The organism is Phenylobacterium sp. SCN 70-31 (assembly GCF_001724605.1).
Lineage (GTDB): Bacteria > Pseudomonadota > Alphaproteobacteria > Caulobacterales > Caulobacteraceae > Phenylobacterium.
This window is the reverse complement of record NZ_MEEX01000004.1, coordinates 333157-387579: the sequence shown is the minus strand read 5'-3', so window position 1 is coordinate 387579 and position 54423 is coordinate 333157. Positions and strand designations below refer to the sequence as shown.

Here is a 54423-nt window from a genome sequence, read left to right as displayed (position 1 = left end):
GTCGATGGGGCGGACGGCCGCTGCCGGGTAAACTTTTCTAGGGCGCCGTTCAGAAGGCAGTGAGCGACGCGTCGATGCATCGGTGCTCGGCAGGCCCTTGGCGCAGACGTCGCCTAGGCTGCGAGGCGCGAACGCGGCTCCCGGGATCCGACATGACCCAGGTCCCCCGCGCTGTGGCGATGGCCGATGAAATCCTGGAGCTAGTGCGCCACAGCCAGCCGTTCGGGCCGGACCTCGCGCCCCCGGTTCAATTGGACAGCTTCATCTCCAGCGCTCGCCACAGCGAGCGAACGAACGACGTGTCTCTTGCGGAACGTCGCATGTCTTCGAGTCCGTCGTCGTCGAGCCAATATCCGCCGATCATCACCCCCGATGGCGATTCCACCGCGCCGATCCGCGTCAACGGATCACCCTTCAGCAGGACCAGATTGGCGCGATAGCCCGGCGCCGCCACGCCCGTCCGCTCGAAGCCGAGCGCCTGGGCGCTTGAGCGCGTCGCCGCGGCCAGCGCGTCGTGGGGCGACAACCCCGCCGCCACGAGGAGTTCGAGCTCTCGGGCCAGGGAAGCGCCCGGCACGAGTCCGAAGCTGCCGCTGTCCGTCCCGGCGATCAGCGGCACGCCCGCCTCGTGAAGAAGGCGTGTCGCGGTGAGAAAGAAGTCCGCGTGGGGCCGCTCGTACTTCGACGCATCGACACCACTCCAGCGCCGCTCCGAACCCCGCTCGAAGAAACGTGTCAGCGGGTTGATGGTGTCCGAGCCCGGCCCACTCAGATACTCCCCCTTCGTCTCCGCGATGAGCACGAGACGCCTGTGGGCGATCAGAGTGGGCGTGACCACCTCCCCGGACGCGGAAAGTCTGGCGGCCAACAGCCGCATCCTGTCCTCGTCCAGCTCGTCCCGCAGTCCGTGCCAGACGATGGTCTCGATGTGTTCGAGCGTGGTGAGGCCTCGCCCGAGAGACTGCTCCCAAGGGATATCGAACGGCCGCTCCCGCGGAACGCCCTTTGTCCGCACGCCCTCGGGAGAGTGGCCGGCGACACTCATGCCGAGCCGGTTCGCCTCGTCGATGATGGCCTCGAAGGCTTCGCGGGTGAGGTTCGAGTAGATCTTGAGCGCGCGATATCCCGCGTCATGCTGCGCCTGGACGGAGGCCCGGGCTTCGTCGCCCGATGCGATCGTCCGCTGCAGGATGGTCTCATTGGGGCCGCGGCCGTTGAGGATCGGGCCGGTGGTGATGAAGTCCGGGGCCAGCAGCTCGCCCGTGACGATGCGCTCCGAGAGCCGGAGATGAAACGGGTAGCCGGACATGTTGCGTACGCCGGTCACGCCGTGGGCGAGATAGGCCGCCAGTTCCGCCTCGTCGCCGAGGTGGATGTGGGCGTCGATCAGCCCGGGGATGAGGGTGCGCCCCGCGCCGTCCACGACAGGGACCCCTTCCGGCGCCGACAAAGCGCCCGCCGCTCCGACCTCGACGATGCGATCGCCCATCACGAGGACGGCGCGGGCCTCCTCGACGTCCGGTGCGCCCGGGACCATCGAAACCAGACGCACGTTGTCGATCAGAACGCCGACGGGTCGCGTCCGATCGCGCGTGAGAGCGTCAGGCAGGTCGCGGATGATCAGCCACAGCCATGCCGTGGCGACGGCCACAAGGACAGCGAGTCCGATGCCGACGCGCCCCAGAATTCCGACTGCCATGAGGATATCTATGCCCCGCCTTTGAAACACCGCCGCGCCGTTGCCGGCGCGGGCGCCGACATCAACAGCCCCGATGGGTGACGGCGGCATGATCGCCCAGGACCGCACCGGAGAACCGCACCGGAGGGCCACAACAGCCGGACATCGCCGCGATGCGCGGTCGCCCCGACTGGCTTCACCGCCGCAGGCCTGACCGTCCGGCTTGCGGCGACGTTCCGGCCTACGCCTGCACGAGGTTCACGCGGGCGCCGCAAAGGACCACGCCGCCCTCCGGGTTCAGGAGTCCTCGCGCCCTCGCCTTCGCCCGCACGGCGGCCGGGTCGCGTACCGCCACGTCGAAGCCCGCCACCCCCTCGCCCCGCCCGTCCGTAACGGCGACGAACCGCAGCTCGGACCCGTCGAGGCCGATCGTCCAGCGCCCGCCATCCCTCCGGCGCTCGCGCCCCAACACCTCGGACCAGCGCGCCGACATGGCGTCGGGGTCTGAGGCCTGGAGTTCGGCGCCGACGATGCCGGCGGAGACATCGGTCCTGACGTTCTCGCGCCAGTGGGGGCCGCCCCAGTGCCAGCGCTCCCACGGCTCCATCGCGTCGATCGACAGGATGGCCCCACCCACGTCCTTGGGATGCAGGTGGGTGAAGGCCACGCCGTCGCCGTCGAACTGGTCGGCGACCCGGACTCCGGCCGCCGCCACGCGCGCCCGCGCCGCCGCCAGATCGCGAACCTGCAGGATCACCATGTAGCCGCCGTCACCGCCCCGCTTGTCCAGCAACCGGCCCGCGGTCGTTCCCGCCTGGGTCGGGGCGACCACCTCCAGGAAGGTGTCGCCGACCGGCCAGACGGCGTTGTGCAGCCCGTATTTCCCGACACCGGGGTCCGCATAGTCGCCACCCAGTCCCAGGACGGCGACGATGTCGGCGCGGGCCGCCTCCAGATCCCGGCCCACCAGGGCGATCTGCCGAAGCCGCATCTCATGTCCTCCCGTTTGCGCCCAGCAGACCGGGGCCGGAGGGAGGCGTCAAGGAAGACAGGCGCGGCGGGCTCAGCCCGGCCGCCACTCGCTGAGCACGGCGCCCTGGGCGGACTCGAACGCCACCCGGTCGAGTTGCACGGCCGCGACGCACGTCGGGCGCTGGTCGAGGCTCTCGGCCCGGCAGTGGATCACCCGCCCATCCGAGAAGGTCGCGAAGCGGCCTTCCAGCACAAGGCGATAGCCGCCGATCGGCGCCGGCGCCGGCTGGTCGCCGATCCCCCTGACCGTGAAACCGTAGGCCCGGCCGCTGCGCCGGCCGAGGCGGGATCCGCCCGGCTCGAACACCGCCGCCAGACCCATCGTCTGGGGGGACGTCTCGCTGGCCTGCCCCACCACCGGATCGACCCGGACGTCGGGGCAGCTCTCGGTGCGCAGCCACGGCCGCGTGAGCCAGAAGCCCTCGACGGCCTCCAGGTCGGCGGCGGCCTCGACCAATGCGGAATCCTTCCAGTCGGCCGGGCGGAGGCGGATATCGACGGTTCGGCGTTCGCCGCCCCACGACCAATGGGCGACACCATCGGCGGCGGGATCATCCGGCGACGAGAGGGACGGCTCACCGCAGCCGAAGGCCTGGCGGATCGTGAAGCGGCGGCCGGCCGGCGGCTGACCTTCCGCGGTCCGACCCGCCGCGTAGTCCGAGGCGGCCGCCTCCATGACCGCGAGCAGATCGCTCCGCCCCATGGCGGGGGGCGGCAACGGCACGGTCGGCGGCGCGGGGGCCTGAACCTGGGGAGCGGCGGGCGGAGCGGGTTCGGCGCGACGGTCGCATCCGGCCAGCATCAGCCCGGCCGAGGCGCACGCGGCGCCGACGACGAGATGGACCGGCGAGGGCGTCTGGAACATGAGCCACCCTAACACGCTCAATCCATTCAGGGGGTCGACGGTGTTGTGAGTTGACCTTGGCGGTAAGGGACAGTCTGCAAGGCCCATGACCTTCGATCAAATCGCGGCGCTGGTCGTGCTCGTCGGCGTCGTCGGACTGATGATCCACGGCAGGATGCGCGCGGACGTGGTGGCCCTAACCGGCGCGGCGGTTCTGCTCCTGCTGGGTGTCGTGCGCCCTGCCGAAGTCCAGGCGGCCTTCGCCAGCCCGGCGATCGTCGCCCTCGCCGGCCTCTTCGTGATCGCCTACGCGATCGAGCTTTCGGGCCTGCTCGGCCTGGTGATTCGCAAAGCCAGCGACGTCTCGGCGCGAATCGGCGCCCGGGGCATCTGGGCGGTGATCGGCTTCTGCGGCTCCGTGGGCGGCTTTCTCAACAACACGCCCGTGGTGGTGCTGGCGGCGCCGGTCATCCGTGATGTCGCCCAGTCCCTGGGCCTGTCGCCCAAGCGGTTCCTGATGCCTCTGAGCCATGTGACGGTGATGGGCGGCCTGCTGACCCTCATCGGCACCTCCACCAATCTGCTGGTCAACGACATGGCCAGCAACGCCGGTCAGCGGTCGTTCGGCCTCTTCGAGATCACGCCGGTGGGATTCTGCATCGCCGCGGTGGGGGGCGTCTGGCTGTACTTCGTGGGCGCGCGCCAGCTCGACGGCGTCGCCGCGATCGAAGAGGCCGAGGCCGCCCGTGCGGCCGAGGAGGAAGAGGCTCGGCGCCGGACGACGGGGCGGTTCCGGCTGCGGCTTCCCTTCCGCCTGCCCCGGCTGGGCGAGGCCCGCAATCAGACCGACGGCTCGGGCGACGCGCGGCTGGGCAATGTCGAGCTCTACGGGGCCGCCGACCGCCCCTTCCAGCTCAAGCCCGCGATGATCAGCCTGGGAGTGTTCGTCCTGGTGGTGGCCGCGGCGGGGTTGGGTTGGGCGCCCATATCGGCGGCGGCTTTCGCCGGCGCCGTCGCCCTCATACTGCTCAGGGTCATCTCGCCCGACGAAGCCTACGCCGGCCTGCGCCCCGAGATCCTGCTTCTGATCGCCGGGATGGTGGTGATCGGCTCGGCCATGGAGGTCTCCGGCCTGGCCACGGCCGGCGCCGAGCGGCTGATCGACGTCATCCGCCCGCTCGGCCCGCTCGGCGCGCTGATCGTCATGTACGGCGTGACGCTGTTCGCCACGGAGTTGTTGTCGAACGCCACGGTGGCGGTGCTGATGACCCCCATAGCCGTGGCGGTGGCCGAGAGCCTGGGCGTGGACCCACGCCCCTTTCTGGTGACTGTGATGATGGCCGCCTCGGCCGCCTTTGCGACGCCCTTCGGCTACCAGACCAACGTCCTCGTCTACAACATGGCCCGCTACAGCTACATGGACTTCGTCCGCGTGGGCCTGCCGCTCAACCTCATCACGTGGGCCGCCGCGATGATCGCGATCCCGGCCTTCTTCCCGTTCTGACCGCTCCTCGCCGAAGCGCGGGTGGGGCTAGAAGACGCTCCAGCGCATTCTCGAGGCCAGACGCTCCAGCGCCAGCGTGCCGACCTGCGAGTTTCCCACGTCGTTGAGGCCCGGCGACCAGACGGCGATGGCCGCCTGGTCGGGCACGATGGTCAGGATGCCGCCGCCGACGCCGCTCTTGCCGGGCAGGCCCACCTTGAAGGCGAAGTCGCCGGAGGCGTCATAGTGGCCGCAGGTCATCATGATCGCGTTGATCCGCCGGGCGTGCTCGGGGCTGACGACGCGGCGGCCGGACAGGGGGTCCAGGCCCTCCGCCGCCAGGAAGAGTCCGGCGCGCGCGAGCTGGCGGCAGGTGATCCGCAGCGCGCACTGGTTGAAGTAGGTCTGGAGCACGTCCTCGACCGGATGCTTCAGGTTGTCGAAGCCGCGCATGAAGTTGGCCAGCGCATAGTTGCGGAAGCCCGTGGCCGCCTCCGAGCGCGCCACCTCCGTGTCGATGTCGAGGTTCGGGGCGTCGGCCAACTCGCGCAGGGTGTCGCGGATATCGGCGACCGCGGCGTCGAAGCCCCGTCCGTCCAGCACCACGTCGGTCACCACGATGGCGCCCGCATTGATGAACGGGTTGCGCGGGACGCCCCGCTCGGCCTCGAGCTGGACGATGGAGTTGAAGCGCGACCCCGAAGGCTCGCGCCCCACCCGGGTCCACAACGCTTCGCCCTGGCGTTTCAGCGCCAGGGTGAGCGTGAACACCTTCGAGATGCTCTGGATCGAGAACGGCACCCAGGCGTCACCGTATTCGGCTGTGCGGCCGTCGCAGGTGACCACCGCCAGCCCGAACCGGCGGGCGTCCACCCGGGCCAGAGCGGGGATGTAGTCGGCCACGCGCCCCTCGCCCCGATGGGCTTCCATCTCCCGGCCGACCTCGGCCACCACATCGGCGAGGTCGGCGGGCATGGCGGACCTAGAAGCCGACCGAGAGGCCGAGGGTGACCCGGCTGTCGTACAGCTTGCCGAACCGGTGGCGGTTCGTGTCGTGGTAGCGCAGATCGACCCCGATGTTGTCGGTCAGGGCGTAGCCGATCCCGGCGTTCCAGGTGGTGTAGTCGCCCGGCCCGTCGAAGAGCTGGCGGCCGAGGGCGGCGCTGAGGCTCAGCTTCTCGCCGATCGAATAGCTGCCGTTGACCTCGAAGTAGGTGGCGTTGTCCACGCCGCCGTAGCTGTTGGGCGAGTACCACACCGCACCGCCCAGCGTGGCCGGGCCCAGCGGGATGCTGCCCGCGACCTTGAACTCGAAATAGTCGGAGTCCGACCCTGAAGGGGCGTCGATGTAGCCGTAGTAGTACACGCCCAGGTCCATCGAGATCGCACCGACCTGGGGCGTGAAGCCGGCGTAGAGGTCGAACTCGGCGTCGGTGCTGTCGCCGAAGTCCACGTTCGACACCCAGGCGCCGAGGTAGAAGCGGTCGTCGCCGAAATCCACGCCCCCGAAGACCTGCGGGTCCTCGTCGGTCTGGCTCACCCCGCGGAAAACGTAATCGGTCGACGCGCCCAGGTTGAAGCTGAACGCCGGCCCCTCGCCGGCGTCGGCCGCCACAGCGGGCGCGGCCACGGCGAGTCCCGCCGCTGCGGTCAGGGCGGCCAGGGGCTTTGCGAGGCGATCAATCATGCCGAATCCTTCCGTTTCGAGCGGACAATCAGCATGCCGGACACTTAACGGAACCTTGGCGGCAAGCTCAGCCGTGCAGAAGGCGTTCGACCGTGGCGCCGCGCATACAGTGGTTCGAGCTCATCGAGGCTCCGTACCCCCCGGTGTGCAGCAGGGCGATCCGGTCGCCGCCGGCCAGGGGGGGCAGAGGCGCACCCCGCGCCCAGACGTCGAGCGCCTCGTTGATGTTGCCCGCCACCGTCGTCGGCCGCCACCGGCGCGGATCGGGTTCGCGCAGCACGCAGGCCACCGGCTCGCACGGCCGTCCGTAGTGCGCCGGCTCGGGAGCCAGGTTGAAGCCGCCCGCCACGCTGGCGAAAAGGATGTCGCGCTTCACCTCGACGTCGGTCACCTCCAGCACCAGCAGACCGGCGTCCTTGACGAGGTAGTCGCCGGGCTCCACCGCCAGGGAGAGACCGCGCGCCGAGATCCGGCGGGCGATCACCGCAGCCCAACGCATGAGGTCCAGCGGGGCGTCGGCCGCCTGTTGCGGCAGGCCGAGGCCCCCACCGACGTTCACGGTCGTCACCTCGGGCGCAAGATCGAGGAACTCCAGGGCCGCCTCGACGGCCGCCTCCCAATCGCCCAGTTCGCGGTCGAGATATCCGCACCCCACGTGGAAGTGCAGCGTGGTCAGGCGCAGGCCGTGCGCCCGTGCGGCGGCCACGGCGTCCGGCCACTGCGGACGATAGACGCCGAACTTCGTCACCTCGGCGCCGGCGTAGGTGAGTTGCGCGCTGCCGCCGTAGCCCACGCCCCGCTCGGGGTTCACCCGCAGGCCGACGGCGCGGCCCGGCGCGCGGGCGCCCACCCGGCGGATCATGCTGACGCTGTCGCAGTTGATGTGCAGGTCCGGGTGCGCCAGCAGCCGGTCCAGGTCGCGGTCGGACACGCCCGTGCCGGTGAACGAGATGTTGCGGGCCGCAAAACCCGCCGCGAGCGCGCGGTCCATCTCGTCGGGCGAACAGATGTCGACGCCGCAGCGCCCCCGGCGCGCCATCGTCTCCAGCAGGGGAACGAAGCGGTTGGCCTTCATGGCGTAGTAGATGCGCGCCGGCCCGGGCAGCCCCCCCAGGGCGTCAGCCAGGCGGTCCAGGTTCTCCCCCACGCGAGGCGCGCTGTAGAGGTAGAGCGGGTCCAGGGCCTCGTCCGCCGCCGCGGCGACATCGACGCCCGCGAACATCAGCCGGCCGTCGACATAGGCGAGATCGTTCCGGGTCCACCAGAAGGCCGGATCGGCCATCCGGCGCGCGGCCTCGCTCACGCCGCGGTCTCGAGCGCCAGCCTCGCCAGGTAGGCTCGCCCCTCGGCGTCGGCGCCTTCGGCGCGGCCCGTGATCCAGCGCCGGCAGGTGAGGGCGCTGCAATGGCAGGCGAACTGTCGGAACAGCCGATCCTCGGTGGCGGCGTAGTCGATGGTCAGGAGGTCTCCCGCCGCGATGTCCTTCAGCGCCACCATCTCGAAGCTCGACATGTCGAGCCGGCAGTTGGGATCGCAGCCGTGCGACAGGTAGCCGATGTAGCGCGTGCCCGAAATATGCAGGTGCTCGTTCACCTGAAGGGTGTGCTGCTTGAGTTCGGCGCCCACGACCCCCGAGAAGCGATGCACCACATCGCCCGCGCGCCAGGCCGCAAGGCTCCGCACCCCCAGGCCATAGCCGCAGTCGGTCTCCAGGACCTCGAGCGGTTCTGCAATGTCCGTGGCCGGCCCCATGACAACCCTGAGATGATCGTTAGCCCGCGGCGCCGCGGGACGCTGAAGCTTCATCATAGGTCTTGGAGAACCGAAACAAGTTAAGATCGTCCCTTCGCGCATATGCGACCTCATCCATCATCGTGCGCACCAGATGGATGCCCAGGCCGCCCACCTTGCGGGCGTCTACGGACGCGGTGGTGTCGGGCGTGTCGGCGGCGAGGGGGTCGAACGCGACGCCGTCGTCCTCGATCTCGAGACCGATCCGCCCATCCGCCACGTCCGCGTTAACGGTCACACGACGGGCGCCGCCGTGGCCGAGGACGTTCGTCACCAGTTCGTCGATCGCGATCATGACCGCATTTACGGCCGCCGGGGGCGCGCCGGATGCCTCGAGATGCGCTTCGAGCGCCGTCATCAGGGCCGGAAAGCCCGCCTTGCCGCCCGTGAGCGTATGGGAGAATCGAGCAGCCATATCGCCCGCCTGGATCAGACCCCGCCAATCTAGACGGCTGGCGGAACAAGGCAAACGCTCCGATACTGGTTCCGAGGCGGAGGCGTGGCGTCATGCAGATCACCGAACAGACCCGGGACGGCGTTCTGGTCGTCGCGCTGGACGGGCGGCTGGATTCCAACACCTCCGGCGCGCTGGAAGCTGTGCTGCCCGCGCGGATCCAGGCTCATGAGCGCGTGGTGCTCGATCTGGCCCAGGTCCCCTATGTCAGTTCCGCCGGCCTTCGGGTGCTGCTGATCGGCGCCAAGGCGGCGCGGGCGGGCGGGCGGAAGTTCGCGCTGTCGGGCCTGACCGAATCGGTGCGCGAGGTGTTCGACATCTCGGGCTTCACCAGCATCTTCACCCTGGCGGCCGACGTCGAAGACGCCATCGTCCAGGTCGCCTGAAGGCGCGGATCAGGGGGTCTCGCGACGCGCCTCCGGGGCGTCGGCGGGCTTCGACACCTCGGCGCGGCGGAACGCGCCTTCGAGCCGGTCGGCCATCATGCGGCCGGGGAAGGCCCGGTCACCCTCCATGACGGCGGCGTACACGAGCCGCGTCCCTTCGATCGGTCCGGCCGCCCAGCCGACCCCTCGCGAGGCGTCGGCGACCGTGTTGCAGCTCGTCGCGACCGGACGGCCGTCGCGGGCCACGCGCCGCAGGAGCTCGGTCGCCTTCGACAGGGTCTCATCCTCGCACGACGGCAGTTCGCGCTCGCAGGCCGTGTGGGTGTTGTAACGATAGAGCTGGCGACCGCCGCCCGCTTCGCCGATCAGGACGCAGGTGTTGGGGTCGCCCACCGCCCGCGAAACGGCCGCGTCCAGCCGGTCTCGGTCCACGCCCGGCGGCGCCGAAGGCGAACAGGCCGCGACGGCCAGTACGGCCGCCGCGCCGAGGCCGACCGCTTCAGGCCGCCTGTTTGATCTCGTTGCCGTCGCCCAGCAGAACCACGGTCGGGGCATAGTTGCGCGCCTCCTCGGCCGGCAGCATCCCATAGGCGACCACGATCACCTTGTCGCCAGCCTGCACCAGGCGGGCCGCCGCGCCGTTGACGCCGATCACACGCGACCCGCGTGGCGCTTCGATGGCGTAGGTGGTGAAGCGTGCGCCGTTGGTGATGTTGAGCACATCCACCTGCTCGTGCGGCAGGATGCCCGAGGCGTCCAGGAGATCGAGGTCGATGGAGATCGAGCCCTCGTAGTCGAGGTCGGCCTGGGTGACCGTGGCGCGATGCAGCTTGGCCTTCATCAGGGTGAGCAACATGGGCGTCCGACGTCCTTGCGGCTTGCCGCCCCGGGTGCAGGGCGCCGCGCATATACGCTCGGGGGCGCCGGCGTTCAATGCGGCGGCGCAGCGTGATTGACGTTACGGCAAGAACAACGACCCGCGCCTTGCGATGCAAGCCCTCACGGATCGACCTCTTCAGGCGGGGCGCGACGGCAAGCCTTGCCCGCGCCGCGTTGCAGCATGGCCTTCAGCTTGCGTGCCGTCGCAGGAAGGCGGTCATTTCCTCCAGCACCGGCGCCCGCCCCCTCAGCGGCCGCGACAGGGCCAGGATGATGCGAATGTGATCGACACCGGGATAGTGGCGCTCCTCCACCGTCGCGCCGGCGTCGCGCAGCTTGGCCGCCAGGCGGCTGGTGTTGCGGGGCCAGACCATCTCGTCGTCGTCGCCGGTGGCCAAGAAGGCGGGCGGCGCGTCCGACCGGACATGGGCCGCCGGCTGAGTCGCCGGGAGATCGGGCGTCGCCCCGAAGATCCGCTCGGTGATCGGGCTCGCGATCGGCAGGAAGTCGTAGGGCCCGGCCAGCCCCGCCACGGCGCGTACGGTCGACGGATCGACTCCGGCCGCCGCCAGCCATCGGCGGTCCAGTCCCAGCATCACCGCGTTGTAGGCGCCCGCAGAATGGCCGGCCAGGACGATGCGGCCCGGGTCGCCGCCATAGGCTGCGGCGTTGTCCGCCGCCCAGCGGACCGCGAGGGCGCCGTCCTCCAGGAAGGCCGGATAGGTCACATCCGGATAGATGCGATAGTCCGCCACCACCGCCAAGAAACCCTTTGCGGCGAGGGCGCGGCCCACCCAGTTGTAGTCCTGTCGCCGGCCTGAATCCCACGAGCCGCCGTAGAAGAAGACCGCCACCGGCGCCGAGCCGCGGGCGCCGCGCGGCGCGTAGACGTCCAGCCGCTGGCGCGGATGGGGGCCATAGGCCGCCCCGCGGACGGCCACCGCCGACGGGTCCTTGGGCGACAGGGTGGCGAAGAGGCCAAGGGGGGTGCAGGCGGCGGTCATCGCGCCCAGGAGGACGGCTGGAGCGGCGGCGAGCGTCAGGCGCTTGGTCAGGGTCGGCGGCGGCATTTGGACCTGAGCTACGAAGCATGGCGGCCCCGCGCAAGCCACCGCGCCGGCCGCTGTGAATACGGCCGGGGCGATGGCCCGGACGCAGGCGCGCAGCCCGACCCTTGACGCCCGGCGCGGCGCCCGGCGGTATAAGGTGAACAGTGATAAGGAGGACGCGCAGTGGACGGAACTCAGGCGGGCGGTGGGTTTAAGGCCGAGGTGATGGGCGCGGTCGCGCCGGCCCTCCAGGGGCTGGTGGACCAGGGTGCGCTCTCGGGAATGGTCACCCTCGTGTGGCGCGGCGGCGAGGTGGTCCAGTCCCTGGCGATCGGCAAGCGCGACATCGCCGGCGACCTGCCGATGGCGCGCGACACCCTCTTCCGGATCGCCTCGATGACCAAACCGGTCACGTCGATCGCGGCCCTGATGCTGATCGAGGAGGGCAAGCTCACCCTCGACGATACGATCACCCGCTGGATGCCCGAGTTCAAGGACATGCGCGTCCTCAAGGACCCGGCCGGGTCGCTGGACGACACCGTCCCCGCGGCGCGCGACATCACGGTCGAGGACCTCTTCACCCACCGTTCGGGCCTGGCGTACGGCTTCACCTCCATGGGCCCCATCGCCCACGCGCACGAGGCCAAGCTGGGCTCGCCGCTGGTGAACTCGCTCTCGCCGGACGCCTGGCTGAAGGCGCTGGGGGAACTGCCGCTCAGCTACCAGCCGGGCGAGCGCTTCCACTACAGCCACGCCACCGACGTGCTGGGCTTCCTGGTGGCCCGGATCGAAGGCCGGCCGCTGGGCGAGGTGCTGAAGGCGCGGATCTTCGATCCGCTGGGCATGTCGGACACCAGCTTCTGGCTGGCGCCCGGGAAGCGGGACCGCCTGGCCAAGCTGTACGAGGCGAACATCGACGGCTCGCCGCTGAAGGACGTCTCGTTCCCGCAGACCGACGCCCCCTCGGCGTTCGAGGCGGGCGGCGGCGGCCTGATCTCGACCGCCGACGACTACCTGAAGTTCGCGCGGATGATGCTGGGCCGCGGCGAGGTGGACGGCGTCCGCCTGGTGAAGCCCGAGACCCTCGACCTGATGACCGCCAACCGGCTGAGCGAGACCCAGCGCGAGCACACGTTCCTGGGCATGCCGTTCTGGCTGAGCCAGGGCTTCGGCCTGGGCGTGTCGACGATCCTCGACGCCCAGAAGCACGAATGGATGGGCGCCGGCGCGGCGGGCGCCTTCGGCTGGCCCGGCGCCTTCGGCACCTGGTGGCAGGCCGATCCGGCCAACGACATGATCCTGATCTACCTGATCCAGGATTCGATGCCGCTCGGCCCCGAGGCGGTGACGGCCATGCAGGGCCAGCGGCCCACGGGGCGCATCGGCGGGCCGATGTTCCAGAAGATGGTCTACGCCGCCCTGGCTTGAGAGGCCTGGATTGACGGCGCCTCGGCGACAGGAGCGCCTTGTTCACCATGCCCGTGCGCCCCGCATTAACCTGCGAGGGCGCACGCTCGGGCGCATGGACCCGATCTCCACCGCCCGATACGGCCTGATGGCGGCCACGCGCCGCTTCGAGGCCTCGGCCGAACAGATCGCCGGCATGCGCGGCATGGACGGCCAGGGTGCGGCCGACGTCGACGTGGCCGGCGAAATCGTCAACATGGTCCAGGCCAAGCACGCCTTTTCGGCCAACCTGTCGGTGATCCGCTTCGCCCAGGACATGTGGGACTCGCTGCTGCAGCTCCAGACGAGATAGGGCGGCCAGCCGGGTCGCGAACACGGCGATCACCGGATGGCGGAACACTCGCATATCGCCGCTTCCCTTCCCGCGCCGTGGCCCGTAACTGTCACGCCCCATGGATGCCGAAGTCGACGTCGCCGCCGCACCGTTCCGCGATCCCCGCTACGCCCCGCGCCGGCTGACGGTCGAGGCGCGCGCCGGCGGCGAGTTCGTACTCTCGAACCCCACGCCCTATGACCCCACGTTCCAGACGGTCACCGCCAGCCTCGCCCATTGGGCCCAGGCGGCGCCCGACCGCGTCTGGCTGGCGGAACGCTCGGGCGAGGGCTGGCGCAAGGTCACCTACGGCGAGGCCTGGGAGCGCATAGCCGTCCTGGCCGGCGGCCTGCGGGGGCTGGGCGTCGTCGGCGACCGTCCGCTGCTGATCCTCGCCCGCAATCATATCGAGCACGCGCTCGTCGCCTATGCGGCCATGGGCCAGGGCATGCCCGTGGCCCCGGTGTCGCCGCAGTACGGCCTGGCCGGCGCCAACCTCGCGCGCCTGGCTCACGCCTGCGAGGTGCTCGATCCCGTCGCGGTGTTCACCGAGGACGCCGGCCTCTTCGCCGACGGCCTGTCGGCCGACGTCCTGGCCGGCCTGCCGGTCATCGCCGCCGCCGGCGCGCGGCCCGGCGACATCGCCGTGGACGACCTCTACCGCGGCCCGTCGACCTCGCCGACGGCGCGCCCCGAACAGCACGCCAAGTACCTGCTCACCTCGGGCTCCACGGGCCTGCCCAAGGCGGTGATCAACACGCACAGGGCCATGAGCGCCAACGCCGCCCAGATCGCCGCCTGTTTCGACGATCCCGACCCGCCGGTGATGGTGCACTCGGCGCCCTGGAGCCATAGCCTCGGCGCCAATTCGATCCTGCACTATTCCGCCCACCGCGGCGGCTCGCTCTACATCGACGCCGGCCAGCCCACCGCCGCCCGCTTCGGCGAGACGATCCGCAACCTCCGCGAGGTGGCGCCCACCTACCAGAACATGGTGCCGGCGGCCTGGATGCTGTTCGCCGAGGCGCTGGAGCGCGACGAGGCGCTGGCGCGGTCGTTCTTCTCGCGCGTGCGGTTGATGCAGTACGGGGGCGCCGCCCTGGGCCAGGCGACCGCCGACCGCATCCAGGCCGTGGCGGTCCGCACCATCGGCCAGCGGATCAGCTTCGGCTCGGGCTACGGCGCCACCGAGACCGGCCCCACGGCCAGCAACGTCCACTGGCCCAACGCCCGCATGGGCATGATCGGCCTACCCCTGCCGGGCACCTCGGTGCGGCTCGTTCCCGAGGCGGGAAAGCTGGAATTCCGCGTGAAGGGGCCGCAGGTGACCGAGGGCTATCTCGGTCGGCCCGAAGTCTCGGCGGCGGCCTTCGACGACGAGGGCTACTACCGGATCGGCGACGCGGCGAAGTTCGTCGATCCGGCCGATCCTCAGGCCGGCCTGATCTATGACGGTCGCCTGTCGGAGAACTTCAAGCTCGCCTCGGGCACCTTCGTGATGGTGGGCGAACTGCGCATCGGCGCCATCGGCGCGATCGGCGACGCCGTCACCGACGCCGTCGTCTGCGGCGAGAACCAGGATCGCGTGGGCCTGCTGCTCTATCCCAACCCGACGATGGCGCGCGCCGACATCGCGGCCGCCGTCCGGGCCGGCGTCGCCGTCCACAACGCCCGGGCCAAGGGCTCTGGCGGGCGGATCGCGCGCGCGCTCGTGCTGCCCGATCCGCCCAACGCCGGCTCGGGCGAGATCACCGACAAGGGCTACATCGCCCAGAGCCTGGCGCGCACCCTGCGCGCCGACGCGGTCGAGCGCCTCTTCGCCGACCCCGCCCCTTCAGACGTGATGGAGTTCGAATGAACGGCGCCGACGCCCTGATCGCGACCCTGCTGGCCAATGACGTCACGGCCTGCTTCGCCAATCCCGGCACCTCCGAGATGCAGTTCGTGGCGGCCCTGGACGGCGCGCCCGCCATGCGGCCGGTGCTGTGCCAGTTCGAGGGTGTCGCCACGGGCGCGGCGGACGGGTATGGCCGCATCGCCGACAGGCCGGCCTGCACGCTGCTGCACCTGGGCCCCGGCTACGGCAACGGCGTGGCCAACCTCCACAACGCCCGGCGCGCCTACACCCCCATCGTGAATGTGATCGGCGACCACGCCACCTATCACCGGCAGTACGACGCGCCGCTGAACTCCGATATCGCCACCCTGGTGGCGCCCAACTCGATCTGGGCGAAGTCCGCCGACACGCCCCAGAGCGTGGCCGCCCTGACGGCCGAAGCGGTAGCCGCCAGCTATGGCCCGCCGGGGGGCCCCGTCAGCCTGGTCCTGCCCGCCGACTCGGCCTGGTTGCCCGCCGCTGGCGAGCCGGTGATCGCCCAGCGGCCCCAGCGCCCGGCGCCGTCCGGCCAGGCGGTCGACGACGCCGCCCGCGCGCTGAAGGCCGCCAAGAAACCCGTCGTCCTGCTCGGCGGCCAGGCCTGCCGCGCCGAGGCGCTGAAGGCCGCCGCCCGGCTCAAAGCCGCCGGGATCGAGGTGTTCACCGACACCTTCGTCGCCCGCCAGCCGCGCGGCGCCGGCGGCTTCACGCCGCGCAAGATGCAGTACTTCGGCGAGATGGCCCTGGCCGAGTTGGAGGGCGTCGATCTGATGGTGCTGGTGGGTACGACCGTTCCCGTCGCCTTCTTCGCCTATCCCGACCGTCCCAGCGTCCTGGTCCCCGAGGGCTGCGCCACCTTGACGCTGACCCAGCGCAACGAGGATTCCGCCGCGGGCCTGGCCGCCCTCGCCGACGCCCTGGGCGCGCCGGCCGAAGGTCCAGTCCAGGCGTTGGCCCTGCCCGACGCCGCGCCCTCGGGCGGCCTCAACGCCTACCTCGCCGGGATCGCCATGGCCCGGCACATGCCCGAGGGCGCGATCGTCTGCGACGACGCCGTCACGTCCGGCGCAGGCGTGGCCGTCGCCACCGCGGGGGCGCGACCGCACGATCACCTGGCGCTGACCGGCGGCGCCATCGGCATCGGCCTGCCGCTCGCCATCGGGGCCGCCGTCGCCGCGCCCGACCGCAAGGTGCTCAGCCTCAACGGCGACGGCGCGGCCATGTACACGGTCCAGGCGCTGTGGACGATGGCCCGCGAGAACCTGGACATCACGGTCGTGGTCTTCGCCAACCACACCTACCGCATCCTCAACGTCGAGATGGAGCGCACCGGCGCCGGTCAGGCCGGTCCGTCGGCCCGCAAACTGCTCGACCTGGGCGAGCCGGACATCGACTGGGTGTCGCTGGCCAAGGGGCTGGGCCTCCCGGCCGTGCGCTGCGACACCGGCGAGGCCTTCGATGCGGCTTTCGCCGGCGCCATGAACCAGCGCGGCCCCATGTTCATCGAAGCGAAAGTCTAACCACCTTCCACGGGTTCGACCAGGAAGTGGCGGCCCTGCCGGTCTTCGATCTCGACGACCCAGACGTCGGGATCGATGCGCACCGCGCGCTCGATGTATCGGTCCAGGTCCGGCTCCTCGCGTGAGGCGGCGGGCTCCATCCAGACGCGCTCGCCGTCGCCGCGGGTCGCCTCGGCCAGCAGCCGCGCCTCGCCGTTCGAGCGGTTCAGCACCTTGACCAGGACGGCCCCGGCCCGCGGATCGCCCTTGCGCGCCACGACGGCGAAGCCCCCGCCCAGTTCGGCGCGGCGGATCAGGGCGCCGACCCAGATGTCGGTGGAAAGCAGCATGGGCTGGAGTTAGCGCGTCTGGCCGGCGGGAGGAATTGTTAACCCCGCTCATAAAGCCGAACGAAAGGACACGTCTCTAAGCCGGACCTTCAGACGGCCACCCAAGGCCGCACAAGGTGGTGGACGCATGACGAGCCCGCGCAGAAGCGCGCGCCCAGCGTCTCGGTGGATGGGGTTGGCCTTCGTCTGCGCCGCGATCGCGGCGCCGGAGGCTGCGCGGGCGCAGCCCGCGGACCTGTTCTTCGAGCGTATGGTGATGAGCGCGGTCGACGACCGCTGCAACCTGTTCACGCCCGGCGTGTCGGCGGCCCTGGCCGCAGGCGCGGCCCAGGCGCGGGGCGCGGCCCTGCGCGCCGGCTCCGACACCCGCACCCTCGACGCCGTCGCCCGGGACGCCCGCAGCCGGGCGGCCCGGTTCGCCTGCGACGGCGCGCCGGTCACCAGCGCGGCCGCCCGCGTCGAGGACGCCTTTTCAGCCTATCAGCGCGTCACGCGGATGACCTACCGCGGAGATGTCTCGGCCTGGCAGGCTGATCGTGGGGTGGGTCGCACGGCCCGCTGGCGACTGGCCCAGAGCGCCGACTTCGGCTCGAATCGCATGGTGTTCGGCCTGGCCGGACGCGAAGGCGCCAGCGCCCTGGTGGCGGTCGCCAACTTCGCCGACAAGCGTACGCCGTACGCCGCCCGACTGGTGATGCGCGACGGCGGCAGGACGTTCGGGCCGTACCTGCCGGGCGCGACGAACCAGCCGCTGGCCCGCAAGCTGCCGCCGCGGTCGTCCACGCGCGCCTACATGGCCGAGGCCCGCGCGGGCGCAGAGACCGAGCTTCTGCCCAAGGGCGCCGCCAGCGGCTGGGCGTTCCGCTTCCCGGCCGCCGCCGCCCAGGCTCTGGCCGAACTGGACCCGAGAGAAGCGATCGCGGTCGAATTCCTCTTCCCCGGCGACCGCGTTCGGACGGCCTATGTCGAAGTGGGCGATTTCGCCGCCGGCCGCGCCTTCCTCCAGGTCGCGGCGCGGTAGGACGCAACGGCTCCGCGCGCGCGCCCGCCGCCGCGGGGATCCGGCCACGAACCCGCACGAAGAACACGGACGTGTGGGCCATCCCCGAACCTCCGCGCGAGCGGAGGCTCCGTCATGCAACCACGGTAAACACAGAACGACACGGAATCGCAGCTTCGCCTTCCGTGTCCTTCTGTGTTTTCCGTGGTTCCTTTAAGTTGGCAGACGCCGCTTCGCGGCCTCGCAGGACCGGACGCGAGCGCCCGCCGCCGTCCGTTCGTGTTTTTCGTGCGGGTTCGTGGCCAGATAGCGCTTCGGCGCTTAGCCCTGGCGGCGCAGAGGCTCCGCCTCGGTCGTGGCGCCCAGGACCGGAAGACGGACAGTGAAGGTGGCGCCTTCGCCGACCGCGCTCTCCACGCTCATCTCGCCGCCGTGCAGGCGGGCGAACGCGCGGACCAGCGACAAGCCCAGCCCCGAGCCCGCGGCGCGCTGATCGGCGTCCCCGGCTTGCTCGAAGGGACGGCCAAGACGGGCCAGATCGTTCTGGGCGATTCCCACGCCGGTGTCGGCCACGATCAGCTCAAGCACGTCGCCGCGGCCCTGGACCGTGACCGTCACCGAGCCGCCGCTGGGCGTGAACTTCAGGGCGTTCGAGATCAGGTTCATGGCGATCTGCTTCACCGCACGCCGGTCGGCGTCGGCGTGGAGCGGAGTGATGGGTAGGACGCCACGCAGGTTCACGCCCGCCCGATCGGCCTGCCCCCGCATGAGGCGCAGCACGGCCGAGACGGCGTCCCGGGCGTCGAAGGACTCGATGGCCAGTTCGAAACGCTCGGCCTCGATCTTCGACATGTCGAGCACGTCGTTGATCAGTTCCAGCAGGTGCGCGCCGCTCTCGTGGATCAGCTCGGCGTACTCGGCGTAGCGGTCGCCTAGCGGGCCGAACAGGCGCTGCCGCATGATGTCGGAGAAGCCCATGATGGCGTTCAGCGGCGTGCGGAGCTCGTGGCTCATGTTGGCCAGGAAGCGCGACTTGCCGGCGTTCTGCTGCTCGGCGGTCACGCGCTCGGCCTCCAGCCGGCGCTCGCGGGCGAGCTGGCCGCTGGCGTCGCGCACCGCCGCCACGATGCGGCCCGAGAGCGTGGCGCGAAGCGTGATCTCCAGCCAGCCATCGGGATCGCCGGGCGGCGCGACGTAGAGGCTGGCGTCGCCGGCCTGGGCGGCGGTGTGCAGCGCGCTGGCCAGGAGGGGCAGCTCCGCTTCCGCCACCATGTGACCCAGGCTGCGTCCCTCCATCTGACGGGGCGCGAAACCTGCGACGACGGCGCCCGCGGCCGAGAGGATTCGACCGTTGCGATCCAGCACCGAGAGGAACAGCGGCTGGCCTTCGATCAGCTCCAGGATCTGTTCGGCCCGTGCGCGGCGCGCCTCGTCGCGACGTCCCGCGCCCTGACGCGCCACCAGCCCGGCCGAGAACCCGAGCGTGATGGTGGCCAGCGCCAGGAGGCTGAGCCACGGAGCCGCCGCCGGGTTGGCCGACGGCAAGGTGAGCAGCGTGGAGTCGAACGCCGAGACCGCCGTCGCCGCGAGAGCCGCCGCCGCGCCCAGGGCGATCAGGTCGCGGCTGCGAAAGGCCGTGGCGGCGGCGGCCGGCGCCAGGCACCAGGCCGCCAAGGGTCCTGCGATTCCGCCGGTAAGGTGGCAAGCGCCCGCCCCGGCGAACCCCCATGCGAGCACGGCCGCAGCCTGGCCGCGGCCCCCGAAGGCGCACAGCCCCGCGCCGGCCAACGCGCCCACGCCGCCGACGCCGAGCGCCAGGATCGCCGGGTCGCCGGGGGACAGCCCCGCCAGCAGCAGGCCGGCGGCGGCCGCCGCGACCACGGCCAGCCAGACGCCGTGCCAGACGGCGCCGAACGCCGCGTCCCTGCGGCGGCGCGCCATCTCGGATCTCGCTCCGGCCCCGGCCATTTCGATCTCTCAGAAACCCCCGTCAGGTCCGCCGGCCGATCCTAGCGGCGACGGCGGATTCGCGCGAGCGGACGACCCCGCCACGCCAGCGGGCGATCGCCCGAAAGACTTTCGTAAGCGGCATGCGCCACCTTGCGGCTCCCAGCTGACCGGGCGTATCGCCGTTGCATGGCTCAAGAAGCCGACCTTCCTTCCGGCGCGAGGACACGCGCACGCGCACGCCTCGAGGCGGCGATGGACGAGCGGAAACGTTCGTTCCTGCGCATGGTCAGCCATGAACTGCGCACGCCGCTGAACTCCATTCTGGGCTTTTCCGAGATTCTCACCTCGGAACTCTATGGCCCCCTGGGAGCGTCCCAGTACAAGGAATATGCCGAGATCATCCACGGCAGCGGCCAGAAGCTGTTGAAACTTGTGAATCAGGTGCTGGAGATCGCCCGCCTCGAAGGCGGAGCCATCGAGTTCGATCCCGCGCCCGAGTCACTGGAAAGCGCCCTGGACGACGTCCTGGCCAATCTGAAGCCCGAACTCGCATCCCGCGGCGTCACGGTCTCGGTGACGGACCAGGAGGCTCTGCCTCATGTGATGGCCGACCATCGCGGTCTGCGCACGCTCCTGATGCAGCTTCTGCACAACGCCATCGTCTTTTCGCCGGACGGCGGCGACGTGACGGTCGCCGCCGTCCGGGCCGGCGACACGGTCGAAATTACGATCCGCGACCAGGGCGAGGGCGTCGACGCCGCCGAACTGAACCGGCTGATGGCGCCCTTCGAACAGGGCGAAAACGCCCTCACGCGAAAAAGCGAAGGCGCCGGCCTGGGCCTGCCCATCGCCGAATTGACCTGCATCGCCATGGGCGGACGGCTGAGCCTCGCCTCGGTCGCGGGCGAAGGCCTCACCGCGACGGCGCGGCTGCCGGCTGCGGACTGACGACGGTTGCGCATGCAGACGCCCGCCCTTAAGTCGCGCGGGCCATGGCCGCCATCGACGACGCCTTCACCGAACTTCGCGACGAGTTCGACCTCCTGGGCGACTGGGAAGAGCGCTATCGCTATGTGATCGACATGGGCCGCGACCTGGCCCCGCTCAGCGACGCCGAGCGCAACGACGCCAACAAGGTGCGCGGATGCGCGAGCCAGGTCTGGCTGGTCACCGAAACTCAGGACGACGGAACGCTGAGATTCCGCGGCGATTCCGACGCTCACATCGTGCGCGGCCTGATCGCCGTCCTGCTGCGGCTCTATTCCGGCCGGCCCGCCGCCGAGATCCTCGACTTCGACGTGAAGGGGGCGATCGACGGACTTGGGCTCTCGGGCGCGCTGTCGTCGCAGCGGTCGAACGGCCTGGCCTCGATGGTGGCCCGTATCCGGCGCGACGCGGAACTGGCGAAGGCCTGAGCCGTCCGCCGGCTCACCCCAGGCCTTCGACCAGGATAATCCGATAGTCGCCGCCCTTGAGGCGGTGCTGTTTGGCCTCCTGATAGGCGGGGCTGTCGTACCAGGCCTTCGCCGCAGCCTTGTCGGGAAATTCGATCAGGACCACGCCCTCGGCCGCATCGCCTTCCAGCACTTCCACGGGACCGTAGAAGGCCAGGGGCTTGATCGGATGATCTCCGCGGGCCGCCGCCGCCTTCTGGCTGTAGGTCTTGAGTTCGTCGGCGTCGACGGTCCTGTTCTTGATGAAGATGACGTAGGCGGGCATCGCGGCGCTCTCCTCGGATTGGCTTCGGCAAGCTCGCCGCCCTCACGCGACGTCCGCCAAGCGGCAAACGCCATCGTCTACGGTGTCGCGCCCGACGCAAAGGGCCCGCGGCTTACGCCGCGGGCCCTCGTCAACCTCCGGAACGGGGTCCGGTCAGGTGTTCGTCGGCAGCTTGCAGGTGCCCGCGAAGGCGCAGCCGATGGCGCCGATCGCCGAGACGGACGGCGCGCTCTGATACTCGATCACGTAGCCCTTCAGCTTGTCGGCGCAGGCGACTTCCACATAGGTCGTGCCCTTGTCCGTCTTGCCGACGACCCGGTAGTCCGAGACCTCGCACGAGTTGAAGTTGAACTTCTTGAGGTCCGCCGTGAGGTTCTGCAGGCCCTTGTCCGTGCCCATGGAGCACTTGTAGCCGGCGACCGGCGCGCGGCCGCAGTCCACCACCTGGCTCTTCTGCCCGGCCTTCGACATCAGGATCGCGCCGGAGCCGTCCTTGCAGACCAGCTCGGCCACTTCCTCGCCGGGCTTCGCCGGGAACAGGGCGTACTTGTCGACGTCGCACTTGGCGCCCGCGCTGGCGACCAGCCGCGTGTAGAGCGAGGCCTGCTCGGTCTGCGCCTGGCGGGCGTCGGTGAGGGTGCAGCCGCCCAGGATCTGGGTCGCCTTCGCGCACTCGATCGTCTCGTCCAGCGCCCCCGTCGTGGCGACCTTGTAGATGTAGCCTTTGCCGTCCTCGCAGGCGGCTTCATAGTAGGTGGAGTTGTCGCGGGCCATGCCGACAAAGCGCTTGCCCTTCGCGACGCAGCCGTTGGCGGCCTGGGCGACATACTTGTCGATGACCGCGAGGCGCGTGGCCTTGTCGGTCAGGGTGCATTTGATGTTGGACTCGGCCTCGTCGTACAGCAGGCAGCTCTGGGCCTGGGCCGGCTTCCCGCCGTCGAACGGCGCGCTGGCCACGACGATGTATCCCGAGCCGCCCTGGCAGGCGACTTCCACATAGGTGTTGGTCTTGGTCTGGCCGATGCCGCGCGCCTGTTCGGGCAGGCATTCCACGCCCGCCGTCTTCAGCAGGGGCTGCAGCGCGAGCTTCGGATCGGCGTTGCCGGGCAGCAGGCACGGCGCGGAGGGGGCCTGGCCGGGCGCCGGGGGCGTGTTCGCCTCGACGCAGCTGAAGACCCCCACCTCGCCCTCGGCCGGCTTCTGGAGCACATAGCCCATCGAGCCGGGCGCGCAGGCCACTTCGAAGTAGGACGTCTTCGCCTTCTTGTCCTCGCCGATCAGGCGGGCGTCGGACACCTCGCAGGTCAGGCCTGCCGCCTGCACCACGGCCGGAGCCTGGGCCATGCCGGTCTTGCGGGCCGCTTCGGGAATACTCGCGGGCTTCTTGCCCTGCGACACGGCGGCGGCGGGGACCAACAACGCGGCCGCCATCGCCATCGCAAGCCCGACTGCTTTGGGCGTCTTCACCTTTGCTCTCTCCTGGATCGTGACCCTTGGGGTCCGGGGGGTTGGGGCGCACATAAGCGCCGCGACGTCGCGGCGGTCAAGATGAACGGCGAACCCGGCCGAAGTGTGACGTTATTCCAACGGCTTAGGTTGCTGGACTCCTCAGGTCCGCCGCACCTTCAGGCTGGCGCCCTCCACACCCACGATCTCCACATGGGCGCCGGCCTCCAGTGCGTCGTCGTCAGCGACCTCGGCCGACCATTCCTTGCCGTCCACGAAGACCCGGCCTGAACCGCCCTTGAAGGCCTGGACCACATCCCCACGGCGGCCGATCAGGCGACCGATGTTGTCGTTGATGTCGCCGTCCGACGACGCCATCACCCGGCGCGGCAAGTAGCGGCGCGCCAGCAGGGCCGAAGTCATGGTCAGCACCGCGAAGACCAGCACGGCCGTGGGGACCGAGATGTCCACCAGGCCCACGACGGCGCCCGTCACCGCAGCGGACGCCGAGGCCCACAACAGCCAGCCCGTTCCCGTGCCGACCTCGACCGCCAGGATCGCCGCCGCCAGGCCGGCCCACACCCAGAACGGCTGAGCCGCGTAGAGATCGGTCAGGACGCCCATTCCGATCAGGCTCCGGTCGTGGGCACGGCGCCCCGCCCCCGGGTCTGCGGCCGGGACGGCGGGGGGCTATCGGCGTTGATGGTCTTCACCAGTTCCCCGATCCCGCCGATGGTTCCCACCAGGGCGCCCATCTCGGCCGGCACGATGACCGTCTTCTGCTGCGGACTCCGGGCGAGCTGGGCGAACGCCTCGACGTACTTCTGCGCGACGAAGTAGTTGATGGCGTTCACGTCGCCGGCGGCGATGGCGTTGGAGACCATCTCGGTCGCCTTGGCCTCGGCCTCGGCCTCGCGCTCGCGGGCCTCGGCGTCGCGGAAGGCGGCTTCGCGGCGGCCCTCGGCCTCCAGGATCGCCGCCTGCTTGGCCCCCTCGGCCCGGGCGATGGCGGCGGCGCGCTCGCCGTCCGCCTCGGTGATCACCGCCCGCCGCTCGCGCTCCGCCTTCATCTGACGCGCCATGGCGTTGGTGATGTCCGGCGGCGGCTGGAGGTCCTTGATCTCGATGCGGGCCGCCTTGACGCCCCAGGGGCTGGTGGCCTCGTCGATGACGTTCAGCAGACGCGTGTTGATGGCGTCGCGCTGCGACAGCACCTCGTCCAGTTCCATCGAGCCGACCACGGTCCGCAGATTGGTCATGGCGAGCTGGGCGATGGCGTAGTTCAGGTTGTCCACGCGATAAGCCGCGGCCGCGGCGTCCATCACCTGGATGAAGACGATACCGTCCACCTGGACCACGGCGTTGTCCTTGGTGATCACTTCCTGCCGCGGAACGTCCAGCACCTGCTCCATCATGTTCACGCGGCGGCCGACGCCTTCCACGAACGGTGTCAGGAAGCTGATGCCGGGCTTCAGCGTGCGCGTGTAGCGGCCGAACCGCTCCACGGTGAACTCGCGCCCCTGGGGCACGATCTTGATGGCGCCGAACGCCACGAATGCGGCCAGCACCAGGAAAATGCCGGCGATCGTCAAACCCATTTCGTCCCTCCCGCCTCGTTCGGCGAAACTCTACCTTCGCGCGGACCACGCCGCCACGGAAACCGACGCGCCGCGGGATCCGCGTCACGCTCGCGCCGCAATCGGAGGTCTGCTAGCGCTCCGCCATGCTCGATCGCCCATTCCCGGCTGCCGTCCTGATAATCGCCCTGGCGCTGGCCGCCGGCCCGGCCCAGGCGCAGACAGCCGCCTCGAAAACCCAGAGTCCGAAAGCCCAGAGTTCCAAGGCTGCGACTCCGAAGGCTCCGGCCCGGCCGGCGGCCGTCGCGACCGCCTTCGACGCCACGAACCCGCAGAGCCTCATGGACGTGCTGGGCGCCGCGGGCGCCAAGGTTCAGACCAGCCGCAAGGAGGACGACGCCGTGTTCATCGCCGTGACGTCGACCGCGGCCGCCTTCTCGATGCAGTTCGCCGGCTGCAACGCCCAGGGACGCGCCTGCCGGGCCGTCCTGCTGGACGCCGCCCTGCCGAAGGGCTCCGCGACCTCGTCCCAGATCAACGGCTTCAACCAGACTTCGGTGATGTGCCGCCTGTATCAGGACCGGGCCGGCGTTCCGCACGTGCTCTATTCGACGCTCCTGTCCCGCACCATGAGCCGCGACGACGCCTCGAACGAACTGCTGGCGTGGCAGGGCTGCCTGTCCGACGCCCACGACTTCTCGCGCGATCCCGTCGCCTACCTCGCCAACGCAGCCTAGAATTCGGCGCGACGGCGAGAGGGCTCGCACCCGGCGTTTCGCGTCTGCTACCGTCCCCGGGAACCGGCAGTTCCCCAACAGCGAGTTTCCCATGCCCTCGGTGATCCTGAGCGTGATCGGCAGCGACCGGCCCGGCCTCACGGAGGCTCTTGCGGGCGCTGTGTTCTCGGCCGGGGGCAACTGGCTTGAAAGCCATCTCAGCCGACTGGGAGGCCTCTATGTGGGCTCTGTGCTGGTCGAACTCGAGGCGGACGGGATCGACGGCCTGCGCGACGCCGTCCGCGCGGTGGACGCCCGGGGGCTGGAGGTGCGGATCGCCGCGGCGGTCGACGCCGCCGGCGCCGGCGGCGAGGCGCTCCGCCTGAGCCTCGTGGGCCAGGATCGGCCGGGCATCGTGCGACAGGTGACCGCCGCGCTCAGCGGACTGGACGTCAACATCGAGGCCTTCGACACCCGGATCACCGCCGAGCCGCATTCCGGCGCGCCGCTGTTCCACATGGACGCCGCCCTGCGCCTGCCGCCGGGGCTGGCCGCGGCCGCGGTCGCGACAGCGCTCGAGGCCATCTCGGGCGAGATCATGGTCGACCTGTCGCTGACGCCCGCCGTCGACGGGCGCTGAACGTCCTCAGGCCGGAACCGTCGCCTTCCGGATCGCGGCCACCCGGTCGATCGCAGCCTCGGCTTCGGCGACCAGGCGCTTCACGATCTCGCCGGCCGGCAGGACGTCGCGGACGCCCCCCGCGGACTGGCCCATGGCGAAGCAGGAACTGTCGGCGTCCAGGCCTTCCAGTTGCCCGCCGATACCGCCCATCACCCCCGCCTTCGACGAATGCATCGCCTGCTGGGGGAACGGCTGGATGTCCTGCGGGCGGCTCTCCCAGTCGGCGACGTAGGGGTTCTTCTTCACCCGCATGGGCTTGCCCGAGTAGCAGCGGGTGCGAACCGTATCCTCGTCCGTCGCCTCGAGGATGGTGTCGCGGTACATCCGGCCGGCATGCGCCTCCTGCGAGGCGATGAAGCGGGTGCCCATCCAGACGCCGACGGCGCCCAGGCTGAGCGCGGCCGCCAGACCCCGGCCGTCATAGAGGCCGCCCGCGGCGACGACGGGGATCTTCACCTGCTCGACCGCCTGGGCCACCAGCGGCAGGGTGCCGACGAGGCCCGTGTGGCCGCCGCCTTCGCCGCCCTGGCAGATGACGGCGTCGCATCCGGCCTGCTCGGCCTTCACGGCGTGCTTCACCGCGCCGCAGACGACCATCACCTTAAGCCCGGCCTTCTTCAACTTCTCCATGATCGGCATCGGCACGCCCAGGCCGGCGACGAAGGACGAGGCGCCTTCCTCGATGATGATCTCGACCGAAGCGGTGAGGCTCTCCGGCGAGGCGGCCAGCAGGTCCACGCCGAAGGGTTTGTCGGTGAGCTTGCGCACCAGCCGCATCTGTTCCCGGATGAACTCGGGCTGGCGGCCCGCCATGCCCAGCACGCCATAGCCGCCGGCGTTCGAAACCGCCGCGGCGAGCTCGGCGTAGGAGACCCCGCCCATGCCGGCCAGCATGATCGGATGCTCGACCCCCAGAAGGTCGCAGAGCGGCGTGCGCAGGGTCATATCGTCGGTCCTCCCGTTCGTTGCGGACAGGATGGCGCCCCAGGTTATCGTTGAAAACCATGACGCGGGGTCAGCGGCGGTCACGGTTCTCCGCGCGGCCGCAGAGAATGTCGGCGGCGTCGGGGTTCCAGCGCGGAAGGCGGAACCCCACTTGAGGGGCTGGAGATTTGCGATGGCCGCCGAAACCGCCTTTGAGACGCCCTGGCATCGCGGCGAGGACGCGGCGCGGCGGCTGGCCGGCGTGGAGCAGGCGCCGGGCGGCGGCGGCGTACGCCCCTTCATGCCGGATCAGCACCGCCTGTTCTTCGCCCAGCAGCCCTTCCTCGTGGCGGCGACGCTCGACGAAGCCGGCAGCCCGACCGCCACCCTGCTGGCGGGCGGAGCGGGGTTCGTCGCCAGCCCCGACCCTCGGACCCTGGCCATCGCGGCCGTCCGCGAGGACCCGGCGGGCCGGCGAATGATCCGGGACGCCCCGATCGGCCTCCTGGGCTTGCAGCCGCACACCCGCCGCCGCAACCGCGTCAACGGCCGGATCGCCTACGCCGGCCCTGAGGGGCTGATCGTGCGCGTCGACCAGAGCTTCGGGAACTGCCCGCAGTACATCCACCCGCGCGAGGTCCTGTTCGACGCCGCGGCCCGCTCCGATGTCGAACACTTCGAGGGCCTCGACGCCGCGGCCCGCACGACGGTCGCGGCGGCCGACACCTTCTTCGTGGCCACGGCCAGCGGCGAGGGCGTCGAGAACGGCGGCGTCGACGTCTCGCACCGGGGCGGCCCCGCCGGCTTCGTACGGGCCGAGGGCGATGTCCTGACCATCCCGGACTACCGCGGCAACCGCTACTTCAACACCCTGGGCAACCTGGTCCTCGAGCCCCGCGCCGCCCTGCTGTTGGTGGATTTCGCGACGGGCCGCATGACCCAGCTCCAGGGCGAGGCCGACGTGCTGTGGGGCGCGCGCGACCTGCCGGGCGCCGAACGTGCATGGCGGTTCCGCGTGCGGCGCGGCTGGCGGGCCGACGCGGGCGTCCGCGTGGCCTGAGCGCCCAGACCCGCCCGCGTCAGGCCGCCGTCCAGCCGCCGTCGATGGTCAGCGCGGCGCCCGTGGTCGAAGCGCCGACGTCCGAGACGAGATAAAGCAGCAGGCCCGCGAGCTGGTCGTATTCCACGAAAGCCTTGTTGGGCTGGGCGGCCAGGATCACCTCTTCGACGACGCGTTCGGGCGAGATTCCGCGGGTGCGGGCCTGATCGCCGATCTGCATCTCGACCAGGGGCGTCTTCACATAGCCGGGGCAGATGGCGTTCACGGTGATCCCGGCGCGGGCCACCTCCAGCGCGGTGGACTTGGTGAAGCCCACCACCCCGTGCTTGGCCGCGACGTACGCCGACTTGAACGGCGAGGCGACCAGGCCGTGCGCCGAGGCGATGTTGACGATCCGGCCCCGGCCCTGCGCCTTCATGATCGGCAGGGCGTGCTTGGTGGCGTGGAAGGCGGACGAGAGGTTGATCGCGATGATCTGGTCCCACTTCTCGTCCGGAAACTCGTCGACGGCGGCCACGTGCTGGATGCCGGCGTTGTTGACGAGGATGTCCAGGCGCCCCAGCTCGCGATGCGCAAAGCCGATCAGGTCGGCGATCTGGCCGGGCTTCGTCATGTCGGCGGCGTGATACAGCACCCGGACGCCTGTCGGCGCCGCGGCCTGCATCGCGGCGCGGTCGGCCTCGATCTTCGCGGCGTCGCCGAACCCGTTCAGGACCACGCTGACGCCCTGGCCCACCAGGGCCTGCGCCATGCCCTGGCCGATTCCGCTGGTGGAGCCGGTGATGACGGCGACCTGGCCGTCGAGGCGGAAGTCCACGGCCATGTCAGGCCTCCTTGCGCTGGCGGCTCGCCGGCTTGGGCGGCGGCGGCTGGGGTCGGGCGAAGGTGAAGAGCGTGTCGGTCGAAAGCTGGGCCCGGAACGTGTAGCCGTCACGGTCGAAGGCGCGGAGGTCCGCTGCGCGGTCGATGCGGCCGTCGATGGCGAAGCGGGCCAGGGCGCCGCGGGCGCGCTTGGCGAAGAACGAGATCACCCGGGCCTCGCCGTGCTTCTCCTCCAGGAACCGGCATGAGATCAGCGGCAGCGTCAGCGCCTTGCGGTCCACCGCGCCGAAGTACTCCTCGCTGGCGCAGTTCACGAGCGTCGGGTCCTTGTGGCCTTCCGCCGCCGCATTCAGGCTCTCGGCGATGCGGGGCCCCCAGAAGTCGTAGAGGCTCCCGCCCCGGCGGGTCTTCATCCTGACCCCCATCTCCAGCCGATAGGGCTGGATGGCGTCGAGCGGCCGCAGGACACCATAGAGGCCCGAGAGGATGCGCACGTGATCCTGCGCCCAGGCCAGCGCCTTGCGGTCCAGCTCACGCGCGCGCAGCCCGAGATAGACGTCGCCATTGAACGCGAAGGCCGCCTGCACCCCGGCCTCGCTGTCGGCGTCGAAGGCCTGGAAGCGATCCCGGTTCAACGTCGCCAGGCTGTCGGAGAGCGACATCATCCGCTTCAGGTCGCTGACGCGAAGCTTCCGGGCCGCCTTCGCCAGTTCGGAGGTGTGATCCGTCATCTGCGGCGCGGTCAGCGGCGCGGAGTCCGGCCCGGCTTCGAAGTTCAGCGCCTTGGCCGGGGAAAGCACGATGAGCATCGTGGTTCCCTTTGCCGCGACTTGGCCCCGGCGCCAAGACCGCTGCGCCAAGGCCGCTGCGCCAAGGCCGCTGCGCCAAGACCGGGGGGCCGGCATTCGGACGCCGGTGGGTTGCCTGCCCCCGAAGGGTCGGCGAAGAGTGCGCCATGCGTCCCGTTCGAACCGATCGCCCGCTGTTCGCTCTGCTGTCGGGCTTCGCGGTGCTCGTCGTGATCGTGGCGACCACGCTCTGGCTGGGCGAACAGCAGAGCCGCTCGGAGAGACTGGTTCAGCATACGCTGGCCGTCGAGATGCGGCTGGCCTCCGTGCTGTCGATCGTCCAGGACGCCGAAACCGGCCAGCGCGGCTTCCTGCTGACCGAGGACGTCGGCTTCCTCGCCCCGTACCGCCGGGCCATCGCCGTCCTCGACGAAGAGCTTCAGATCCTGGCGGCGAGCATTTCCGACAACCCGTCCCAGCAGGCCGAGATGGCGGCGCTCAAGTCCGCGATCCGCACACGCATGGACCTGCTGACCCTCAAGGTCGAGGGCCACAGGCCGGGCGAGGCCGGAGCCTCTCTCCTCGCCGCGCTGGTCAAGGGCCGGGCGGCGATGGACCAGGTGCGCGAGATCATCCTGCGCATGCAGGCCGAGGAGGCGACGCTCCTGGAGCGCCGCGTGGAACGCTCGGGACGGCAGGCCCTCCTCGTCCGTGGCGGACAGCTGCTGGCCGCCGCCCTGGTGGTGCTGCTGGGGGCGTTCGTCTTCGCCGACGGGCGGCGCCGACTGCGGGCGACCGAGACGGCGCGCGGCTCGCTGGAAAAGGCCAACGCCGACCTCAAGGCCGAGATCGCCCAGCGCGAGGCGGCCGAGGCCCAGGTCCGCCAGTTCCAGAAGGTGCAGGCGATCGGCCAGCTCACCGGCGGGATCGCCCACGACTTCAACAACATGCTGGCCATCGTCATCGGCTCGCTCGACCTGGCCAAGCGACGGCTGACCAGCGACCCGCAAAAGGCCGAAGCCTGTATCGACAACGCTCTGGAAGGCGCCGACCGGGCCGCCCAGCTCACCTCGCGCCTGCTGGCCTTCTCGCGTCAGCAACCGCTCGCGCCCCGCGTGCTCGACGTCAACAAGCTGGTGGGCGGCATGTCCGAGCTGCTCCGGCGGACCATCGGCGAGAACCTCAGGGTCGAGACCGTGCTCGCGGGGGGCCTGTGGCGCACCTTCGCCGACCCCGCCCAGCTCGAGAACGCCATCGTCAATCTGTGCGTGAACGGCCGCGACGCCATGCCGGAAGGCGGCAAGCTGACCATCGAGACGACCAACACCCACCTCGACGACGCCTATGCCGCCGCCAACGCCGAGGTGGCCGCCGGCCAGTATGTGATGATCTCGGTGACCGACACCGGAAGCGGCATGCCGCCCGAGGTGATCGAGCGCGCCTTCGACCCCTTCTACACCACCAAGGGCGTGGGTCGCGGGACCGGCCTGGGGCTCAGCCAGGTGCATGGCTTCGTCAAGCAGTCCCGGGGTCACGTGAAGATCTATTCCGAGCCCGGCGTCGGGACCACGATCAAGATCTACCTGCCCCGCAACGCCGGCGAGCCGAGCGCCCAGGACAACGCGCCGCGACCGCTGGGCGAACTGCCGCAGGCCCGCGACGGCGAGGTCGTGCTGGTGGTCGAGGACGACGAGCGCGTGCGGCGCCTGAGCGTGGATGCGTTGCGCGAGCTTGGCTATACGGTCGCCCAGGCCGCCGACGCCGCGCAGGCCATGACGGTGCTGGGGCTCCAGGCGCGGGTCGACCTGCTGTTCACCGACGTCGTGATGCCAGACCTCGACGGCCGGCGGCTCGCCGACCGGGCGCGGGAGGCGCGTCCCGACCTGAAGGTGCTCTACACCACCGGCTACACGCGCAACGCCATCGTCCACAACGGCATGCTGGACGCCGACGTGGCCTTCCTGGCCAAGCCGTTCACGGTCGAGCAGCTCGCGCTCAAGGTCCGCCAGGTGCTGGACGAGGAGACCGTCGGCCGGAACGCCTGAAGCGACGCCAGCGGCAGGGACCTCAGAACAGGACGCGGGGATTGAGGATCCGCTTCGGATCCATCGCCTGGCGGATCGCCCGCTGGACGGACAGCTCGGCCGCGCTCTTGTAGCGGGCGGCCTCGGCCGTCTTCATCGCGCCCAGGCCGTGCTCGGCGCTGATCGAACCGCCCAGCCGCGCCACCAGGTCGTGGACGATGCGCGAGCCCGCATCGCGGCGCGCCGCATGCTGCGCGTCGGACCCGCCGTCCGGCCGCAGGACGTCGTAGTGGATGTTGCCGTCGCCCACATGGCCGAAGGCGGCGATCCGCGCGCCGGGCGCAAAGGCCTGCATAGCGGCGTCGGCCTCGGCCAGGAACGTCGGGACCTGGCTCACCGGCACAGCCACGTCGTGCTTCCAGGTGGCGCCCTCAGGCTTCTGGGCCGGCGACTGGTTCTCGCGGATGGCCCAAAGCGCCTTCGCCTGGGCCTCGGTCTGGGCGACGACGGCGTCGCGCACCAGGCCGTCCTCCAGGCCCGAGGCCAGGAACCGCTCCATCGCCGCTTCGGCCGATCCCGGCTCGCCCGACGCGAACTCGGCCAGCACGTACCAGGGATGCGGCGCGACCAGCGGGTCGCGCGTCCCGGCGATGTTGCGCAGCGCGAAGTCGATCCCCGTCCGCCCCATCAGCTCGAAGGCCTCGACCGCGCCGCCCGTCTCGTCCTTGGCTCGCGCCAGCAACGCGATGGCGTCGGCCGGCGCGGCCACCGCGATGAACGCCACCGCCCGCGAGGCCATCTCGGGATAGAGCTTCAGCGCTGCCGCCGTCACCACGCCCAGGGTCCCCTCGGCGCCGATCAGGAGCTGCTTCAGGTCGTAGCCGGTGTTGTCCTTGCGCAGGCGCTTGAGGCCGTTCCAGACCTCGCCGTTCGGCAGCACGGCCTCCAGGCCCAGCACCAGGTTGCGGGCCATGCCGTAGCGCAGCACCTGGGTGCCGCCGGCGTTGGTCGAGACCACGCCGCCCACCGTGGCCGAGCCCTCCGACGCCAGGCCCAGGGGAAAACGACGGCGCACCGCCGCGGCGGCGGCATGCACCTCGGCCAGGGTCGCGCCCGCCTCGGCGGTCAGCGCGTCGTCGCGGTCGTCCACGTCGCGGATGGCGCGCAGCCGTTCGGTCGAGAGCAGGATCTCCCCCTGCGGGATCTGGCCGCCGACGAGGCCCGTGTTGCCGCCCTGGACGGTGAGCGGCTGGCCGGCCTCGAAGCAGATCCCGACCACGGCGGCGACCTCCTCGGTGCTCCGGGGCAGCGCCAGGAACGGCGTCGCGCCCACCCACCGGTCGCGCCATTCCACCAGCTTGGGCGCGATGCGCTCGGCGTCCTCGCTCCAGCCGCCGTCTCCCAGCACGGCCTTGAGGCGCGAGACGACATCGGCGGGAACAGGCGCAGTCATGGCGCGAGCCTACGCTTCCGCAGGCCCGCTCGCCAGTATATACTCGAATATATACCGGAGAGCGCCATGGCGATCCTGATCAAGAACCCCGAGGTCGAGCGCAAGGCGCGCGCGTTGGCGAGCCTGAAGGGGCAGACCCTGACGGCGGTGATCGAGGGCGCCCTGGATCGGGCGTTGGCGGAGATCCAGTCGAAGCGGCGTCGCCTTACGGTCGAAGAGATGATGGAAATGACCCGGCGCTTCCGGGAGCGCGCTGGCGTCGCCGGCCCCATGCCGCCCGTGACCAAGGCCGAGTGGGATGAGATCAACGAGATCCCAGGCCTGGAGGACGACGTTTGATCGTCGTGGACGCGTCGGCCCTGGTCGCAATGGCTCAGGGAGAGGCCGAGGAAGAGGCGTTTTCGAACGTCATCCGGCAGGCCGACGTCATCCGCATGACGGACATCAACTACGTCGAAGCCGGGATCGTGCTTTGCCGGCGCCGCCTCTTTCCCGGCTTCGCGCAGTTCGATGCTTGGCTTACGAGCCTGGAAGTCGGAGTCGAAGAAGACAGGAAGCTGGGCGCGGCGGCGCTCCAGGCGTACCTTCGCTATGGCAAGGGCCACCATCCCGCCCGGCTCAACCTCGCCGACTGCTTCGCCTACGCCCTGGCGAAACGCCTCAATGCGCCGCTGCTCTACAAGGGCGACGACTTTTCGCTGACCGACATTCGCTCGGCGCTCTGAGACATGGGCGCCCGGCCGGTGTCGGAAACGGGCGGTTCGCGGGCGCCTGGCGCCGCGCAGACATGGGTCTGTCGTGACCGATCGGGGTGTTGAACGAGCCGTGGCGACCTCGGGCGGCTAAATCTCGGCCGCGATTTTGCGTAGCGCGCGTTCGAAAGCGTCGGCGGGATGCCCGCCGGAGATGACGTACGTCTCGTTGATGATCACGGTCGGGACGGAGCTGACGCCGGCCTCGTACCATTGGGCCTCCAGCGCGCGGATGTCGTCGGCGAAGCGGCCCGAAGCCAGGACGTCGCGAGCGGCGACGGGATCGAGCCCCGCACGTTCGGCGGCGGCGACCAGCACCTCGGGGTCGCCGGGGTTCTCACCACGGGTGAAATAGGCTTCGAAGAGCAGGTGCTTGAGCGGCAGCTGGCGCCCCTCGAGGCCCGCCCAATGCAGCAGCCGATGAGCGTCGAAGGTGTTGTAGATCCGGCTTTCAGGCGTGGTGGCGATGGTGACGCCCACCTCGGCGGCGCGGGCGCGGATATGGTCGCGGTTCCGGGCCGATTGCTCGGGCGTCGCGCCATACTTCTCGCGGACGTGCTCGCCGATGTTCTGGCCTTCGGCCGGCATGTGGGGGTTGAGCTCGAACGGCTGCAGGGTGATCGTCGCATCGACGAGGTCGCCGACCCGCGCCAGGGCCGCCTCGAGCCCGCCCAGGCCGATGACGCACCAGGGGCAGGAGACGTCGGAGACGAAGTCGATCCTCATGGGCTTGGTCATGTGGCCTGCGCCTCCTCGGACGAGGCGTCGCGGGCCTCGGGATAGGGATAGCCGTCCGCGTCGGGACTCCACAACCGCTCTTCGGCGGAGCGGGATCGTCCGCTGACACGCCCTACCCCACGAACCCCGCCGCCCGCTTCAGCCGGTCGTTGATCGCCTCGCCCAGGCCCTCGTGCGGGATCGGCGCGACGGCGATCCCGGCCGGCGACGTGCGGTCGGCGGCGCGGAGGTAGGCGAAGAGGTTGGCGGCGGCCTCGGCCAGGTCGCCCGTGGGACTGAGGTTCCAGGGTCCCGCGCCGGCGGGGCCGAACGACAGCCACGCCTCGCCCGGCTGCGGCGCCGTCGCATCGAGCCGCACCGGCGCGTCGGGGGTCAGCCGGCCGGGCGAACGTCTGGCGTCGTCCGCCGCCTCGGCCAGGGGGCCGATCACCGCCTCGATCTGCGCGCGGGTCACGGCGCCCGGCCTGAGCAGGCGCGCCTCGTCCAGCAGACCCACCACCGTCGATTCCAGGCCCACGGCGCAGGGGCCGCCATCGAGGGCGGCCTGCACGAAGGCTCCCGTCTCCTCCAGGGCGTCGGCGAGGCTCGTCGGACTGGGCCGCCCCGAGCGGTTGGCCGAGGGCGCCACCACCGGCCCGCCGAAGGCCGCGATCAGGGCGTGGGCCAGCGGATGCGCCGGCGCGCGGACGGCCACCGTGTCCAGTCCCGCCCGCGCCAGGTCGCAGACCGCCGCGGGATCGGCGACGGGCAGCACCAGGGTCAGCGGCCCGGGCCAGAACCGCGCCGCCAAGGCCTCGGCGCGGGCGTCGAAGCGGGCGATCCGCCGGGCCATGCCGACGTCGGCCACGTGGGCGATCAGGGGATTGAAGCTGGGCCGCCCCTTGGCCTCGTAGACGGCCGCCACCGCGCGCGCGTCCGCCGCGTCGCCCGCCAGGCCGTAGACGGTCTCGGTCGGCATCAGCACGAGCCCGCCGCCGCGCAATGCGCGCGCCGCCGCTTCGGCCGGGTCTGTCGGGGGATCGTCCACGACGGCGCGGTTACACCGGCCCGGCGAGACTGTCCCCCACGAACTGCGCGCACATTGACGTCCCGGCGACTATCGAACCGCCCCGCCAGCCACTAGAAGACGCCCAGTCCGCCAGAGACCGGCCAGAGGCCGACGAGAGACCGACCAGAAGACCCGCGAGAGAGAAGAGCCCGCCATGACGTTCCGCGCCCCCGTCCGAGACCTGGCTTTCGCCCTGAAGACCGTGGGCCATCCCGACCTGCTGGCGCGCCACTATCCCGACCTCGACGGCGACACGGTCCAGGCCGTGCTCGAAGCCGCCGCCGCCTTCGCCGACAACGAGCTTGCGCCCCTCAACCGCCAGGGCGACCTCGTGGGCGCCCGTTACGAGAACGGGACGGTCACCGCGGCCCCCGGCTTCGCCGACGCCTACCGGCGCTTCGTCGAGCAGGGCTGGAACTCGCTCTCGGCCGACCCGGAGCACGGCGGCCAGGGCCTCTCGAAGGCGATGGAGCTGGCCGTCTTCGAGATGGTCCACGCCGCCAACATGGCCTTCGGCCTGTGCCCGATGCTGACCCAGGGCGCCATCGAGGCCCTGACCCTGCACGGGACCGAGCGGCAGAAGGCGCTGGTGCTGCCGAAGCTGGTGTCGGGCGAATGGACCGGCGCCATGTGCCTGACCGAGCCGCAGGCCGGCTCCGACCTCGCCGCTCTCACATCCGTCGCCCGGCCCGACGGCAAGGGCGGCTACCGGCTCTCGGGCCAGAAGATCTTCATCACCTGGGGCGACCACGACGCCGCCGACAACATCTGTCACCTGATCATCGCCCGCACCCCCGACGCGCCGCCCGGGATCAAGGGGATCAGCCTGTTCCTGGCCAACAAGTTCCAGGTGAAGGACGACGGCGCGCTGGGGCCGCGCAACAGCTTCCGGCCCGCCTCCATCGAGCACAAGCTGGGCATCCACGGCTCGCCCACCTGCGTCATGCTCTACGAGGACGCCGAGGCCGAACTGGTGGGCGAACTGGGCCAGGGCCTGGCCCACATGTTCGTGATGATGAACGCCGCGCGGCTGCAGGTGGGCGTCCAGGGGGTGGCCATCGCCGAGCGGGCCTTCCAGCAGGCGCTGGCCTTCAGCCAGGAGCGCCGGCAGGGCCGCACCGCCCTGCCCGGCGACGGGGCGATCTACGGCCACCCGGACGTCCGCCGCACCCTGATGCTGATGAAGGCGCGGATCGAGGCCGCCCGGGGGATCTGCCTGACCACCGGCGTCCTGTCCGACGTGGCGCGGCTGGCCGACGACCCGGCCGAGCGGGCCGCGGCGAAGGCCCGGCAGGAGCTTCTGACGCCCATCGCCAAGGCCTGGTCCACCGACGTCGGCGTCGACGTGGCCTCGGCCGGGGTCCAGATCCACGGCGGCATGGGCTTCATCGAGGAGACCGGGGCCGCCCAGCACTACCGCGACGCCCGCATCGCCCCGATCTACGAAGGCACCAACGGCATCCAGGCGCTGGACCTGATCGGCCGCAAGGTGCGCGCGAACGGCGGCGAGACGATGAAGGCCCTGTGCGCCGACATGGCCGCGACGGCCGACCGGCTCTCGGCCGCCGCCGGGCTCGAGGGCGTGGGCGCCCGCCTGGGCGCGGGCGTCGCGGCGCTGGACCGCGCCACCGGCTGGCTGCTGGACGCCGACAACATCGCCGCGCAGGCGGCGGCCACCCCCTATCTCAAGCTGGCCGGCGACGTGACCGGCGGGTGGATCCTGGGCCTCCAGGCCCTGGCCGCCTCGGGCTCGGAGGACCAGCCCTGGCTGGCGGCGAAGGGCGCCCTGGCCCGGCTCTGGGCCAGCCAGGTGCTGACCCAGGCCCCGGGCCTCGCCGACGGCCTCGCCGACGGCGCGCTCGACCTCGAATCCACCCAGCCGACGGCGCTGGCCGGCTAGGGCGACCGCCGATCACCGTTCGCGAACGGTTTACCTGCGGCATTTAGGCTCAGCCGCAGGGGGATAGCCGCAGGGGGATAGCCCATGTGGAGAGCCAAGGCGGGGTATCCGGCGGCGGCCATCTTGGTCCCGAACGTCGACGTCACCAGTCTTCAGCTCTGCCTGGCGGCCTTCCGCATGCCGCTGCCGGCGCACGTTCTCTTCAACGCCCTGGCCGCGCTGGGCGCCCTGCTTCTGGGACATCCCTGGGTGGCGGCCGTCCTCCTTGTCGCCGCCACGGCGTTCGACACCGCCCAGCAGCACTTGGTGAAGCGATGGCTGGCCGCCGGACCGGAGCTGGACGAGCACAAGGGCCTGCGCCGCCTCGCGGCCCTCTCCGCCGTGCGGATGACGGTCTACACACTCCCCACCTGGTTCATGGCGTTCACCGGCGGCCTGGCGGAACTTGCGTTCTACGGGCTCCAGCTCGCCACCCTGATGGCCGTGGCGGTGGGCCTGAGCAGCCTCTCCCGCCTGGTGTTCTGGGCGTCCGTCTCACCCATGGCTGCGGGAATCCTCGGCATCTGCGCGCTCCGCTTCGACCCGCTCACGACGGCCGGGCTGCTCCTCAACGCCGTGGTTCTGTTCGTCATACTGCGATCGATCTCGGTCCATGCCTCCTCAACGATCGCAAGGTGGCATGACGCCTACGTCGCCTCGGTGGCCGACCGGGCGGCGGCCGACGCGGCGCGGGAAGCCGCGCATGACGCCGGTCTGGCCCGCGCCAGCTTCCTGGCCACCATGAGTCATGAGATCCGCACCCCGATGAACGGCGTCATGGGGATGGCGCGGCTCCTGCGCCGCGACGAACGCGCGCCCCTCCAGATCGAGCGCCTCGACGCCCTGATCGATTCCGGCGAATACCTGCTTCAGATCCTCAACGACGTGCTCGACGCCTCCAAGATCGACGCCGGCAAGCTGGAGATCGTCACCGCGCCCGAAGACCTCCGCGCCCTCCTGGACCGCGCGGTGCTGTTCTGGACCCCTCGCGCGGACGAACGTGGCGTGGCGCTGTCGCTCGCGGCGCCGGACGCCTTGCCCGACCGGCTGATGATCGACGCCCTGCGCCTGCGCCAGGTGCTGTTCAACCTGATGGGCAACGCCCTGAAGTTCACCGAAGCCGGGTCGGTCACGGTCGAGGCGCGCGCCGGCGATCTCGGCGACGGCCGGGTCCGGCTGAACCTGACGGTGCGCGATACCGGGCCGGGCATTCCTGCGGACCATCTGCCGACGCTCTTCGACCGCTTCTCCCAGGCCCAAGGTCCGGCGGCGCGCCGGACGGACGGCACCGGCCTCGGGCTGGCCATCGTGCGTGAGCTGGTCGAGCTGATGGGCGGGCGTGTCTGGGTCGAGAGCGAGGTCGGGGCGGGGTCCGCCTTCCACGTGGAGCTCGATCTCGATCCGGCCGCGGCGACCGACGGCGCCGGGGAGGATGACGCCGGGACCGCGCCGCAGACCTTGACGATGACCCCGCTGCGGGTGCTCGCCGTCGACGACAACGCCATCAACCTGATGGTGCTGGAACAGCTCCTGTCCAGCCTGGGCCATGCGGTCTCCAAGGCTCCCGGCGGAGAGGCGGCCCTGGACGCCCTGGCCGACGAGAGCTTCGACCTGGTGCTCACCGACATCCAGATGCCGGCCATGAACGGCTCGCAGCTTCTGGCGCACATCCGCGCCACCCAGGGGCCGAACCGGTCCGTTCCGGTCATCGCCCTCACCGCCGACGTCGTCTCGGGCGGCCGGCAACGCTATCTCGACGAAGGCTTCACCGAGCACGCGTCCAAGCCGATCCAGCTCCAGGAACTGCTGGACGCGATCGTCCGGGCGACGGCCGCGACACCGGACCGGACGTCCGAGCGCGCGGCCTGAAGCCTGGCCCGCTCGACGTCTACGCCGCCAGGGCCGGAAGATCGTGGAGCGCGGGATCGAGTCCGGCGCCCATCAGGTCGATGAAGTTGTCGCGGTAGAACATCCGCTTCCGCGCCGCGCTCACGCCCTCCAGGCTCTCGTTGAAGCGCTTCAGAGGATTGCGGCCGCCCTCGACGTGCGGGAAGTCCGAGCTGAACAGCGCCATCTCGTCGCCCGCGTTGGCCATGATCCAGGCGACGTCCTCGTGCGGGTAGGGCGTCACCCGAAGCTGGCGGCGCAGGATCTCGGACGGCCGGGCCGAAAGCCGTTGCAGCCGCTCCTCCTTGCCGAAGGCGGCGCAGCCGGAATCCAGGAACTTCATCAGGCTGGGCAGCCACGAAGCGCCCAGCTCGATGGCCCCGAACTTCAACCGGGGGAACCGGTCGAACACCCCGTCGATCACCATCACCGACAGCGTCTGCCAGATGCTCAGCGGGATCGCCATGAAGGTGACCGAGGTGAAGTTCTCGTCGCCGCCGTGGAAATCCTTCACCTGCGGCAGGCCGTTCTCGGCATAGGCTTGGGCCATCTTCTCCTCGCCGCCCACGTGGAACAGGATCGGCAGCCCCGCCTCCTCGGCCAGCGCCCACAGCGGATCCAGCTCGACGTGGCTGGGCGAGAAGCCCGGCGGATGGCGCGAGGGCACCACCAGGCCCTTGGCGCCCAGCGCGATGGCCTCGCGCGCGATCTCGGGCGCCCGCGCCCGGTCCGCCAGCGGCACATAGCCCGTGGCCAGCAGCCGGCGATCCACCGAGCAGAAGTCGGTCATCATCCGGTTGTGTGCGCGCGCCGCCTCGACCGCCAGGTCGATCTCGCCCGCCTGCTCCAGGCCCCAGTTCGACAGGCAGGCGGTGGTGAAGACGAGCTGGCTGGCGAAGCCCAGGTGATCCAGCGTCGCCGGCCGGTCGTCGGCCCGGAACGCGCCCAGGGCCTCGTAGTTCTTGCGCAGCAGGATGTTCGCCTCGGCCCCGGCGCGGAACTCGGGATCCTCGTGTCGGTCCGCCGCCTTGGCGAACCATTCCGGCAGCACGTCCTTCTTCCCGGTCTTGGCGATGAAGTCGTCGCGGACCCTGGGGTCGAGGTACCGGTGGATCGTGCCCGGCAGCTCCATGATATGACTGTCGGCGTCGTGGATCGTCTGGCCTTCGACATACGCCATGGCGCATCCTCCCCGAATGCATGTTCTCGTTGGCCGGCATTCCGAACCTTCAAATTCCGGGCGTCAAGGATTCTGGGAGCGGCATCCGACCGATGTCGCCCGCGACCTGATCGGCTGGGAGGTCTATGTGGGCGGGGTGGGCGGCCGCATCGTCGAGACCGAGGCCTATCATCAGGAGGACCCGGCCTCGCACAGCTATCCCGGCCCGACCGCGCGCAACGCGGCGATGTTCGGCCCGGCGGGGCGCCTCTACGTCTACCGTTCGTACGGCGTCCACTGGTGCATGAATTTCGTGTCCGGCGCATCGGGCGAAGGATCGGCGGTGCTGATACGCGCCATCGAGCCGCGGCATGGCCTGGACGTCATGCGGGCGCGCCGTGGGCGGGACGATCCCCGCGCGCTCTGCTCGGGCCCCGGAAAGCTGTGCCAGGCGTTGGCGGTCACCCGCGAACACGACGGCCTGCGGCTGGATTCGCCGCCGTTCGAACTCCGTGAAGGCCCGGCCGGCGCCGTCGTCGCGGGACCTCGTATCGGGATCACCAAGGCGGCGGAAAAGCCCTGGCGGTTCGGAGAGGCCGGCTCACGGTTCCTGAGCCGGCCCTTCTCCCGCTAAAGCTGAGCCAGCATGTAGTCGGCGGCCGAGACCTTGAATTCGCCCGGCGCCTCGACGTTGAGCTCCTTCACGATCCCGTCGTTGACGATCATCGAGTAGCGCTGCGAACGCTGGCCCATGCCGAAGCGGCTGCCGTCCATGGACAGGCCGATGGCGCTGGTGAAGTCGCCGTTGCCGTCGGCCAGCATGATCACGTCGTCACCCACCGCCTGGTCCTCGCCCCAGGCCTTCATGACGAAGGCGTCGTTCACCGACAGGCACGCGATGGCGTCGACGCCCTTGGCCTTCAGGTCGGGGGCATGCTGCTTGAAGCCCGGCAGGTGCTTGGCCGAGCAGGTGGGGGTGAAGGCGCCCGGCACGGCGAACAGGGCCACGGTCCGGCCCTTGAAGAAATCGTCGGTCTGAACCGGCTTCGGCCCTTCGGCGGTGGCCTGGGTGAGGGTCGCGCTGGGCAGCTTGTCGCCAACCTTGATGGTCATCGAAGGGTCTCCTCGCTCGGATGCTTTGCCTGTTCAGGCCGGCACATAAACGCGAAAAGCCGGGATGGGTAACCTCAATTCCGGGGTTTCGGCGCGCACGCCCTTGAAGTCGCCACGATCCCGCTGAATCTCTGCCGTATGGACAGCGCGTTCCTGACGGGCCAGCTCCTCATCGCCATGCCGGGGATCGGCGATTCCCGGTTCGAGCGCTCGGTGATTCTCATCTGCGCCCACGACGACCGGCACGCCATGGGCGTCGCCGTGAACCGGCCCGTGGAGGGGCTGACGGTGCCCGACCTGCTGGAGCGCCTGGAGATCGAATCCGCCGGTCCGGTCGCGCCCGACTTCGTCCTGTTCGGCGGTCCGGTCGAGGTGGAGCGCGGCTTCGTTGTGCATACCGACGACTATCGCGCCGAGCACAGCCTGGGCGTGGACGGGGGGCTGGCGCTCACCACCACCCGGGAGGTGCTGGAGGTCATGGGCGCCCCGGGCCGCCAACCGCGCAAGACCCTGCTCGCCCTGGGTTACGCCGGCTGGGGCGCCGGCCAGCTCGAGCGCGAGATCCGCGAGCACGTCTGGCTCACGGTGGAAGCCGACGAGGCCCTGGTCTTCGACGACGACCACGACACCAAATGGGCGCGGGCCCTGGCCAAGCTGGGCGTCGATCCCACCTTCCTCAACGCCGAAGCCGGCGGCAGAGCCTGACCTCCCGAGCCTCCGCGCGAGTGGAGGCTCCGTCATGGAGAACCACAGAAAACACGGAAGGACACGGAAGTCGCAGCTTCGTCTTCCGCGTTTTCCGTGTCCTTCCGTGGTTCCTTCAAATTCGAGAGGCGCCGCTTCGCGGCCCTATCCGGATCAGCCGCGGGCCTTCACCGGGGCGGCGCCGTCCACGTAGCTTTCGTTGAGGTAGACCTCGGCTTCCTGGGCCGAGAGGGCCGGGGCGTAGCCGAAGCCCTGGCCGTAGTCGCAGCCCAGCGACAGCAGGTGCCGCGCCATGCCGGCGTTCTCCACGCCCTCGGCCACCACCTCCATCGCCAGGTCCTGGCCCAGCTTCACCACCGACGACACGATCTTGGCCGAGCCCTCGTTGGTGGCCATGGTGCGCACGAAGTAGCGGTCGACCTTCAGCGTGTCGAAGGGGAGCCGCGTCAGGTAGCTGAGCGACGAGAAGCCGGTGCCGAAGTCGTCCAGCGCCAGGGCGGCGCCGGCGGCGCGCAGCTCGCCCAGGACGACGGCCGCCCGGTCGGGATCGCGCATGACGTCGCTTTCCGTAACTTCCAGCTTCAGCGCCCCGGGCGGCAGGCCGGTCTCGGCGCGGATCGCCTTCACGTCCGAGACCAGGTCCGGCCGGTCGATCTCGCCGGTGGAAAGGTTGACGGCCACGGTCAGCTCGCCCGCGGCCCGGTGGCGCTGGCGCCAGGCGGCGAGCTGGCGGGCGGCCTCGCGCATCATCATGGCGCCCAGCTCGGGCATCAGGCCCATCTCGTCGCAGAGCGGCAGGAACTGCTCGGGCATCAGCAGGCCGCGGCGCGGGTGCCGCCAGCGGACCAGCGCCTCGAAGCCCGACAGCGCGCCGGTCGAGAGCCGCACGATCGGCTGGTAGAAGGGCGTCATCTCGCCCCGGCGCAGGGCGCCCTTGAGATCGGCCTCCAGGGCCAGGCGCGACAGGCCGTCGGTCTCCAGGCTGCGGCCGTAGGCCGCCGCGCCGCCACGGCCGTTGCTCTTGGCCGCTTCAACGGCCAGCTCGGCCCGGCGCAGCAGCTCGGCCGCCTCGGGCGCATCCTCGCCGCCGTGCGCCTCGACGGCGCCGATGGACAGGGTGGGGTGGATGTCGAAGCCCGCCACGCGCAGCGGCTGCTCCAGCGCCCGGCGAAGCGCCTCCGGGCCGGGGGACCCCTCGGCCGGCGCCAGGGCGGCGAACTCGTCCTCGCCGATCCGCGCCAGCAGGGCGCCCGGCGGATATGATGCGGCCAGCCGCGAGCCCAGGGCGGCCAGCACGAGATCGGCGCGCTCGTGGCCCAGCGCCTCGTTCAGCCGGCGCAGGCGGTCCAGATCGGCGACGATCAGCTCGTGGCGGCCGGGCGTCTGCAACCGTTCGCGGGCCAGGTTGATGAAGCTCTTGCGGTCGGCCAGGCCTGTCAGATGGTCCAGGCCGGGCGCCGCGAAGCGCACCTCGGCGGCCACCACGCCCGCGGCCCGCACGCCCTCTTCCAGCCACACCCCGCGCCAGACACAGGGGACGCCGCCGCGCAGGCGCAGGCGCGCCGCCACCTCGCCGCCGGGTTCCTGGACGCGCAGGACATCTTCGGCCAGGGCGCGGTCCTGCGGCAGGGCGAGCGCGCGGAGCGCCGCCGACGAGCAGTCGGGCGCCAGCGGCCCCAGGCCCAGGGCGCGGGTGGCCCCGGTGAGGCGCAGACGGTCCTTCTCCGGCTCCCAGACCCAGAGCGCGACTTCCGCCGCCCCCAGGGCCTCGAGCGTGGCCGTGGCGTCCCACATCCAGCGATCGTTCGCCATGACGTCCTGAAAACTGAGCCTGTGCCGAAGGCGCCGGTGGAATTAGACCGACACCCCTTCGTCCGGCCCCTCGCGCCCCACGTGCGGGGTCAAGCGTCCGAACAGCACATGGTCTCGCCAAGCGCCGTTAATTTTAAGATAAGCTGGCGCGAATCCCTCCTCCCGGAAGCCGGCCTTGGCCAGCAGGCTGCGCGACGGGACGTTCTCGGGAATGCAGGCGGCTTCCAGCCTGTGGAGCGACAGCGGGCCGAAGGCGAAATCGCACAGCGCCCGCACCGCGGCCAGGGTCTGGCCCTGCCGCGCATAGGGCTCGCCGCACCAGTAGCCGACCGACCCCATCTGCGCGACGCCGCGCCGCACGTTCGACAGCGTGATGCCGCCGGTCAGGGCGTCGTCCGAGGCGCGGAAGACGAAGAACGGATAGGCCGCGCCCGCCTCCCGGTCGCGCGCATAGGCCAGCAGCCGGCGCCGGAACGCCGCCCGGCTGAGGTCGTCCGCGGGCCAGATCGGCTCCCAGGGCTGGAGGAAGGCGCGGCTGGCTTCGCGCAGATCGCGCCATTCGGCGTAGTCCGAAGCTCGCGGCGGCCGCAGCCACACGCCCTCGCCTTCCACGCGAAGGCCGCTCTCCGGCGCGATCCAGTCCAGCAGGGCCATGCGCGGAAACGTCGCGCAATCGCGGCGATGGTCAAGAGCGTTGGCGCGGCGCGCGACGGAACGGCGCACGATCCGCGCTGCGTGAGCGTCAGCCCGCGAACGCCGCCTGGAAACGGTCGGCCGCCGCCAGGGCCGGCCTGGGCCCAAGCACCGCCACGGCGGCCTTGCGGGCGCCCAGGATGCGCGCCGTCAGCGCGGCGATCTGGCCCGGCGTGACCGCATCCACCTCGGTGGCCACGGCTTCGGGGTCCAGCGTGCGGCCGAACAGCAGAACCTGGCCGGCCGCCTGCTCGGCGCGCGCCAGCGCCGACTCGCGCCCCATGAACATCGCGCCCTTGAGCTGGGCCTTGGCGCGCGCCAGCTCCGCCTCGCCCACCGGCGCGGTCAGGGCCTGGATCTCGCCGGCCGTCACCTGGGCCAGTTCGGCCGCGTCGGCCGCGTCGCAGCCGGCGAAGACGCCCAGGACGCCGGTGTCGGCGTAGGTCTCGGAATAGGCGTCGATGGCGTAGGCCAGGCCGCGCTTCTCGCGCGCCTCCTGGAACAGGCGCGAGGCCATGCCCCCGCCCAGCATCTCGGCCAGGAGACGGAGGGCGAAATAGTCCGGATCGCGCACGCCCACCGCCGGCAGCAGCAGCACGACGTTGGCCTGCTCCAGCCGCTTGGCCCTGGTGCGCACGCCGCCCCGGAAGACGGCCGTCGCCGCCTCGGGCAGGGCCGAGCCGACCCCGGCGCCGAAATCGCGCTCGGCCAGCGCCAGGAGGGCGTCCTCGTCGACCGCGCCGGCGGCGCTCACCACCAGCGTCTCGGGGCCGTAGAGGGCGGCGCGCCAGGCGTTCAGCGCCTCGGGCGTCGCGCGGCCGATCGAGCGTGGCGTGCCCAGGATGGGGCGGCCCAGCGGCTGGCCCTCGAAGGCGGCGGCCTGCGCCAGTTCGAACACCAGGTCGTCGGGCGTATCGGCGGCCTCGGCGATCTCCTGGCCCACCACCTGCTTCTCGCGCGCCAGGTCGCCGTCGTCCATCGCGGGCCGCTGGACGAGGTCGGCGATCACCGCCGATCCCAGGTCCAGGCCGTCCTTCAGGGCGCGCACCTGGAAGCTGGTGCGCTCGTAGCCGGTGGCGGCGTTGATGTGGCCGCCCTCGGCCTCGATCACCTCGACGATGTCCCGGGCCGAACGCCCGCCTGCGCCCTTGAAGACCATGTGCTCGAGAAGGTGCGACCAGCCCGAGCGGTGCTCGTCCTCGAAGCGCGCGCCCCGACCCGCCACCACCGAGAGCGCCACCGTCTGCCAGCCGGGCAGCGGGTCGCAGACCACCCGCACCCCGTTGCCCAGGGTGTGGACGCGCGGGGTCACCGCCTCAGCGCTCCGCGAAGGCCCGGACATAGGCCTTCACCGCCTGGGCCTCGCCCGCGATGTGTTGGAAACGTTCGGGCCGGTCCGCCAGGCTGGCGGTCCCGCGCGGCAGGGCGGGCGTCACGCCGCTGGCCCGCGCCACATCCTCGGGGAACTTGGCCGGATGGGCCGTGGACATGACCACCGTGGGCCCGTCCAACTCCACATGGCGCAGCGCCGCCACCGCGACGGCGGTGTGCGGGTCGATCAGTTCGCCGGTCTCGTTGAGGGTGGCGAGGATGGTGCGCGCCGTCTCGTCCTCGCCGATGGCCACCCCGGTGAAGACCGCCTGCATGGCCGAGAGCGCGGCGGGCGGGATGTCCAGCGCCCCGGCCTGGGCGAACGCCTCGAACGCCCGCGCGGTCTCGGTCGCCTCGCGCCGCACGCCTTCGAAGTAGAGCCGCTCGAAGTTGGAGGCCGACTGGATGTCCATGGCGGGCGACAGGGTGGCGTGGACGGGACCGCGGGCGTAGCGCCCCGTGGAGAACGCCTTGGCCAGGATGTCATTCGAATTGGTCGCCACGACGATCCGCTTCACCGGCAGGCCCATGCGCAGCGCCACATAGCCCGCGAAGGCGTCGCCGAAGTTGCCGGAGGGCACCACGAAGTTCACCGCCCGCTCCGGCGCGCCCAGGGCCGCGGCCGTGGTGAAGTAGTAGACCGCCTGGGCCACGATCCGGGCGAAGTTGATCGAGTTCACCGCCGCCAGGTCCACGGCCTGGCGCAGGCTCTTGTCCTGGAAGGCGTCCTTCAGGATCGCCTGGCAGTCGTCGAACGTGCCGGCCACCGACAGGCAGGCCACGTTGTCCTCGCTGGCCGTGGTCATGAACCGGCGCTGGACCTCGCTGATCCGGCCCTCGGGGAACATGGCCACGATGCGCACCGCCTTGGCCCCGCGGAAGGCTTCGACCGCGGCGCCCCCGGTGTCGCCCGAGGTGGCGCAGAGGATGGTCTGGCGGCGGTTCTGCTGTGTCAGGAAGTGGTCGTACAGCCGCGCCAGCATCTGCATGGCGACGTCCTTGAACGCCAGACTCGGGCCGTGGAACAGCTCGGCGATGAAGGCCTGCGGGCCGATCTGGACCATCGGGACCACGGCCCTGTGGCTGAACGACGCATAGGCCTCGTCGCACATCCGCGCGAGGTCCGCCTCGGCCACCTCGCCGTCGGCGAACTTGCCCAGCACCGCGGCGGCCACCCGGGTGTAGGGCTGTCCTGCGAAAGCGGCGATCTCGTCGCGGGTGAACGTCGGCCAGGCCTCGGGCACATAAAGCCCGCCGTCCGGGGCGAGCCCCCCCAGCACCGCGTCGGTGAAGCCGACCGCCGGCGCCTGGCCGCGGGTGGAGATGTAGCGCATTCAGGTCTTCCGGCGTCTTGCGAGCATGGCGGCATAGACGCCGAGCAATGCCGCGGCAAGGCCGTACCAGGTGAGCGCATATTCCAGGTGCCGGTTGGCGATGTCGGCCGGGATCGGCGCGGGGTCGAGCGCGGGCCAGCCGGGATTGGTCGAGGTCTCGGCCATCAGCACCAGGGGCGCCGGCGCCGCGGCGCCCAGCGTCCGGGCCATGGCCGGGACGTCGCGCGTGAACCAGCGCTCGGGCGTGTTGGGCGGCGAGAACGCGTTGCCCGGCTCGGGCCTTCGCAGGACGCCGGTGACCGTCATGGGTTCGACATCGGCCCTCACCGGCGGCCGGGCCGAGATGGTGTCGGCCACGAAACCGCGGTCCACCAGGACGCTGCGATAGGGGCCGGCCTCGATCGCGCAGGCCGAGATCAGGCGCGCGCCCGCCTGCCCTTCGCGCACGGCGTACAGTTCCAGGAAGGGGGCCGAGCCCAGGCCGGGGCACGCGACGGTCACGCGGGTGAAGTCGGCCGCGGCCAGGCCGTCGCCGTCCGCGCCCCCGGCCTCGGACACGGTGGCCAGCACGGCGTCTGCGGGTCGGGCCGGCGCGTCGCGGAGCGCCTCGATCCGGGCCAGGAGGTCGCGCTTCCAGCTCAGGCGCTGCACCTGCCAGGTGCCCAGCATCACCAGGATGACGAACGCGACCGCCGTCGTCAGGGTCAGGCCGACGGGAAAGCGGGCCCCGGATTTCGTCGTCATCGGGGCATGGCCGTCATCGGGGTCAGTCGTCGTTCCGCGCTTCGGCCGCACGGTTCATGAACTGGGCCGCCAGCATGGCGCCTTTCAGGGGCCGCATGAGCCCCAGCGACAGGATGAGCGTCGCCGGCAGCCACAGGATCAGGTGGACCCAGATCGGCGGATGGATCGTGAACTCGGTGAAGACCGCCGCGAACGCCACGGCGAAGCCCGCGATCAGGATCACGAAGACCGCGGGGCCGTCGCCGGAGTCGGCCTTGGAGAAATCGCAGCCGCAGGCCTCGCAGGCGGGCGCCACCTTCAGGAAGCCCTCGAACAGGAAGCCCTCTCCGCAGTTGGGGCAGCGACCGGCCAACCCCGACAGAAGCGGATGGGACTTCATCTCGTGGCCCTAGTGCGCCGGCCCGCCGAAGATGACGTAGACGAACGCGAACAGGAACAGCCACACCACGTCGACGAAGTGCCAGTACCAGGCGGCGGCCTCGAAGCCGAAATGCTGCTTCTGGGTCATCCCCGTGCCCATCAGGCGGATCAGGCAGACGATCAGGAACAGGGTGCCGACCAGGACGTGGAAGCCGTGGAAGCCGGTGGCCATCACGAACGACGATCCGTAGAGGCCCGAGTTGCCCGCGTTCTCGCCACCGAAGAAGTAGTTGTGGCTGAAGATGTGATGGTACTCGTAGGCTTGGACGGCGGTGAACAGCACGCCCAGCGCGATGGTCAGCACGAGGCCGATCTTGGTGCTCTTGCGGTCGCCCTGCTGAAGTGCGTGGTGGGCCCAGGTCACCGTGGTGCCCGAGAGCAGCAGGATCAGGGTGTTCACCAGCGGCAGCTGGAACGCCGGGACGGTTTCGACGCCCTGCGGCGGCCAGGTGGCCCAGGCGGCGCGCACATCCTCGATCGGGCTGTGCGTCCGCACCTCGTGGAACAGGGCCATCTCGAAGAAGACCCAGAACCAGGCCACGAAGAACATCACCTCCGAGGCGATGAACAGGATCATGCCGTAGCGCAGGCCGATGGAGACGACGGGCGTGTGGTCCCCGCGGTTGGCTTCCTTCACGACGTCGGCCCACCAGCCCAGCATCGTGAACAGCACGCCCGCAAACCCGGCGAAGAACAGCCAGGAGGTGCCTTCGGGCAGGCCGAACAGGCCCTTCATCCACGCCACGCCGCCCAGCGCCATCACCGTGGCGGCGATGGAGCCCACCAGCGGCCACGGGCTCGGGTCCACCAGGTGGTAGTCGTGCTTCACGCCAGCGGCCATCGCGGTCTCAACCCCTCGACAAATCCCCCTGCGCGGATCGGGACCCGGCGCAGTCAACTTTGCGGGACGCTATAGCCGCCCCGCCGACGGTTCGCCAAGGGGGAATGCCCCCTCGGTCGCCCGGAGCACGTCCCGGGACACTCCCGGGACGCGTTCCGGAAAGCTCAGCCCTTCGTATGCGGACGCTCGGCCTCTTCCGGCGCGGCCTCGGTCGAGCGGAAGAAGGTGTAGCTCAGCGTCACCTCGGACTTGCCCCGCGTGTTCACGTCCTGGGCGAATTCGGGGTCGATGTAATAGAGCACCGGCATGTCCACCGTGACGCCCGGCTGCAGCGTCTGGTCCTCGAAGCAGAAGCACTGGAGCTTCTGGAAGTACCGTCCCGCCTGCGACGGCACGACGTTGAAGACGGCCCGCGCCGTGACCGGCTTGTCCGAATTGTTCGTCACCTTGAAGAAGGCGATCTTGGTCTCGCCGACCTTCAGGTCCTGGCTGGTCTGCTCGGCGGTGAAGCGCCACGGCAGGTCGCCCCGGACGTTGGCGTCGAACCGCACGGTCAGGGTCCGGTCCAGCACCTGGCTGCTCGCGGTGTCGGCCCGGCGCGGGGTGCCGTCGAAGCCGGTGAGCTGGCAGAAGGCGCGATAGGCCGGCACCGAACCGAACGCCGCGCCGATCATGCCGAAGAACGTCAGCGCGCAGATCGTGGCGACGCGGACGTTGCGCCGGCGCTCGGCGTCGCCCTGCGGCGTGGCGGGTTCAGAACCTGTCTGCGACATTGGCGCCCAACCTCACGATGGTGACCACGTACACGATGACCGCGAAGGCCACGAGGCCCACCGCGATGGCGATATTGCGCCCGCGCCGCGCCCGGGCCGCGGCTTCGTCCTCGCGCTTGGGATCGCTCATGCGAAAAGCTCCAGCGGGGCGACGCCCATGAGATGCTCGGCCAGCAGCGTCGCGAACAGCAGGGCCAGGTAGAGGATCGAGAACGCGAACAGGTTGCGGGCGTCGCGCGCGCCGGCCCGCACATCGTAGAGGCCCCCGGGGGACTGCGCGGTCCGCCGCGGGTCGGCGGCGTCGCCGGCCCGGCTGCGGAACAACCGCCACGCCAGCAGCAGGAAGACCAGGCCGCCCAGGGCCGAGACGCTCAGGTAGGCCGGCCCGCCCAGGCCCGTGAACGACGGGGCGATGCAGACCGGCACGAGCAGCAGGCTGTAGACCAGGATCTGGGTGCGGGTGGACGAGGCGCCCTTGACCACCGGCATCATCGGCACGCCGGCCTTGGCGTAGTCCTCCGACGTGTAGAGCGACAGCGCCCAGAAGTGCGGGGGCGTCCACATGAAGATGATCGCGCACAGCAGCCAGGCGTTCAGCGGCGCATCGCCGCTGGCCGCGGCCCAGCCGATGACGGGCGGCAGGGCGCCCGCCAGGCCGCCGATGACGATGTTCTGCGCCGTCCAGCGCTTGAGCCACATGGTGTAGACGACGGCGTAGAAGAGGATGGTGAAGGCCAGCAGGCCGGCGGCCAGCCAGTTCAGCGCCATCCCCATCAGCATCACCGAGAACAGCGACAGCACCACGCCCAGCGTCAGCGCGTCGGCGCCCTGGACCTTACCCGACGGGACGGGACGGCCGCGGGTCCGGCGCATCTTGGCGTCGATGTCGGCGTCGTACCACATGTTGAGCGCGCCCGACGCGCCCGCGCCCACGGCGATGCACAGGATCGCCACCGCGCCCAGGATCGGGTTCACGGCGACCGGGGCGCAGACCAGGCCGGTCAGCGCGGTGAACACCACCAGCGACATCACGCGCGGCTTCAGGAGCTGGAGGAAGTCCTGCCAGCGCGCGGCGTCCCGGGATGTCTCAGTCGTGGCCATGGCCATCGATCTTACTCTCAGAATGTCGCAGGGGCGCGCCCCGTTTCCGGAACGCGCCCCCCGATATGGTTCCGGTGTCGGCCCTCAGTGGACGTCGGGCTTCACCACCGGGAGTTCGTTGAACTGGTGGAACGGCGGCGGCGAGCTGAGCGTCCACTCCAGCGTCGTGGCGCCTTCGCCCCACGGGTTGGCTTCCGCCTTGCGCCGGCGGATGGCCGACTCGATCAGCACCAACATGAAGACCGCCACACCGGCCACCGTGACCGCGTAACCGATCGACGAGACGTGGTTCCAGTAGGCAAAGCCGTCGGGGAAATCCACGTAGCGGCGCGGCATGCCCTGGAGGCCCAGGAAGTGCTGCGGGAAGAAGATCAGGTTCACGCCGACGAAGGTGATCCAGAAGTGCAGCGCGCCGAGGAACTCGTTGTACTTCACGCCCCAGATCTTCTCGTACCAGTAGTAGAAGCCGGCGAAGATCGCGAACACCGCGCCCAGCGACAGCACGTAGTGGAAGTGGGCCACCACGTAGTAGGTGTCGTGCAGGCTGTAGTCGATACCAGCGTTGGCCAGGACCACGCCCGTCACGCCGCCCACGGTGAACAGGAAGATGAAGCCGATCGCCCACAGCATGGGCGTCTTGAAGCTGATCGAGCCCCCCCACATCGTGGCGATCCACGAGAACACCTTCACGCCCGTCGGCACCGCGATGACCATCGTGGCCGCCACGAAGTAGGCCCGCAGTTCGATGGGCATGCCCACCGTGTACATGTGGTGGGCCCACACGACGAAGCCGATGAAGCCGATGGCGACCATGGCGTAGGCCATGGCGAGATAGCCGAAGACGGGCTTGCGCGAGAACGTCGAGACGATGTGCGAGATGATCCCGAAGCCGGGCAGGATCAGGATGTACACTTCCGGGTGGCCGAAGAACCAGAACAGGTGCTGGTACATGACCGGGTCGCCGCCGCCCGCGGCGTCGAAGAAGTGCGTGTTGAAGTTGCGGTCCGTCAGCAGCATCGTGATCGCGCCGGCCAGCACGGGCAGCGAGAGCAGCAGCAGGAAGACGGTCACCAGCACCGACCAGACGAACAGCGGCATCCGGTGCAGGGTCATACCCGGCGCGCGCATGTTGAAGATGGTGGTGATGAAGTTGATCGAGCCCAGGATCGAGCTGGCCCCGGCCAGGTGGAGCGACAGGATCGCCAGGTCCATGGCCGGGCCGGTGTGGCCCGAGGTCGAGAGCGGCGGATAGGCCGTCCAGCCGCCGCCGAAGCCCTTGCCCGGCCCGCCGTCGACGAACAGTGAGCAGCAGAGCAGCACCCACGCGGCCACCAGCAGCCAGAACGAGATGTTGTTCATCCGCGGGAAGGCCATGTCCGGCGCGCCGATCATCAGCGGCACGAACCAGTTCCCGAACCCGCCGATCATGGCCGGCATGACCATGAAGAAGATCATGATCAGCGCGTGGGCCGTCACGACCACGTTGTAGCCGTGCTTGCTGGGCTCGATGAGGCTGACCCCGGCGATCTTGATCTGCGCCAGCCAGGAGCCCTCGGTGAACACCTGGATGCCCGGCTCGGCCAGTTCCCAGCGGATCAGGCCCGACAGGGCGCCGCCCACGATCCCCGCCATGATGGCGAAGATCAGGTACAGCGTGCCGATGTCCTTGTGGTTCGTGGACAGGAACCAGCGGGTGAAGAAACCGGGCGTGTGCCCGTGATCGTCATGCCCGTGGTCGTGATCGTGTGCGGCGGCTTGAGCCATCTTACGCAGGTCCTACCGGTTAGTTCGCGGCCGGCGCCGGGGGCGCGGTCGGGGTGGCGGCCGGAGCCTGGGGCTCGGGCGTGGCGGGAGACGGAGCGGCCGGGGCGGCTTCGGTCGCCGCGGCCGGCGTGGCCGCCGCGTCGGCGGCCGGGGCCTCGAGGGCCGCGGCGGCGCCCGCGGGGTTGCCGCCCTTCTTGGCGACCCAGGCGTCGAAGTCGGCCTGGCTGACCACGCGCACCTCGATCGGCATGAAGGCGTGGTCCACGCCGCACAGCTCGCGGCAGTTGCCGTAGTAGACGCCGATGCGCTCGGCCTTGAACCAGATCTCGTTCAACCGGCCCGGAATGGCGTCCGTGATGATGCCGAACGACGGCACCGCGAAGGCGTGGATCACGTCGGCGGCGGTCACCTGGACGCGCACGACCTTGTTCACCGGCACCACCAGCGGCTCGGTGGCGGCCAGGCGGTAGGGACGCTTCTCGGCCTTGGCCTGCTCTTCCGGCAGGTTGTTGGAGATGAACTCGCCGATCTCCTGATCCGGATACTCGTAGCCCCAGTACCACTGGTACCCCGTGGCCTTCACGGTCAGGTCGGGCTTCGGCATGTCGTTGTAGGCGAACAGCAGCCGGAACGAGAAGATCGCCACGAACACCAGGATCAGGACCGGGATCAGCGTCCAGGCGACCTCGAGCGCGGTGTTGTGGCTGAACTTCGCGGGGACCGGATTGGCCTTACGGTTGAACTTCACCACCACGATGATCAGCAGCGCCAGCACGAACAGCGTGATGAGCGTGATGAGCGGCAGCAGGATCACATTGTGGAAGAAGATCGCGTCGTGCCGCAGTTGGGTCACGCCCGGTTGCAGGTCGATCGCCCTGTCGGTCGGCTCGCCAATGTTGTCCACGGCCCAGGCCGTGGCGCCCCAGAACGCCGCCGTCGCGCCCGCGAGGGCTCCGGCCGCCCGCGTCCGCCATGCGTGAAAGCTCGACTTCATGTCCCCTCGGTCAGCTTGGCCGGCGGCGCCCCATGGACAGGCGGAACACCTCCGACGACTTCGGAACGGGACGCACGGACGCGACGTGCGCGACGCCCGACCGGCCCCTTCGCGGGGGTCCATACGCGCATCGCCGGGGCTTGCCAAGGCGTCCGCGGCCCTTGTCGCACGTGCAAGGGGCGTCTGTGGCTTTCGCGTGTGGAACGGATGCGGCTTCGTGGCCCTCGCGGGCTATTCTGGACGCCTCCGTTCCCCGGAACCGCACTGGAATCGGCCCGATGCACAC

General features: G+C 70.6%; 57 protein-coding genes (1 of these 57 only partly in view). 20 read left to right on the top strand and 37 right to left on the bottom strand.

Annotated elements, in window-relative coordinates; all coding sequences use genetic code 11:
* Window positions 1–247: 247 nt before the first annotated feature.
* The 3 genes from ABS78_RS04240 to ABS78_RS04230 form a co-directional block, all read right to left on the bottom strand.
* Window positions 248–1699 (bottom strand): amidohydrolase family protein, encoded by a 1452-nt coding sequence (locus ABS78_RS04240; RefSeq protein ID WP_293375335.1) that lies wholly within the window; start codon window positions 1697–1699, stop codon window positions 248–250.
* A 220-nt stretch (window positions 1700–1919) separates the two neighbouring features.
* On the bottom strand, window positions 1920–2669 hold the full coding sequence (locus ABS78_RS04235; protein ID WP_293375333.1) for a VOC family protein: 750 nt from the start codon (window positions 2667–2669) through the stop codon (window positions 1920–1922).
* Between the two features lie 72 nt (window positions 2670–2741).
* Window positions 2742–3575: a hypothetical protein gene (locus ABS78_RS04230; RefSeq protein WP_293375331.1), complete on the bottom strand. Its 834-nt coding sequence runs from the start codon at window positions 3573–3575 to the stop codon at window positions 2742–2744.
* Window positions 3576–3660: 85 nt separating this feature from the next.
* Between ABS78_RS04230 and ABS78_RS04225 the strand changes: the two genes are divergently transcribed.
* Window positions 3661–5058 carry an SLC13 family permease gene (locus ABS78_RS04225; protein WP_293375329.1) on the top strand — a complete coding sequence of 466 codons (1398 nt, stop codon included), beginning with the start codon at window positions 3661–3663 and terminating at the stop codon, window positions 5056–5058.
* A gap of 27 nt (window positions 5059–5085) precedes the next feature.
* Here the strand turns inward: ABS78_RS04225 and ABS78_RS04220 are convergent, their stop codons facing one another.
* The 5 genes from ABS78_RS04220 to ABS78_RS04200 form a co-directional block, all read right to left on the bottom strand.
* Window positions 5086–6012 (bottom strand): glutaminase, encoded by a 927-nt coding sequence (locus tag ABS78_RS04220; protein ID WP_293375327.1) that lies wholly within the window; start codon window positions 6010–6012, stop codon window positions 5086–5088.
* A gap of 7 nt (window positions 6013–6019) precedes the next feature.
* Window positions 6020–6724 (bottom strand): TorF family putative porin, encoded by a 705-nt coding sequence (locus ABS78_RS04215; RefSeq protein WP_293375325.1) that lies wholly within the window; start codon window positions 6722–6724, stop codon window positions 6020–6022.
* A 67-nt stretch (window positions 6725–6791) separates the two neighbouring features.
* Window positions 6792–8027, bottom strand: a complete 1236-nt coding sequence (locus tag ABS78_RS04210) for a diaminopimelate decarboxylase (protein ID WP_293375323.1) — start codon at window positions 8025–8027, stop codon at window positions 6792–6794.
* Entirely contained in the window at window positions 8024–8476 is a 453-nt protein-coding gene (locus ABS78_RS04205; protein ID WP_293375321.1) for an SET domain-containing protein-lysine N-methyltransferase, read from the bottom strand. The genes ABS78_RS04210 and ABS78_RS04205 overlap by 4 nt, the downstream gene beginning before the upstream one ends.
* Before the next feature lie 19 nt (window positions 8477–8495).
* Entirely contained in the window at window positions 8496–8873 is a 378-nt protein-coding gene (locus ABS78_RS04200; RefSeq protein ID WP_293375319.1) for an ATP-binding protein, read from the bottom strand.
* 149 nt (window positions 8874–9022) lie between these two features.
* On the opposite strand from ABS78_RS04200, the gene ABS78_RS04195 reads away from it, so the two are divergent.
* Window positions 9023–9355, top strand: coding sequence for an STAS domain-containing protein (locus tag ABS78_RS04195; protein WP_293375317.1), 333 nt, complete (start codon window positions 9023–9025; stop codon window positions 9353–9355).
* Window positions 9356–9364: 9 nt separating this feature from the next.
* Here the strand turns inward: ABS78_RS04195 and ABS78_RS04190 are convergent, their stop codons facing one another.
* From ABS78_RS04190 to ABS78_RS04180, 3 genes are all read right to left on the bottom strand, one after another.
* Window positions 9365–9787: a hypothetical protein gene (locus ABS78_RS04190; protein ID WP_293375316.1), complete on the bottom strand. Its 423-nt coding sequence runs from the start codon at window positions 9785–9787 to the stop codon at window positions 9365–9367.
* A gap of 67 nt (window positions 9788–9854) precedes the next feature.
* A complete protein-coding gene (gene panD, locus ABS78_RS04185; RefSeq protein WP_293375314.1) occupies window positions 9855–10211 on the bottom strand; it encodes an aspartate 1-decarboxylase in 357 nt (118 codons plus the stop codon).
* Window positions 10212–10422: 211 nt separating this feature from the next.
* Window positions 10423–11304, bottom strand: coding sequence for an alpha/beta hydrolase (locus ABS78_RS04180; RefSeq protein ID WP_293375312.1), 882 nt, complete (start codon window positions 11302–11304; stop codon window positions 10423–10425).
* A gap of 162 nt (window positions 11305–11466) precedes the next feature.
* On the opposite strand from ABS78_RS04180, the gene ABS78_RS04175 reads away from it, so the two are divergent.
* The 4 genes from ABS78_RS04175 (at window position 11467) to ABS78_RS04160 (ending at window position 16459) form a co-directional block, all read left to right on the top strand.
* A complete protein-coding gene (locus ABS78_RS04175; protein ID WP_293375310.1) occupies window positions 11467–12711 on the top strand; it encodes a serine hydrolase domain-containing protein in 1245 nt (414 codons plus the stop codon).
* A 94-nt stretch (window positions 12712–12805) separates the two neighbouring features.
* Window positions 12806–13042 (top strand): flagellar basal body rod C-terminal domain-containing protein, encoded by a 237-nt coding sequence (locus ABS78_RS04170; protein ID WP_293375308.1) that lies wholly within the window; start codon window positions 12806–12808, stop codon window positions 13040–13042.
* A 100-nt stretch (window positions 13043–13142) separates the two neighbouring features.
* Window positions 13143–14921 (top strand): feruloyl-CoA synthase, encoded by a 1779-nt coding sequence (locus ABS78_RS04165; protein ID WP_293375306.1) that lies wholly within the window; start codon window positions 13143–13145, stop codon window positions 14919–14921.
* On the top strand, window positions 14918–16459 hold the full coding sequence (locus tag ABS78_RS04160; RefSeq protein WP_293375304.1) for an acetolactate synthase large subunit: 1542 nt from the start codon (window positions 14918–14920) through the stop codon (window positions 16457–16459). The genes ABS78_RS04165 and ABS78_RS04160 overlap by 4 nt, the downstream gene beginning before the upstream one ends.
* Here the strand turns inward: ABS78_RS04160 and ABS78_RS04155 are convergent.
* Complete coding sequence (locus ABS78_RS04155; RefSeq protein WP_293375302.1) at window positions 16456–16788, bottom strand: DUF1491 family protein; 333 nt, start codon at window positions 16786–16788, stop codon at window positions 16456–16458. The genes ABS78_RS04160 and ABS78_RS04155 overlap by 4 nt on opposite strands.
* A gap of 169 nt (window positions 16789–16957) precedes the next feature.
* Between ABS78_RS04155 and ABS78_RS04150 the strand changes: the two genes are divergently transcribed.
* Window positions 16958–17809 carry a hypothetical protein gene (locus tag ABS78_RS04150; RefSeq protein ID WP_293375300.1) on the top strand — a complete coding sequence of 284 codons (852 nt, stop codon included), beginning with the start codon at window positions 16958–16960 and terminating at the stop codon, window positions 17807–17809.
* A gap of 300 nt (window positions 17810–18109) precedes the next feature.
* Here the strand turns inward: ABS78_RS04150 and ABS78_RS04145 are convergent, their stop codons facing one another.
* Entirely contained in the window at window positions 18110–19729 is a 1620-nt protein-coding gene (locus ABS78_RS04145) for a HAMP domain-containing sensor histidine kinase (RefSeq protein ID WP_293375298.1), read from the bottom strand.
* Between the two features lie 261 nt (window positions 19730–19990).
* Here ABS78_RS04145 and ABS78_RS04140 point away from each other — a divergent pair, with 261 nt between their 5' ends.
* Together ABS78_RS04140 and ABS78_RS04135 are read left to right on the top strand one after the other, a co-directional pair.
* Window positions 19991–20686 carry a HAMP domain-containing sensor histidine kinase gene (locus tag ABS78_RS04140; RefSeq protein ID WP_293375296.1) on the top strand — a complete coding sequence of 232 codons (696 nt, stop codon included), beginning with the start codon at window positions 19991–19993 and terminating at the stop codon, window positions 20684–20686.
* A 44-nt stretch (window positions 20687–20730) separates the two neighbouring features.
* Window positions 20731–21153, top strand: coding sequence for a SufE family protein (locus tag ABS78_RS04135; RefSeq protein WP_293375294.1), 423 nt, complete (start codon window positions 20731–20733; stop codon window positions 21151–21153).
* Window positions 21154–21166: 13 nt separating this feature from the next.
* On the opposite strand, the gene ABS78_RS04130 is transcribed toward ABS78_RS04135, so the two are convergent.
* The 4 genes from ABS78_RS04130 to ABS78_RS04115 form a co-directional block, all read right to left on the bottom strand.
* On the bottom strand, window positions 21167–21457 hold the full coding sequence (locus tag ABS78_RS04130) for a DUF1330 domain-containing protein (RefSeq protein ID WP_293375275.1): 291 nt from the start codon (window positions 21455–21457) through the stop codon (window positions 21167–21169).
* A 153-nt stretch (window positions 21458–21610) separates the two neighbouring features.
* Complete coding sequence (locus tag ABS78_RS04125) at window positions 21611–22924, bottom strand: hypothetical protein (RefSeq protein ID WP_293375272.1); 1314 nt, start codon at window positions 22922–22924, stop codon at window positions 21611–21613.
* Window positions 22925–23065: 141 nt separating this feature from the next.
* Window positions 23066–23527 carry an NfeD family protein gene (locus tag ABS78_RS04120; RefSeq protein WP_293375269.1) on the bottom strand — a complete coding sequence of 154 codons (462 nt, stop codon included), beginning with the start codon at window positions 23525–23527 and terminating at the stop codon, window positions 23066–23068.
* 5 nt (window positions 23528–23532) lie between these two features.
* Entirely contained in the window at window positions 23533–24501 is a 969-nt protein-coding gene (locus ABS78_RS04115; protein WP_293375266.1) for an SPFH domain-containing protein, read from the bottom strand.
* Window positions 24502–24626: 125 nt separating this feature from the next.
* On the opposite strand from ABS78_RS04115, the gene ABS78_RS04110 reads away from it, so the two are divergent.
* Both ABS78_RS04110 and ABS78_RS04105 read left to right on the top strand, forming a co-directional pair.
* Window positions 24627–25217, top strand: coding sequence for a YbjN domain-containing protein (locus ABS78_RS04110; RefSeq protein ID WP_293375263.1), 591 nt, complete (start codon window positions 24627–24629; stop codon window positions 25215–25217).
* Window positions 25218–25308: 91 nt separating this feature from the next.
* Window positions 25309–25836, top strand: coding sequence for an ACT domain-containing protein (locus ABS78_RS04105; protein WP_293375260.1), 528 nt, complete (start codon window positions 25309–25311; stop codon window positions 25834–25836).
* A 6-nt stretch (window positions 25837–25842) separates the two neighbouring features.
* Here the strand turns inward: ABS78_RS04105 and ABS78_RS04100 are convergent, their stop codons facing one another.
* Window positions 25843–26823, bottom strand: a complete 981-nt coding sequence (locus ABS78_RS04100; protein WP_293375257.1) for a nitronate monooxygenase family protein — start codon at window positions 26821–26823, stop codon at window positions 25843–25845.
* 172 nt (window positions 26824–26995) lie between these two features.
* Between ABS78_RS04100 and ABS78_RS04095 the strand changes: the two genes are divergently transcribed.
* Window positions 26996–27862 carry a pyridoxamine 5'-phosphate oxidase family protein gene (locus ABS78_RS04095; RefSeq protein WP_293375254.1) on the top strand — a complete coding sequence of 289 codons (867 nt, stop codon included), beginning with the start codon at window positions 26996–26998 and terminating at the stop codon, window positions 27860–27862.
* Between the two features lie 19 nt (window positions 27863–27881).
* On the opposite strand, the gene ABS78_RS04090 is transcribed toward ABS78_RS04095, so the two are convergent.
* Window positions 27882–28685, bottom strand: a complete 804-nt coding sequence (locus ABS78_RS04090) for a 3-hydroxybutyrate dehydrogenase (protein ID WP_293375251.1) — start codon at window positions 28683–28685, stop codon at window positions 27882–27884.
* 1 nt (window position 28686) lies between these two features.
* Window positions 28687–29493, bottom strand: a complete 807-nt coding sequence (gene yaaA, locus ABS78_RS04085; RefSeq protein ID WP_293375248.1) for a peroxide stress protein YaaA — start codon at window positions 29491–29493, stop codon at window positions 28687–28689.
* Window positions 29494–29639: 146 nt separating this feature from the next.
* On the opposite strand from yaaA, the gene ABS78_RS04080 reads away from it, so the two are divergent.
* The gene (locus tag ABS78_RS04080; RefSeq protein ID WP_293375245.1) at window positions 29640–31517 is read left to right on the top strand and encodes a CHASE3 domain-containing protein; all 1878 of its coding nucleotides are present in this window, start codon (window positions 29640–29642) and stop codon (window positions 31515–31517) included.
* Window positions 31518–31539: 22 nt separating this feature from the next.
* On the opposite strand, the gene ABS78_RS04075 is transcribed toward ABS78_RS04080, so the two are convergent.
* Window positions 31540–32949, bottom strand: coding sequence for an FAD-binding oxidoreductase (locus tag ABS78_RS04075; RefSeq protein WP_293375242.1), 1410 nt, complete (start codon window positions 32947–32949; stop codon window positions 31540–31542).
* Window positions 32950–33015: 66 nt separating this feature from the next.
* Between ABS78_RS04075 and ABS78_RS04070 the strand changes: the two genes are divergently transcribed.
* Both ABS78_RS04070 and ABS78_RS04065 read left to right on the top strand, forming a co-directional pair.
* A complete protein-coding gene (locus tag ABS78_RS04070) occupies window positions 33016–33288 on the top strand; it encodes a type II toxin-antitoxin system VapB family antitoxin (RefSeq protein ID WP_293375239.1) in 273 nt (90 codons plus the stop codon).
* A gap of 5 nt (window positions 33289–33293) precedes the next feature.
* Window positions 33294–33674 (top strand): type II toxin-antitoxin system VapC family toxin, encoded by a 381-nt coding sequence (locus ABS78_RS04065; RefSeq protein WP_293375480.1) that lies wholly within the window; start codon window positions 33294–33296, stop codon window positions 33672–33674.
* A gap of 117 nt (window positions 33675–33791) precedes the next feature.
* On the opposite strand, the gene ABS78_RS04060 is transcribed toward ABS78_RS04065, so the two are convergent.
* Both ABS78_RS04060 and ABS78_RS04055 read right to left on the bottom strand, forming a co-directional pair.
* Entirely contained in the window at window positions 33792–34439 is a 648-nt protein-coding gene (locus ABS78_RS04060; protein WP_293375236.1) for a DsbA family oxidoreductase, read from the bottom strand.
* 112 nt (window positions 34440–34551) lie between these two features.
* On the bottom strand, window positions 34552–35466 hold the full coding sequence (locus ABS78_RS04055; protein ID WP_293375233.1) for an L-threonylcarbamoyladenylate synthase: 915 nt from the start codon (window positions 35464–35466) through the stop codon (window positions 34552–34554).
* 175 nt (window positions 35467–35641) lie between these two features.
* On the opposite strand from ABS78_RS04055, the gene ABS78_RS04050 reads away from it, so the two are divergent.
* Complete coding sequence (locus tag ABS78_RS04050; RefSeq protein ID WP_293375231.1) at window positions 35642–37387, top strand: acyl-CoA dehydrogenase; 1746 nt, start codon at window positions 35642–35644, stop codon at window positions 37385–37387.
* Window positions 37388–37471: 84 nt separating this feature from the next.
* Window positions 37472–39295: an ATP-binding protein gene (locus tag ABS78_RS04045; RefSeq protein ID WP_293375228.1), complete on the top strand. Its 1824-nt coding sequence runs from the start codon at window positions 37472–37474 to the stop codon at window positions 39293–39295.
* A gap of 19 nt (window positions 39296–39314) precedes the next feature.
* On the opposite strand, the gene ABS78_RS04040 is transcribed toward ABS78_RS04045, so the two are convergent.
* Window positions 39315–40493, bottom strand: a complete 1179-nt coding sequence (locus ABS78_RS04040) for an amidohydrolase family protein (protein WP_293375225.1) — start codon at window positions 40491–40493, stop codon at window positions 39315–39317.
* Window positions 40494–40509: 16 nt separating this feature from the next.
* On the opposite strand from ABS78_RS04040, the gene ABS78_RS04035 reads away from it, so the two are divergent.
* A complete protein-coding gene (locus ABS78_RS04035) occupies window positions 40510–41106 on the top strand; it encodes a DNA-3-methyladenine glycosylase (protein ID WP_293375222.1) in 597 nt (198 codons plus the stop codon).
* On the opposite strand, the gene ABS78_RS04030 is transcribed toward ABS78_RS04035, so the two are convergent.
* On the bottom strand, window positions 41103–41585 hold the full coding sequence (locus tag ABS78_RS04030; RefSeq protein ID WP_293375219.1) for a peroxiredoxin: 483 nt from the start codon (window positions 41583–41585) through the stop codon (window positions 41103–41105). The two genes, ABS78_RS04035 and ABS78_RS04030, sit on opposite strands and share 4 nt — an antisense overlap.
* A 138-nt stretch (window positions 41586–41723) precedes the next feature.
* Between ABS78_RS04030 and ABS78_RS04025 the strand changes: the two genes are divergently transcribed.
* Window positions 41724–42290 (top strand): YqgE/AlgH family protein, encoded by a 567-nt coding sequence (locus tag ABS78_RS04025; protein WP_293375216.1) that lies wholly within the window; start codon window positions 41724–41726, stop codon window positions 42288–42290.
* A 153-nt stretch (window positions 42291–42443) separates the two neighbouring features.
* Here the strand turns inward: ABS78_RS04025 and ABS78_RS04020 are convergent, their stop codons facing one another.
* The 12 genes from ABS78_RS04020 to coxB all read right to left on the bottom strand — a co-directional run bounded on the left by ABS78_RS04020 (window position 42444) and on the right by coxB (window position 54137).
* Entirely contained in the window at window positions 42444–44102 is a 1659-nt protein-coding gene (locus ABS78_RS04020) for a bifunctional diguanylate cyclase/phosphodiesterase (RefSeq protein ID WP_293375213.1), read from the bottom strand.
* 42 nt (window positions 44103–44144) lie between these two features.
* Complete coding sequence (locus ABS78_RS04015) at window positions 44145–44756, bottom strand: GNAT family protein (RefSeq protein WP_293375210.1); 612 nt, start codon at window positions 44754–44756, stop codon at window positions 44145–44147.
* Window positions 44757–44844: 88 nt separating this feature from the next.
* A complete protein-coding gene (locus tag ABS78_RS04010; protein ID WP_293375207.1) occupies window positions 44845–46107 on the bottom strand; it encodes a pitrilysin family protein in 1263 nt (420 codons plus the stop codon).
* A gap of 4 nt (window positions 46108–46111) precedes the next feature.
* Window positions 46112–47500, bottom strand: a complete 1389-nt coding sequence (gene thrC / locus ABS78_RS04005) for a threonine synthase (protein ID WP_293375205.1) — start codon at window positions 47498–47500, stop codon at window positions 46112–46114.
* The gene (locus ABS78_RS04000; RefSeq protein WP_293375202.1) at window positions 47501–48244 is read right to left on the bottom strand and encodes an SURF1 family cytochrome oxidase biogenesis protein; all 744 of its coding nucleotides are present in this window, start codon (window positions 48242–48244) and stop codon (window positions 47501–47503) included.
* 22 nt (window positions 48245–48266) lie between these two features.
* Window positions 48267–48623 carry a DUF983 domain-containing protein gene (locus tag ABS78_RS03995; protein ID WP_293375199.1) on the bottom strand — a complete coding sequence of 119 codons (357 nt, stop codon included), beginning with the start codon at window positions 48621–48623 and terminating at the stop codon, window positions 48267–48269.
* Between the two features lie 9 nt (window positions 48624–48632).
* On the bottom strand, window positions 48633–49505 hold the full coding sequence (locus ABS78_RS03990; protein WP_293375196.1) for a cytochrome c oxidase subunit 3: 873 nt from the start codon (window positions 49503–49505) through the stop codon (window positions 48633–48635).
* A gap of 164 nt (window positions 49506–49669) precedes the next feature.
* Window positions 49670–50278, bottom strand: a complete 609-nt coding sequence (locus ABS78_RS03985; RefSeq protein WP_293375193.1) for a cytochrome c oxidase assembly protein — start codon at window positions 50276–50278, stop codon at window positions 49670–49672.
* Window positions 50259–50408: a hypothetical protein gene (locus ABS78_RS03980; protein WP_293375190.1), complete on the bottom strand. Its 150-nt coding sequence runs from the start codon at window positions 50406–50408 to the stop codon at window positions 50259–50261. The genes ABS78_RS03985 and ABS78_RS03980 overlap by 20 nt, the downstream gene beginning before the upstream one ends.
* Window positions 50405–51385, bottom strand: a complete 981-nt coding sequence (cyoE, locus tag ABS78_RS03975; protein WP_293375187.1) for a heme o synthase — start codon at window positions 51383–51385, stop codon at window positions 50405–50407. Before cyoE ends, ABS78_RS03980 begins: the two co-directional genes overlap by 4 nt.
* Window positions 51386–51463: 78 nt before the next feature.
* Window positions 51464–53143, bottom strand: a complete 1680-nt coding sequence (ctaD, locus tag ABS78_RS03970) for a cytochrome c oxidase subunit I (RefSeq protein WP_293375184.1) — start codon at window positions 53141–53143, stop codon at window positions 51464–51466.
* A gap of 19 nt (window positions 53144–53162) precedes the next feature.
* Window positions 53163–54137, bottom strand: a complete 975-nt coding sequence (gene coxB, locus ABS78_RS03965) for a cytochrome c oxidase subunit II (protein ID WP_293375181.1) — start codon at window positions 54135–54137, stop codon at window positions 53163–53165.
* 278 nt (window positions 54138–54415) lie between these two features.
* Between coxB and ABS78_RS03960 the strand changes: the two genes are divergently transcribed.
* Window positions 54416–54423: the 5' end (the start) of a DUF3140 domain-containing protein gene (locus tag ABS78_RS03960; RefSeq protein ID WP_293375178.1), read on the top strand. The gene runs 352 nt beyond the window's last position; 8 of the gene's 360 nt are visible here — the first part of the coding sequence; its start codon is at window positions 54416–54418; its stop codon lies off the right edge, out of view.

Excerpts from the sequence above, each read along its gene's own strand:
- ABS78_RS04240 (WP_293375335.1), bottom strand. The coding sequence starts at position 1,699 with ATGGCAGTCGGAATTCTGGGGCGCGTCGGCATCGGACTCGCTGTCCTT.
- ABS78_RS04235 (WP_293375333.1), bottom strand. The coding sequence starts at position 2,669 with ATGCGGCTTCGGCAGATCGCCCTGGTGGGCCGGGATCTGGAGGCGGCC.
- ABS78_RS04230 (WP_293375331.1), bottom strand. The coding sequence starts at position 3,575 with ATGTTCCAGACGCCCTCGCCGGTCCATCTCGTCGTCGGCGCCGCGTGC.
- ABS78_RS04225 (WP_293375329.1), top strand. The coding sequence starts at position 3,661 with ATGACCTTCGATCAAATCGCGGCGCTGGTCGTGCTCGTCGGCGTCGTC.
- ABS78_RS04220 (WP_293375327.1), bottom strand. The coding sequence starts at position 6,012 with ATGCCCGCCGACCTCGCCGATGTGGTGGCCGAGGTCGGCCGGGAGATG.
- ABS78_RS04215 (WP_293375325.1), bottom strand. The coding sequence starts at position 6,724 with ATGATTGATCGCCTCGCAAAGCCCCTGGCCGCCCTGACCGCAGCGGCG.
- ABS78_RS04205 (WP_293375321.1), bottom strand. The coding sequence starts at position 8,476 with ATGGGGCCGGCCACGGACATTGCAGAACCGCTCGAGGTCCTGGAGACC.
- ABS78_RS04200 (WP_293375319.1), bottom strand. The coding sequence starts at position 8,873 with ATGACGGCGCTCGAAGCGCATCTCGAGGCATCCGGCGCGCCCCCGGCG.
- ABS78_RS04195 (WP_293375317.1), top strand. The coding sequence starts at position 9,023 with ATGCAGATCACCGAACAGACCCGGGACGGCGTTCTGGTCGTCGCGCTG.
- panD (WP_293375314.1), bottom strand. The coding sequence starts at position 10,211 with ATGTTGCTCACCCTGATGAAGGCCAAGCTGCATCGCGCCACGGTCACC.
- ABS78_RS04180 (WP_293375312.1), bottom strand. The coding sequence starts at position 11,304 with ATGCCGCCGCCGACCCTGACCAAGCGCCTGACGCTCGCCGCCGCTCCA.
- ABS78_RS04170 (WP_293375308.1), top strand. The coding sequence starts at position 12,806 with ATGGACCCGATCTCCACCGCCCGATACGGCCTGATGGCGGCCACGCGC.
- ABS78_RS04165 (WP_293375306.1), top strand. The coding sequence starts at position 13,143 with ATGGATGCCGAAGTCGACGTCGCCGCCGCACCGTTCCGCGATCCCCGC.
- ABS78_RS04160 (WP_293375304.1), top strand. The coding sequence starts at position 14,918 with ATGAACGGCGCCGACGCCCTGATCGCGACCCTGCTGGCCAATGACGTC.
- ABS78_RS04155 (WP_293375302.1), bottom strand. The coding sequence starts at position 16,788 with ATGCTGCTTTCCACCGACATCTGGGTCGGCGCCCTGATCCGCCGCGCC.
- ABS78_RS04150 (WP_293375300.1), top strand. The coding sequence starts at position 16,958 with ATGGGGTTGGCCTTCGTCTGCGCCGCGATCGCGGCGCCGGAGGCTGCG.
- ABS78_RS04145 (WP_293375298.1), bottom strand. The coding sequence starts at position 19,729 with ATGGCGCGCCGCCGCAGGGACGCGGCGTTCGGCGCCGTCTGGCACGGC.
- ABS78_RS04140 (WP_293375296.1), top strand. The coding sequence starts at position 19,991 with ATGGACGAGCGGAAACGTTCGTTCCTGCGCATGGTCAGCCATGAACTG.
- ABS78_RS04135 (WP_293375294.1), top strand. The coding sequence starts at position 20,731 with ATGGCCGCCATCGACGACGCCTTCACCGAACTTCGCGACGAGTTCGAC.
- ABS78_RS04130 (WP_293375275.1), bottom strand. The coding sequence starts at position 21,457 with ATGCCCGCCTACGTCATCTTCATCAAGAACAGGACCGTCGACGCCGAC.
- ABS78_RS04120 (WP_293375269.1), bottom strand. The coding sequence starts at position 23,527 with ATGGGCGTCCTGACCGATCTCTACGCGGCTCAGCCGTTCTGGGTGTGG.
- ABS78_RS04115 (WP_293375266.1), bottom strand. The coding sequence starts at position 24,501 with ATGGGTTTGACGATCGCCGGCATTTTCCTGGTGCTGGCCGCATTCGTG.
- ABS78_RS04110 (WP_293375263.1), top strand. The coding sequence starts at position 24,627 with ATGCTCGATCGCCCATTCCCGGCTGCCGTCCTGATAATCGCCCTGGCG.
- ABS78_RS04105 (WP_293375260.1), top strand. The coding sequence starts at position 25,309 with ATGCCCTCGGTGATCCTGAGCGTGATCGGCAGCGACCGGCCCGGCCTC.
- ABS78_RS04100 (WP_293375257.1), bottom strand. The coding sequence starts at position 26,823 with ATGACCCTGCGCACGCCGCTCTGCGACCTTCTGGGGGTCGAGCATCCG.
- ABS78_RS04095 (WP_293375254.1), top strand. The coding sequence starts at position 26,996 with ATGGCCGCCGAAACCGCCTTTGAGACGCCCTGGCATCGCGGCGAGGAC.
- ABS78_RS04090 (WP_293375251.1), bottom strand. The coding sequence starts at position 28,685 with ATGGCCGTGGACTTCCGCCTCGACGGCCAGGTCGCCGTCATCACCGGC.
- yaaA (WP_293375248.1), bottom strand. The coding sequence starts at position 29,493 with ATGCTCATCGTGCTTTCCCCGGCCAAGGCGCTGAACTTCGAAGCCGGG.
- ABS78_RS04080 (WP_293375245.1), top strand. The coding sequence starts at position 29,640 with ATGCGTCCCGTTCGAACCGATCGCCCGCTGTTCGCTCTGCTGTCGGGC.
- ABS78_RS04075 (WP_293375242.1), bottom strand. The coding sequence starts at position 32,949 with ATGACTGCGCCTGTTCCCGCCGATGTCGTCTCGCGCCTCAAGGCCGTG.
- ABS78_RS04070 (WP_293375239.1), top strand. The coding sequence starts at position 33,016 with ATGGCGATCCTGATCAAGAACCCCGAGGTCGAGCGCAAGGCGCGCGCG.
- ABS78_RS04060 (WP_293375236.1), bottom strand. The coding sequence starts at position 34,439 with ATGACCAAGCCCATGAGGATCGACTTCGTCTCCGACGTCTCCTGCCCC.
- ABS78_RS04050 (WP_293375231.1), top strand. The coding sequence starts at position 35,642 with ATGACGTTCCGCGCCCCCGTCCGAGACCTGGCTTTCGCCCTGAAGACC.
- ABS78_RS04045 (WP_293375228.1), top strand. The coding sequence starts at position 37,472 with ATGTGGAGAGCCAAGGCGGGGTATCCGGCGGCGGCCATCTTGGTCCCG.
- ABS78_RS04040 (WP_293375225.1), bottom strand. The coding sequence starts at position 40,493 with ATGGCGTATGTCGAAGGCCAGACGATCCACGACGCCGACAGTCATATC.
- ABS78_RS04035 (WP_293375222.1), top strand. The coding sequence starts at position 40,510 with ATGCATGTTCTCGTTGGCCGGCATTCCGAACCTTCAAATTCCGGGCGT.
- ABS78_RS04030 (WP_293375219.1), bottom strand. The coding sequence starts at position 41,585 with ATGACCATCAAGGTTGGCGACAAGCTGCCCAGCGCGACCCTCACCCAG.
- ABS78_RS04025 (WP_293375216.1), top strand. The coding sequence starts at position 41,724 with ATGGACAGCGCGTTCCTGACGGGCCAGCTCCTCATCGCCATGCCGGGG.
- ABS78_RS04020 (WP_293375213.1), bottom strand. The coding sequence starts at position 44,102 with ATGGCGAACGATCGCTGGATGTGGGACGCCACGGCCACGCTCGAGGCC.
- ABS78_RS04015 (WP_293375210.1), bottom strand. The coding sequence starts at position 44,756 with ATGGCCCTGCTGGACTGGATCGCGCCGGAGAGCGGCCTTCGCGTGGAA.
- thrC (WP_293375205.1), bottom strand. The coding sequence starts at position 47,500 with ATGCGCTACATCTCCACCCGCGGCCAGGCGCCGGCGGTCGGCTTCACC.
- ABS78_RS04000 (WP_293375202.1), bottom strand. The coding sequence starts at position 48,244 with ATGACGACGAAATCCGGGGCCCGCTTTCCCGTCGGCCTGACCCTGACG.
- ABS78_RS03995 (WP_293375199.1), bottom strand. The coding sequence starts at position 48,623 with ATGAAGTCCCATCCGCTTCTGTCGGGGTTGGCCGGTCGCTGCCCCAAC.
- ABS78_RS03990 (WP_293375196.1), bottom strand. The coding sequence starts at position 49,505 with ATGGCCGCTGGCGTGAAGCACGACTACCACCTGGTGGACCCGAGCCCG.
- ABS78_RS03985 (WP_293375193.1), bottom strand. The coding sequence starts at position 50,278 with ATGTCGCAGACAGGTTCTGAACCCGCCACGCCGCAGGGCGACGCCGAG.
- ABS78_RS03980 (WP_293375190.1), bottom strand. The coding sequence starts at position 50,408 with ATGAGCGATCCCAAGCGCGAGGACGAAGCCGCGGCCCGGGCGCGGCGC.
- cyoE (WP_293375187.1), bottom strand. The coding sequence starts at position 51,385 with ATGGCCATGGCCACGACTGAGACATCCCGGGACGCCGCGCGCTGGCAG.
- ctaD (WP_293375184.1), bottom strand. The coding sequence starts at position 53,143 with ATGGCTCAAGCCGCCGCACACGATCACGACCACGGGCATGACGATCAC.
- coxB (WP_293375181.1), bottom strand. The coding sequence starts at position 54,137 with ATGAAGTCGAGCTTTCACGCATGGCGGACGCGGGCGGCCGGAGCCCTC.